This window comes from Microbacterium esteraromaticum (assembly GCF_900163815.1).
In the GTDB taxonomy this organism is placed as follows: domain Bacteria; phylum Actinomycetota; class Actinomycetes; order Actinomycetales; family Microbacteriaceae; genus Microbacterium; species Microbacterium esteraromaticum_B.
This window is the reverse complement of record NZ_FUKO01000029.1, coordinates 1-56,494: the sequence shown is the minus strand read 5'-3', so window position 1 is coordinate 56,494 and position 56,494 is coordinate 1. Positions and strand designations below refer to the sequence as shown.

Below are 56,494 nucleotides of genomic sequence, written 5' to 3'. Positions count from 1 at the left end.
CGTCATGCTGTTGTCGACGTCGGCGAAGATCGTCGGGCGGACGAAGAACCCCTCGTCCTTGCCAGCGTCGCCACCGGCGACGAGGCGGGCTCCCTCGGCCTTGCCCTTCTCGATGTAGCCCAGCACGCGCTCCTGCTGCTTCTTGCTGACGAGAGCGCCGAGCGTGGTGCTCTCGTCGAAGGGGTCGCCGAGCACCTGGGCGGACGCGGCGCCGGCCAGTCCCTGCACGACCTGGTCGTAGATGGAGCGGTGAACGAGCACGCGGGTGCCGGCTGCGCACACCTCGCCCTGGTTGAAGAACAGCCCCATCGCGGTGCCGCCGACGGCGGCCTCGATGTTCGCGTCGGCGAAGATGATCTGCGGGGTCTTACCCCCGAGCTCCAACGTCACCCGCTTGAACGTCTGGGCCGCGGCGATCTGGATGGCTCGTCCGGTCTCCGGGGAGCCTGTGAAGCTGATCTTGTCGACGTCCGGGTGCTCGACAAGCGCCGCGCCTGCGACCGAGCCACGGCCGGGGATCACGTTCACGACTCCCGCCGGCACGCCCGCCTCCTGGATCAGCGTCGCCAGGTGCAGGATGGACAGCGGGGCGTCCTCTGCCGGCTTGACGACGAGGGTGTTGCCTGCTGCCAGCGCAGGCGCGATCTTCCATGCCGCGATCATCAGTGGGGTGTTCCATGGGACGATCGCGCCGATGACTCCGACGGGTTCCCGCACCGTGTAGGAGAGGGTGGGCTGCCCCATGGCGCCTGCGGTGGGGATCGTTTCGCCCTTGATCTTGTCGGCCCAGCCGGCGAAGTGACGGAACGTCGCCGCCGCGTTGGGGATGTCGAGGATCTGCGGCTGGATCGCGGGCTTGCCAATGTCGAGCGACTCCAGCCGCGCGAGCTCAAGCCCGTCCCGTTCGATGAGCTCGGCGATCTTGTTGAGCAGCTTGCCGCGGACGACACCTGGCGTCGCGCCCCACTCGCCAACGAGCGCGGCGCGTGCGGCCTTGACCGCCTCATCGACGTCGGCGGCGGAGCCGTCGCTGATTTCGGCGAGGGGCTTGCCTGTGGCGGGGTTCAGATCGGTGAAGGTGGAAGCGGCGGCGCGCCACTGTCCGTTGATGAAGAGTCCGGTGGTGAAGACCGGCTCCTCGGCTCGGCTCTCGTCGGTGGGGGCGTTGGCGGTGTCGATGGACATGTGAGTCTTCTCCTAGATTCCGGTGCCGACGAGGCGGTCGGCGCTGTTCGAGGTGGCGCTGGCGAGCAGCAGATCGGAGGCCTTCTCGCCGATCATGATGGAGGGCGCGTTGGTGTTCGCGCTCGGGACGCTGGGCATGACGGAGGCATCGGCAACCCGAAGGCCGGCGATGCCGTGCACTCGCAGCTCCGGGTCAACGACCGAGAGCTCGTCAGTCCCGATGCGGCACGTGCCCACCTGGTGGTGGTACGTGCCCACCGTCCGGCGGCAGAACTCCCGCAGTTCCTCGCGGGAGGTCACGTCGGCGCCGGGTGCGAACTCGGACTTGCGGAACGGAGCGAGAGCGTCCTGGTCTCCCACCTTGCGGCTGATGATCACCGCGTCGACCATCGCCTCCAGGTCGCGCTCGTCACCGAAGATGTTCGGGTCGACCAGCGGCGCATCCGCCGGGTCGGCGGATGCCAGCTTGAGTGTGCCGCGGGACTGCGGGCGGACGATGCCGGCGGCGATCGTGTAGCCCTGCTCAGGAGCCGAGACCCCGTCGGTGGGGTAGGGAAGGTGGATGAACAGCGGCTGCAGGTCCGGCGCGGGTCCATCCCAGTCGGTGCTGCGCGAATAGAACTGGGCTTCGAGCAGATTGTTCTGCCCGGCTGCGATCGGTTCGTTCGACTCGTACAGGACGCTGACGAGCAGGTGATCGTGCAGGTTCTCCCCGACACCGGGAAGGTCCTTCACCACATCGATGCCAAGTGCCTCGAGGTCGGCGGCCGGGCCGATCCCGGACAGCAGGAGGATCTTCGGCGAGCCGATCGCCCCGGCGCTGATGATCACCTCGACGTTCGCTCTCGCCTCGGTCACCGTGCCATCGGAGGAATACTCGACGCCGACCGCCCTGCCGCTCTCGATGATCACTCGGTGCACGAGCGCGCCGGTGGTCACCGTCAGCAATGGGCTGTCACTGATCGGAGTGACGTAGCTCTGCCAGGCACTGGCGCGCTTTCCGTCCTTCGTGGTCGTGTGATTGAATCCGGCACCGTCCAGGCTGCCTTCATTGAAGTCGTCTGTCGGGTCGATGCCGGCCTGCACGGCGGCCTCCACGAACGCAGCCGCAGCCGGGTGTCGAGTTCCGGGGTCAATGCGCTCGACGTGCAGAGGGCCTCCCACGCCGTGATAGTCGGACTCACCATCGGCGTGGTCCTCGGATCGCTTGAAGAGCGGGAGCACGTCGTTCCAGCCCCATCCGGTGGCACCAGCGTCGGCCCACGAGTCATAGTCGCGCTTGTCCCCGCGCATGTAGATCATCCCGTTCAGCGAGCTGCTGCCGCCGAGGACCTTTCCGCGCGGCCAGTACACGGGCCTGTTGCCCGCGTGGACCTGCGGGGTGGTCATCACCGCCCAGTCACTGGCGGACATGAGGAGTGCGGGCCACCCCTGCGGGCTGTGGATGTTCGGGTCCGTGTCGACCGGACCCGCCTCGATGACGTGCACGCTGAATCCCGCGTCGATGAGCCGCCGGGTAACGGCGCTCCCCGCGGAACCCGCGCCGACGACGATGTAGTCGCTGTTGGACATTCCAGTTCCTCCTTGAACCATGCGATGCGGACGACCGAGGCCGCACCCGGGAAAATCGGTCGTTGCATCCACTATCCGTCGCGGTCCCGCAGCCCACAGCGGACAAAGGTGCACGGTGCTGTGCCGGACACGCATGAAGCCCAGCCGATCGATCACCGCCATGCGTTTCTCTGCTGTTCTGGATGATCAGAGTGACAAAGCCGCGGGTGCACCTGCGCGATGGCTCCGCGGTACCAGCCGACCGGGAGGTCCGCACCCACCACAGACGAAAGCTTCTTGCATGGCTCCCTGATTGTGTTTCGCACTTGACGTTCACTTACCGATCGTTCAGTATGAGCTGAGCGATTTAGGCAGTTCTCGACGAGGAGGCGCAGATGGTCCAGCAGAGTGCCCCGCCCGACGACGCCGGCATCGCCGGCGCGGCAGCGATGTTCGCACGCGATCGCGCATCCATGGCCCTGGGCATGACCGTCGAGACCGGCCAACCCGGATACGCCGTTGTGTCGATGCCGGTGCGCGAAGACATGCTGAACGGCTACCACGTGATGCACGGTGGCCTGATCTTCGCTGTCGCCGATACCGCGTTCGCGATCGCCTGTCAGGAGTCGGACGCGGTCACCCTTGCCGCAGGCGCCGAGATCTCCTTCTTGCGACCGGTCATGGCGGGCCAGCGACTGACCGCCACGGCTGAACGGCGCGCGCTGTCGGGTCGCAGCGGGATCTACGACGTCCAGGTCAGCGACGAGGCGGGCGTCGTCGTCGCTGAGTTCCGTGGACGAAGTCGCGCCACAAGCATGCCCATCCCAGGCAGTCAGCCCACCTGAACAACTCACCCACCCGACCGCATCGTCCCAACGGAGGAACCATGACCATCACTGTTGCACCGAAGGATCGTGCGTACGCACCGACTGCGGACGAACTCGACCCCGAAGAGCGCATGTCGCGCGACGAGCTGGAGGCACTTCAGCTCGCCCGCCTTCAGGCGACGGTCCGCAATGCATACGAGAACGTCCCCCTCTACACGCGGAAGTTCGACGCGATCGGCGTACACCCGGACGACATCCGCGAGCTCAACGACCTGGAGAAGCTGCCCTTCACGACCAAAGATGACCTGCGCGAGACCTACCCCTTCGGCATGTTCGCCGTGCCACGCTCACAGGTCGCCCGCATACACGCCTCCTCGGGCACCACCGGCCTGCCGACCGTCGTCGGCTACACCCAAGGCGACCTCGACAACTGGGCGGACCTCATCGCACGCTCGCTGCGTGCCAGTGGAATCCGCCCGGGACAGATGGTCCACAACGCATACGGGTACGGCCTGTTCACGGGCGGCCTCGGCGCGCACGCCGGTATCGAACGACTCGGGTGCACCGTCATCCCCATGTCAGGCGGGAACACTCTCAAACAAGTGCAGCTGATCAAAGACTTTCAGCCCGATGCGATCCTCTGCACGCCCACGTACCTGCTGACGATCATCGACGCGTTGCGCGAGTCAGGCATCGACCCCAGGGACACATCCCTCGCGGTCGCTGTTCTCGGGGCCGAGCCGTGGACCAACGAGATGCGCACCACGATCGAAGAAGGCCTGGCGATCGACGCGCTGGACATCTACGGACTGAGCGAGGTCATGGGCCCCGGCGTCGGCAACGAATGCATCGAATCCAAGGACGGCCCGCACATCTGGGAGGACCACTTCCGGCCCGAGATCATCGACTCGGAGACCGGCGCAACAGTGCCCGACGGGCAACAGGGCGAGCTCGTCTTCACGACCCTCACCAAGCAGGCGCTGCCAATCATCCGCTACCGCACCCACGACATCAGCACACTGCTCCCCGGCACGGCAAGGCAGAACATGCGCCGGATCTCCAAGATCACCGGCCGCAACGACGACATGATCATCCTCCGAGGGGTGAACCTGTTCCCGACACAAATCGAAGAGATCGCGCTCACCATCGAAGGACTGTCGCCCCACTTCATCCTCGAGCTGACCAAGCAGGGTCGCATGGACTGCATGGCAGTGAAGATCGAGCCAGTCCCCAGCCTGTCCACGGCGGACGCCGAGCGTGCAGCCGCGCAACTAGTCCGCGCAATCAAAACGCGCATCGGATCCACCGTCACAGTTGAACTCGCCCCGCCGGGCAGCCTGGAACGAAGCGGCGGCAAGCTGAAGCGCGTCTACGACCTGCGTTAACCCACTCCCTGTGATCGTGATCAACCTCGACCCTCGGCCATGACATCCAATGTCGACAACTCGTCCCGCGACGCCGCAGACCGCACACCCGGGGCTGACAAGATGGGCAACCGCATCCACCATGCGCCTGTCCGTGTTCCCGCTCGAGCTCGATCGCGAGGAGATTCCGTGAGGTGCGCTTCCTTCGCCGCGAAGGCTGACTTGGTGTCGATTTTGGCATCTACGCCCCGCGTCGAAGATGCTGCTGGCTTCCACCGCAATCTCTCTGCGGAGGTCGAGATCTCTCTGCCCGCGTTCGAGACGACGCTCGAGCTGCTCACCGCGGCGGGGTTCGCCGGCGACGATCTCGTGCACGCCTGTAACGCTTGTTCCGCGGGAGTCACGTGGATCAACATCGAGCTGTGTGTGGAGCCGGCCGAAACCGACGATGGGTGGCGCGACCGCATCCGCGCCAGGCTCGTCGACCTCCCCGCGCGTCAACAGGTTCTGCATCGCAACACCGACTCCCGTGCCGACCGCCTGTCCGGCCGGCGCTGGGAGTCGGGAGTCACCAATCTGATCGACGCGAGCTTCGAGTTCTCTTGCGGCACCCTCCTCGATCGTCTCGAGGCGCGGCTCGAGACGCATGGGTAACCGCCGTGCTGTCGGCGGAATTCATCCCACTCGCGGCCGTGGTGTTGCTCGGCGCGGTGATGCAGCGCGTCGCAGGCATGGGCTTTGCGCTTGTCGTCGCGCCGTTCACCGTGCTGCTTTTCGGACCGCTCCAGGGCGTGGTGATCGTGAACGCGTGTGGCGTCGTGTGCGCGGCCACGCTATGGGCGATCACCCGCGAGCGTATCGATCGGCGCCGCCTGCTGCGCCTTGCCCTGCTGACACCGGTCGGGGCGGCGGCGGGCGTTGGGGTGCTCATGATTGTGGACCCCGCCGCGCTCTATCTCGTAATCGGTGTGACCGTGCTCGTGGCGTTGGCCGCGACGCTCGGACTGCAGCGAGTTGCCTATATCCTGCCCGATGGCTGGACCACCACGTCCCTCACCGGACTCGCCACCGGTGCTCTGGTGTCCATCTCCGGCGTGGGTGGTCCACCGCTGACCGCATACGCGCTGCTCACCCGGTGGGAGCAGCGATCATTCGCCGCCACGATGCAGCCGCTGACGGTGATAATCTCGTCCATCGCACTTATTGCAGGTGTGCTGGTGCCCGGCGCGGCACCAGAGTTGTCGGTGGTCGAGGTCACTGTGCTACTTGCCTCGATCGGAATCGGGTCGGCGATCGCGGTTCCGGTCGGCGGTCTCGTGTCGGCGCGGGTGGCTCGGGTGCTCGTGATCGTCGTGGCCGCGCTCGGCGCTGTGTCGATCCTCGTGCGCGGGGTGATGGCGTTCGCCGGCGGATGAGGAGACTCCACGGCGGAGATGCGCAGTGTTCAGCGACCGCCTGCGTCGCCTTTCGCGCTCGATCTCTCAATACTCGCGCGGGATCCATCGCTCAAGACGTGGCAGCCCACGGCAGGAGAGGAGGCCGCATGGATCTGTCTGGAGCCCACGGAACGCGGGCGACCCTCAATGCACGTTCGTCGACGACACCATGCCGACCCGGCATCGTTGAAACGACGCTCCCCTGTGCCTCGTGCGCCGAAGCGGATCATCTTCGATTCGCACGAGCGGCGGCCTCATCGTGACTCGAGAACCTCAACGTGCCGCACAGAACGGCGACTCATGGATGGAGCAGTCCGACGAAGGAGCAGCGAAGAACGGCTCTCACTTGCAGCATGGCGACGATTCTCCTGTTCAGAGGACGTGTCGGTCTTTCGTCTGACCGGCACTATGTCGTGCGATCGTCGCGAGGCGAGCGGTCGGCCCGCTGTCGGTCAGGGATGGTCGGTGCGTCCGCAACGCGAGGAAGTGGGCGGGGACGCTTGGGCTCAGGCTCATCACGAGGCGTAACGATGTTGCCAACATGTGCGGCGACGCGTGGGGATCGACGCGTGCCCATGACGGCGCGCAGGACCGCGACGACATCGCCCATGTCGCGGGTCCCTGCATCTTGCATGAAGCTGATGTTCATCACGGCCGGCTGGGCGCGGCTTCAAGCTCCTGGTGTGGAGCTCGAGCTTGAGACCGGGTCCATCGTGACGATTCCCGATGGGGTGCGCTGCTCTCTGACGCCGCAGGGGTTCGTCGACGTAGTGACGCTCTACGTCAATGATGAGTTCCTGGCGGCGCAAGTTCAATGGCTGCCTACTAGCCACCCCCTCGTGCACCACAGCGTCGCAGGTCGAACAAAAGAGCACCCCGTGGGTGCAATCAGCGTGGGCGACGCAGGTATGCGACGACTGCAACCGCTGCTAAACAGCCTGGTGTCACTGGAAGAAGCACGCGGAAGCGCGTTCGCAACATTTGCCCGCGCGGCCGATCTTTTCGATGAGGTATCCGTCCTGAGCCCACGCGACAGAAGCGACTTGCCGATCATTGCACGGCCACAGGTGCTCTTGCCGGGGGCTCAGGTGAGCATCGCGGCTCGACTGATACGAAGTCGCCTCAACCATCCTTGGACCATCAGTGAACTCGCGCGCGAGGTTACGATCTCCGAGTCACAACTTACCCGGCTTTTCCGGCAAGAATTAGGAATCAGTCCGGCAGCGTTCCTCTGGCAGACCCGCATCGACCGCATGGCCGATCTGCTCATGACGTCGGGAATGACCGTATCGCAAGCTGCGCAGAGCGCGGGGTGGACGAGTTCGTCCGCCGCTGCTCGTGCGTTCAGGCGGCGCTACGGGGTAAGCCCGCGCTCCTTCGCGGCTCATGCTCGCCGTACTACCCTCGCGCCGCAGCCCCGGTCCTCCGACGAGGGCCAAGTCAGCAACGGGGAGGAGCAGTTGACCCGCACATGATCTTCCGGCGGGAGCACAACTGGTGCCGTGATGAGAACTTGAGTGACGAGTTCCGCACTCGTTCAGACGTGGCTGGCACTGGTCCCAATAAGTTCCGGCCGTGTCGGACCCAGCATGTGAATTGGTGGCATGGGCACCGTCGGGCGAGCTCACGTTCCTGCTCGCGCTACTCGCGATATGTACCGAGGTCATCCCAGCCTGCGCGAATGCACAGATGGTCGTTCTCGGTGGTCGTCGTCCGTGGTGTCCTCTAGCATGAGTTCGCGTGCTGCGATGCCGATGGCCTCGTGAAAGCTCTCCGCTTCAACGTCGATCGCGCCGCCGCCCTCGCGGACGATGCCGTGGTAGTACCGAAGCGCGATGTCCGTCGCCTGTCGGACTTGGTCACCATCGAGACCGTTCTGGAAAGTCATTCCCTTGCGGATCTCGACATCGAAGTCGTGGCGAGTGCGTCCGGGCTCTATCAGACCCAGCCGACGACGTGCTGACTCTATGACCGCGTCGAAGTCGGACTCGTTGAGCGCATGGACATCGATGAACCTGTGCTTCGGACCTGCCGCGTCTGTCGTGTTGCGAACCTCGATCTGCAGCATGGTGCGGTCAGGATGTGAATCCGCATCGATGAGCCCTCGTTCGGCGAGGAAGCTGTTCACGCTGGCAGTGGTCGAGTCCTCGAGTGCGATCGACTGCCCGCGGTCGTCGAATGCTTCCACTACGCGCCACACTTCTCGATCACCTACCAGCGAGAACGACGCAAGCTCGGAACGCGCCCGCATCAGCAGCTGCGCCGCGGCCTGCAGGACAAGGTGTTGGCTGTGGAGCGCCATTTCCTCGCTGAGCAGATCCAACTTGTCGATTTCGGTCGAGTACGCGACGGCAGATGAATCGTCTGCGTCTGATGAAGAAAGCCGGATCGTATGCGCGCCTCCGGCAGCGTGATCGGGTTCATCGGGAATGTCGAGACCAGTGGTGCTTCTGCTCATGGTTAACTCCGCTTCTACTTGCCGGTAACGGTCACCCGAGAGGACGGGGCTCGTCGGGTGGCGGATCTCAGCCGCCGTAAGGGAAGGTGCGGCTAGGCGCCAGAGCTGTCCCGGACGAACCTTACGTTTTCCCACCCGGAAGGTGAAGTCGGGCGGGCCGCGAAAGCGATGGGCTGGGAGCGACCATCGTGGACAGGCACTGGGCATCGGCTGCCCGGAACGTCGTCGATTGCCGATCGTGTGGACCGCCCTGCCTGGGACCGAGGGGCGGAGCTGACCGGGGCTGAGCGGCGAGCCGGACCGGCGGCGTGAAGGTGCGAGCGCGCGCGTGCGGAGCCGCGTACCTGGCTGGCATCCCTGCTCGCTGGGCAACGGCGGCGAGCGCTGACGAGAGCTGGTTCTCGATGCCCTCAGAGCGTCCGCATGCCTTCGGTCCCGAGCCGCTGCCGATCGAGCTGGACCGCGACGGCGCCGTGATCCTGGCCGGCGACTCGGTCGAGCTCCTACCCCGACTGCGCGGCGAGCTGGTGGACGCGCTGGTGAGTGACCCGCCGTACGGCCTGGAGTTCAACGGCAACGACTGGGATGGCAAGACCGGGTTCACCGCGTCCCTGCCGGACGTGGATGTGGCGGGGATGAGCGACGGCGAGGTGTTCGAGGAGTGGTGCGCCGCGTGGGCGCGCGGCGCGCTGCACGCCCTGAAGCCCGGTGCGCACCTGGCCGCGTTCGGCGGCACGCGCACCTGGCACCGGATGGTGCGCGGCATCGAGAACGCAGGCTTCGAGGTGCGCGATCAGATTGCATGGATCTACTCCTCCGGGATGCCGAAGAGCATGGACCTGGGGTACGCACTCGACAAACGCAACGGCATCCGTCGCCCGGACCGGATCGTGCAGCAGTCCGAACACGACGGCGTGCTCGGCGCGACCCGCCGGGTGGTGCAGCATGGCACCGCGGTCAGCGAGGACGCGCAACGCTGGGAGGGCTGGGGCACCGGGCTGCGGCCCTCGTTCGAGCCGATCATCATCGCCCGCAAGCCGATGGTCGGCACGGTCGTCGACAACGTGCGCACGCACGGCACCGGCGCGATCCATATCGACGCGGCCCGCTTCGGAGAAGCCAAGTGGCCGGCGAACGTCGTGCTGGATCCGTCGCAGGCCGACGCGATGGACCTGCTGACGGGCACCTGGCGAACCGATCCGGTCTCGGCCCGGTTCCCGATCTTCCGATACGAGCAGAAGGCGCCCGAGTCGGAGCGGCCGCGCGCGTTCGGGGTGTCGCACGCGACGGTAAAGCCGCTGTCGCTGATGCGGTGGCTGATCCGCCTGCTGACGCCGCCAGGCGGTCTCGTCCTGGAGCCGTTCGCCGGGTCCGGCTCAACCGTCGAGGCCGCATTGCTGGAGGGGATGCAGGTGGTGGCGATCGAGAAGGACCCGACCTTCCTCCCCCTGATCGCCTCCCGCGTCGACCGGGTGGCACTGAACGGGCAGCTATGACGGATCCAGAGAAGCCTGGGGTTGGTGAGAACGTGCCGCTGTGGACATATCGCGTCCTGCGGGAATTCGAAGTCTCCGCACGGAACGAGCAGGAGGCGCACGCTGTACTCGACGATGCATTGGCCGGAGGCACGATCGCCGAGCCCGCCCCGGTGCAGCGAAATCAACTGGTTCTTCCCGACGGCGACGTGTGGGGCGTCCTCGGATGGCGCAGCGTCGACCCACGCGCGCCAGCCCAGCCACGACTCGGCCTCCAGCCGCTCTCACTCGGCGTGATTGTCTGGGACGACCAAGGGCAGGACGATCCGACGTTGCTCGCCGGCCCGGACCCCACAGCGGTGGCGCGAGCGACCGCGCTTTTGATCCACGAACGGCTTTCGGAAGGACCGGCCCCGGACCCACTCGCGAGGTTCCTCGAAGAACATCCGCCCGCGCAAGACTGGGTCGAACCGCAGGACGTGGACGACTGGCTGGAGGCGCTGCGGAGCACGGCGTCGTTTCCGGCGTTCTCCTTTCACGACATCCCGGTCACCGGCGGCACGGACGGCACCGACCATGCGCAGGCTGCCCGGATGCTCGCGCTCGCGCTTGCGCGCAGAGAACGGGAGCTGGGGACGCCCGACTCCGGCCCGGGGGTGCGGCATGGCCGCGACCGTGCGGCTCCCGACCGTGAGCGCTGATCTGCGGACGGCTGGGAGTTGAGAAGCACGGCCAAGGAAGCGACCATGAACACCCCGAGCGAGCCTGAACCGCCTGCGCGCTGCGATGCGACCTACCTGAGAGGTGCCCGGCCGAAAGAGCTGGGGTCGGTCGGCAGGAAAGGACGAGCATGGTTGACCTGAGCACTCCCGAGGAAGGCGAGCCGCTGTGGGAGTTCCGTGTCGGCGTCGATTTCGGCGTCTCGGCACGCGACATGGGCGAGGCCCGAGCCCTCCTCGAGCAGGTCCTGGCCGCCGAGGACTCCGATGGGCGACCGTTCCTGTTGCGTGATCAGCGTCAGGTCGACGACTACCTCCGGTGGGGTGTGCTCGATTGGCAGCAGGTCCCGGCCCGCCCCTCACAGGCCGCGCTCGTGCAGGAGAAGTACCCCGGGCTGGTGAACGACCTCGCGGTGATCGAGGGACTCGGCGTCCTGCTGCGCGCGCCCGGTGCGCTGCCGGAGCAGACTCGGGAGCGAATCCAGGAGGTGCTGTCGGGCCTGGACCGGCACATCTTCGCCGAGGATCCCGGCCGCACCGGCGGGCCCAGGATCTTCGAGGGCTCCGCCAGCACCGCCGCCGCGGAACTCGCCGAGGGCGTCTACGTGGCCTTCGACTACGACGACCGGGAGTACGCCCTCGTGGTCGCCCCGTCGGAGCTGTCCCCGTCCGGGCGGATCTCGGCCGCGTTCCCGAAGGAGCGCAACGACGCCCGCGCCTTGGACGAGATCTCCCGGCTGCTCGAGCAACACACCCGCCAGCAACCGCTCGACGAGCTCGTCCGCCTGATCAGTCGACGTGTGAACACGACACGAAGAGGCGGGTTCCCGTCATGGGTCCCGCTCGAGGGCGAGCCCGAGCGGCCGCCGCTACCGCCGGCACGCGTGCCGGTCGGCGTCATCGTCTGGTCGAATCTGGAGGGCGAGGAACCGACGGTGCTGGCCGACATCAGCGTGGTGCGCCTGGCACGCACGATGGCCACGACGCTGTACGAGACGCTCAGCGACTCGGACGCGTTCGCGGGGGCGACCGAATTCCTCACCTCCCACCCCGCCCCGGCCGACTGGCAGTATCCGGAGGACGTCGACACCTGGCTGAACGCGCTGCAGGAGGCGACTCCCTACCCGAGCTTCTCCATCCAGTCCATCCCGGTCCGCCCGGCAGACCGGACACCGGCCGGCTCGGCACTTGCGCACGCCCTCGACCAGCGTGCGCAGGACCTCGGCGCTGCCACCGGCAACAAGCCCTCGGCGCCGTCGGCTCCGTCCCGCGAGTCGCGCGGGGGTCTGTGACCTACCTGATCCGCGTCGACGCCCGCGGGGTGCCGATGCGGACGATCAAGGAGGCGTGAATGGCCGAGGAAGAGCGACGGCACCGGATCCCGGTGGTGTTCGAGATCGTCGGCAGCGACCGGGAGCAGGCAGCGCAGCTCCTGCACGCGCTGCTTGCCCGGTGGGGCGACGACCTCGCCAAGGCTCCCGTCCTTGACGAGCGTGGTGCCCCGACCCATCCGGTCAAGGCACGCTGGTTCCCCGAGGCGGCGCTGAAGCACGTCGACGGGAACACCCGCGAGGCACAGCACCTGCGCAACCCGAACGCGTTCATCGACGAGTACGAGGACACCCCGGTCACGGAGCTGCTGGCCGAGGCGTTCCCCGAGGCCCCTAACCCGGAGGACTACCGCACGGCCGGCGGCGAGCTCGACGAGAACGCCTGGGGCATCGCCTTCGACAACTTCACCGACGAGGCCCTCGACCTGGCGATCAAGGTCACCCGCATCGACGACCTCACCGAGCGCCTCGACCGTGCGGAGGCGCTCCGCGACGACCTCGCCGATGCACTGGAGCGGGACCGGCTTCCGGAGGAGCCCCACAGGGACGACTATCTCGTCACCGTCGCCCCGAACTACCGAGGCGAGATCGACGCTGATCGCTATGACGAGGACCACTCCCACTGGGAGTCCGCGTTCCACGCTGCCGCGCTGGCTCGCGAGCGGCAGCTCCTGCAACTGCTCGCCGGCGGCGGCCGCAGCCCGACCCTGCCTCCACGATTCCAGAACGAGTGGGTGCCGCGGGACCTCATGAGCCTGCAGGCGCTGCGCGATCTGGTCAACCAGGAGGACTCGTCCGACCCACCCACACGGCTGCTCTCGCGCGATGTCCGCACCCACCTGCGGGCGATGCTCCACACCGCGGACCTGCAGGTGCGGGTGCGCAGGGCCGACGGCACCGACCAGTACACCGGGCGTGCTTCCCATGCTGCCGCAGTCCTGCCGGCCGGGGTGTACGACGCGACCACAATGTACGGGGACGAACCGGCCCGGCTGGTCGTGGGGCCGGCAGGGCGGCACAACGCCCTCTACTCGGCGGCGTTCCTGCGCGAGCAGCACAACGAATCCGTCATCACCGAGATCGCGCTCGCGGCACGGGCTGCGCCGGACCGGAATCTGCGCGACCGTCTCGCCGGGATCCTCGCCACCGTCGGTCACGTCGCCAACCGGATCGTCGTCCCGGCGTCCCCGGCGCAGCATGCAATGCTGCTGGACGAACTGCTCCGTCAGCGCCGCGAACGCCTGGACTCCGACACCGGCCCCGCCGCCGTCGCCGCGGACTCGCTGACCCGCGGCACCGGTCCTGACGAGGTGTCGCGATAACGCGCTGCGGTCAGTCCGCGGGCCATTCGATCTCTGCCACCGAGGGCAGGAGCACGTCGACTTCGATCTGCAACGCCTGCGCGAGCCGGGCGAGATGCTTCAGCGACGGGTTCGCGGGCGTGCCTGCCTTCCAGAAGCCACGCTCGAGCTGCTGGTAGTGATTGCGCGTGATGCCCGCCTTGTGTGCAAGCTTCTCTTGGGTCAGGTCTGCGGCGATGCGCCGGCGCTGCAGTTCGATGCCGACGGCGCGGGCGTAGTCCTCCCATGAAGACGGTGCGTTGGAGGACATGAGTCCAACGGTGACGAACCACAACCCTTCCGGTCAGCCATATATATCCGGCATAATTTTTCATGCCTTCCAGGGCTCGGCAGGTGCGGGGACGTTCCCGGTTGCGGGAACCTAGTCCTGCACCTGTTCCGCCCGAGGGTGCTTGCCCCAACGAACCATCCCGATCCTGCCGCACGCACCCGAGCATCAGGTGTCGCAAGCAGGCTCGGGCCCGTAGCCTTCCCGCCCTTCGCCGGCCGCCCGGTGCCCGGGCTGGCGGGCATCTGATGAAACCGAAGTCCCGGAGCTGACGCCGCGCATGCCGTCTGGAGTCCACCGTCCCGGCGCTGCCCGCGCGCCCGGCGCCCGATCTGAGGGCCGGCACCCTGCCCCCGCACCTTCCTGCAGGAGCGGGCTCGTGTCAGCCGGACGGCGAACGCCCGCGCACCGAGGAAGAGCAGGGTCATGATGGCCGATCACAACGGGCTCCCGCCGCTGGGCTATGTGCCGGCCCCGCTGGAGCATCACACCGTGACGATCGCGTTCGACGTGCTCGCCCGCTCCGAGCAGGAGGCTGCGTACATCGTGCGGGAGACCCTGATGGAAGACCTCGCCGCCCCGGGTGACGCAGTGGTCACCGACGGGGACCGGATGTTCGGGGAATACTCCGGCGAGGACGTCTCCAGCATCCAGAGCTGGATCCCGGTTCCCGGCACCGAGGCGGGGGCAGTCGTGCCGCCGCCGGCGGACCTACTGGTGTGGCAGACGCTGCGCCGGCTCGCCGAGACCGAGGACGGCGCCGGCCTGGCGGTGAGTGCGACGGAGCGCGAGCGCATCGCCGAGCTGCTGCGCGCGGTGGACCTGGACGTCGTGGTGCCCGACCCGGAGCACCCGGATGAGCCCGCGATCTACGAGGGGCCCGCCTCCGAGGCGCACCGCTGGATCCCCGCCGGCAGCTACCGGGCGACCAGTCCTGATGGGGACGGGCAGCTGCGCCTGCTGGTCGGCGCCGCCCGCGACGGGACGGACCAGGCGGAGTCCGTGGCCTTCACCGCCGCAGCACACGACGCGGCGGCGCTGGACCGGATCTTCTTCCTCCTGGAAGGCATCGGCCGGTCGCAGGCGGCTCGCACCCTCGAGGCGGTCAACGCCGTGCTCGCCTTCACCGGCCGCCCGGCGGCCGATCTCGACGGCCTGTCCACCGACCGCGGGTGGCGGCACCCTCTCCTGCGCGGTCTGCTCGCCGGACGCGGCGAATCCCTCGACCCCGATACCGAGCCCGAAGGCCCCACGGACGACCACCGGCCAGGGCTCTCTCGCTAGCACGACCAGAGGCCGACACGCGGCAGGCTCGGCCCGGCGTGTGTGACTCAGTCACGCAGATCCATTGCTCAACCGCGCATCCTCCAGTCCGACGCTGGACGCGGCAAGGATGCGGCGCGTATCGGTAGAGGACGCCGCTGCGGGACGCCTCGGGAGGGTCACAGCACAAATCCCGAGGTCACTGTAGCGGTCACGGGTTACCAGCAGATGACACGCACCTGACTCCGACGGCCAGGATGCGCGAGCATCCGGGACCGTGGGAGGAGGCGAGCATGGTCCAGCTGCGCGAAGTCATGGCGGCACTGCACGAGCGCCCACCAGCGGCGCTGCGCGACGCGGCGCTCGCCTACGCCGCCACCGGGCTGCCGGTGTTTCCCTGCGTACCGGGCGGGAAAACGCCGCTGACGCACAACGGATTCCAGGAGGCGACCACCGCGACCCGGCGAATCCGGGGCTGGTGGGCATGGCAGCCGGCCGCGAACATCGGCATCGCCACAGGGCATGGTGTCGACGTGCTCGACATCGACGTGCATCCCGGTGGCGACGGATACCAGGTGCTGCAGCGGCTGCACCGTGACGGCCTCGTCTCCGGCGCCCTGCAGTCGGTGCGCTCCCCGTCCGGCGGCGTGCACCTCTACTTCCCGTCCGACCCTGCCCGGCCGCAGCGGACCTGGGCGCGTGGCACCTCCCATGTCGACTTCCGCGGCACCGGCGGCTACATCATCGCCCCACCCTCTGCCATCGCGGTCGCCGGGACGGTGCGCCGGTACGAGACGATCGCGCTCGGTGGCACCGGGTCGCCAGTCGACGCTGAGGCGATCCGTGAGCTGCTCACCCCGCCCCGACCGCCCCGGCCCCGCCCAGTCATCGGAGCGAGCCCGGGTCCGGCAACGCAACGGCTGGCCGGCTGGCTCGCCGGCGCGGTGGAGGGCAACCGCAACAGCAGCCTGTTCTGGGCGGCATGCCGGCTCGCCGAGCTCGGCATGGACGAGCCGGGGATCCTGGACGCCCTGGACGGGCCGGCACTCACCGCCGGCCTGGGCGAGCGTGAGATCGAGGCGACGATCCGATCCGCCTGGCGCACCGTGCGGCTCACCCCGGACGCCTCACCGGCCGGCAGTCGGTTTCGGTCGAGCCGGGAGGCGGTGGCGCGATGACCGGCACGGCCCGCCCCGACCCGCACGTGCGGTCGGGCGCGGGTGCGGCCAGACTCGTACCGGGCGTGTCACGGCTGGTGATCGGCACCAGCCTGTCGGGCACGATCCTGCTCGCCCTGGGCGCGTTCTGGCTGAGCTTCACCGCGCTGCGCGATCTTGCGGTGCTCGCCGGCATCCCCGAAACCCAAGCATGGGTCTGGCCCCTCATCGTCGACGGCGTGATCCTCGAGGCGACCATCAGCGTCGTCGCCCTGCGCAACCAAGCCGCCTCCGCCCGCCGCTTCGCGTGGCTGCTGCTATCCGCCGGGGCCGGAGTCTCAGTGGCCGCGAACATCACGCACGCCGTCGTGGCCGCCGACGCGCGCGTGCCGGCCCTGATCGCCGCCCTGGTCGCCTGCATCCCGCCCCTCGTGCTGCTGGCGATGACCCACCTGACGGTGGAGCTGCTGCGCAACGCCGACACCACCAGCGAGCGGGACGCCGACCCGGCGGCGACGGAGCAGACCGCCGTGGCCCTCGTGGCGACCCCGGCCCGCACCGGGCGGGCGCCGGCGGCGATCGAACGCGCCCCGCGTACCCGGACCGGCAGCGACACCCGGGCGCGAGCGGTGGCGTTGGCCGCGGACGGCGTCTCGCAACGGCAGATCGCCGCCGAGCTCGGCGTGCACCCCACCACGATCGGCCGGTGGCTGTCCGTACCTGACCAGCCCGCGGAAGGAGAAGCGAGATGACCGACCCCACCCTGCCCGACACCACGTTGCCCGACAGCACCGATTCCGCGACGCCGCGCCCCGGCGTCACCGACCCGGACCCGCAGGACCGCGCCGCCCCGCCAGCGGGCGAACGAGCCCGGGACGAAGGCGAGCAGGAAGAGGCGGCGGCCATCGAGGCGATCCGGACCGACCCGGCGCTGCGCCGGGAGGCGGAAAGCACCCAGGAGCAGAACGCCCCGGAGGAAGACGACCGGATGCGGGTGCAATGGGTACGCCCGACCGATCTGGCCGCCCGGGCGGGCGCGCGCGTGCTGGAGAAGGGCGTGGAGCTGAACCAGCACAGCGTCGACCTGGCCCGCCAGGCCGCCCTCGAGGCGGCCCGCGGCGCCCGCGACCGGCTGCGGCAGGCGTTGGCGCGCCGCGAGCAAGCCCTGACCCCGGACACTCCCACCACGGCGGGCTCGCCGGTGGCGGGAAGGCAGGGGGTGAGCCGGTGACCCCATCCCGCCCGGGCCTTTGTTCACTCGGCATGCCCGGCCCCCGCACCGAGACGACCATCCACAACATCGACGCCGGCTAACCCCGGCCGCCCCAGCAGCCACCCGCGAGCGCGCGTGGCGTGCTTCAGCGACGCCGAAAACCGCCGACGCCCCCGGCGACGCCCTGACCGCGTCCCTCGTGATCGTTTCGGCTGCGGGCCCTTCATACCTCGCTTGCACCCAGATCCGTTGAGGGAGTCGCTATGCACCACACCATCCCCTTCCCGTCCGGCGATGTGCCGGACTTCACCACACCCGAAGGGCTCCGCCAGGTCCTCACGGACTTGAACGCGACCGGCACCTGGTCCTCCAGCCCGGTCGCGACCGCGCTGATGGTCTACGCCACCGCGAAGTACACGCCGATCGCGAGAGCCTGGCACCGCGACCCGGCCGATGCCGCGTTCGAGGCGTTCATCGCCATGCGGCAGCCGACCACGCTGCGCGCGGTCGACCCGTGGGCGGTCGTCACCCGCGCCGTCGCGCTCGGCATCGCCGCCGAGGTGCACGCCGACCGGAACATGACCAGCCAGGACAAGGCCCGCCGTCCCTCCAAGCGCCCCGAGGAGGAGCCGGTGCGCGCCGGGCACTACGAAGAGTTCTTCTACGACGTCCACCCGCACGCCGCCCCGATCGGCGGCCCGGCCGAGACCGACGGCGCCGAGCGGGTGATCCGCACCGTCAGCGTCTTCCTCGTCGTCACCGGGTGGCCCGCACGCCAGGTCGAGCAGGCCGTGGACTACATCGCCCACCGCATCACCGGGCTCGGCTCGCACCAGTCCGCGATCGAGATCGTCAGCCGCGAGCACAACATCGCCCTGCGGCTCGGCTACACCCCGGACGTGTGGACGGAGCTGGTCGCGCTGGTCGTCGGCATCCGTGCTCGCAAGCGCCACCCCGGCCGGCTCGGGCTGCTGGCCCGTGCCCTGCTCGGCGACACCGCGCAGGAGCTGCTGGCCGACGAGCACCTGTCACGCTCCTCCCGGGCGGCGGCGTCCCGGCTCGGCCCGGCGGTGACGCCATGAGCCGCTCGGGCTACCTGGTACTGGAGCATTCGATCGACGAGATCGAGCTCGGGTTCTCCTTCCGCCGCGACCTGGGCGACCTGGACGAGCTGGTCGAGTCGATCCGCCGCACCGGCGGCCTGCTCGTCCCGATCTCGATCACCCCGCAGAACGTGCTGATCGCCGGCGAGCGGCGCCTGGCGGCGTTGCGGATTCTCGAGTACCGGGTCGTGCCGGTCTGGGTCGTCACGGGTATCTCCGACAGACTCGCCACGGTCCTGGCCATCAAGGACGAGCACGCCCTGCAGAAGATGCTCACGCCAGTCGAGCAGGCCGAGCTGTACACGGAGTACAAGGACATCCTCGCCGAGGACAACGCACGCAAGCAGCGCGCCACCCGCTTCGGCGCCCGCCCCGACACCGACACGCAGGACCCGGAAGGGGCCAGCGCGGACCCGGGCGAGGCGGCGGCCGGGCCGGGTGGGGACGGTGGTGTCGAATCAACACCACCGCACAGCGAGGCAGCAGGGGCGTCGGGTAAGACGCGTGTGCAGGCCGCGAAGGCCGTGACCGGGCGGGACTCGCACTCGATGCTCGACCAGGTCGTCGAGCTGCAGCAGATCGCCGCGACCGAGACCGAGGACCCGGAGATCCGGCAGGAGGCGGCCGAGGCGCTCATCGAGCTGAACACCGACGGGAAGGTCAACGGCCGCTACCTGCGGGTGAAGATCCTGCAGGCCCTCGCCGCGCTGCGCCGCGCCGCCGACGACCCGGCCGAGCCGGAGCCGGTGCGGCAGGCGGCATCCGCCGAGCTGCAGGTCGCCCAAACGCAGGAGGCGCCCAAAGACATGCTGCGCGAGGCGACCCGCGCCCTGACCCACCTGGCCCAGCTGCGGCAGCAGGCGACCGCCGCGGGGCCGACGGGATGGACCGACGCGGACCCGCTGCTGCGGCAGAAGCACCAGAACCGTCGCCTGGTCGACCTGCTGCGCCGCGAGCACGGCTGGTGGGACCGCTTCGACGCGGACGACTTCGGCCGCTACGCCGACCCGGACCAGTGGGAGCTGGTCGCCAGCTACGCGGCCGGCACTAGCCGTTTCCTCGAAGCGGCCACCGTCGCCCGCGACACGGGCCTTCAGGACGGTGACGATGCCGACGTTCAGTGACCCGGCCGCCGACGCGGAGGAGATGTGGCAGAGCGCACGCGGCCTCGCGCACGCGACCCGCGGCATCGGTCGACCCGAGGACGTCTACGACGTGTTCGGCGCGGTGACCGCGACCCTGCGCGCGCTCACCCAGAGCCTGGAGCAGATCGCACACTGGAACCTCGCGCACACCGACCGCGCACGAACCGACGACGGGAACGTCGAGACCGGCGCCGACCAGGCCCGGGCGACCGCGTTCTTCGCGCTGGGTGCCGCGAGCACCCTCGCTCAGGCCAGCGACCTGGTGATGATGGCCCATTCCGCAGCCGGGCAGATCGCTTGGCAGCCGGCAACCGAGCCCGGCGTGCGGGACGCGCTCGCGGCACGCCAGGTCGAGCTCACCGACGAGTCGGACCCCGGCCCGGGCCCGTCTGGGCCGGCGTCGTCGGGGCGGGCGTTGGACTGATCGGCGGCGCGGGGGTCGCACCTGACGGGTGCATTCGACTCGCACAGGAGGCAGCCCCGTCATGACCGATCCCGCCACCCCGGACCGTCCCCGCAGGCTGCGGCTGATCATCTCGCTGGCCGCCGCCGGGCTGGTGCTGCTCGCGTTCGTCGCCGTCGGCGTCTACGGCCTGCTCACCGGCCCGGCTTCACGGACGCCCCCGGACCCGGGCTCCACCTCCCGACCCGGGACCAGCACGCCCACGCCCGGCGGTCCCGCGTCGCCGGGTACGCCGACGCTGCCGCCGCTGCCGGACACGAAGGATCCGGAGGTGTTCGCCCGGGCGTTGGCGCAGGCGCTGTTCACCTGGGACACCTTCACCACCCTCACCGTCCAGGACCACCGGGCGGTGATCCTCCAGGCGGCGGATCCGACCGGGGAGGAGACCCCGGGGCTGATCGGCGATCTCGGCAACTACCTGCCGTCCGCGTCGACGTGGCGGAGCCTGCAGGAATACCGCACCGCGCAGACCCTGAGCATCGACCGGCTCTGGGTGCCGGATCAGTGGGATCAGGCGGTCGAGGCGGCGGACGGGCAAGTCGCCGACGGGCTGATCGCCTACACCGTCGAGGGCACGAGGCACCGCACCGGGGTGTGGTTCGACGAGCCGGTGGCCTCGGAGCATCCGGTGGCGTTCACGATGTTCCTGTCCTGCCCGCCGGCGACCGCGCAGTGCGTGCTGCTGCGCCTGTCGCAGCTCGACAACCCCCTTCGATAGGCCGGGGGCCGGCGATGAGGAAGGCGCTAGTCCTGGCGTTGGTGAGCATGCTGTTCGCCCCGATGCTGTCCCTGCTCGGCGTCGCCGTGCTGGTGAACCCGGCCGTGACGAACCAGGCCGTGTGCATCGCCTCCGGTGTGGTCCTCGGCCCGATCCCGGACGAGCTGGAGGTGACCACCGCCGACGGGACCACCTTCACCCTGAGCCGGACCCAGCTCACCCACGCGGCCACGATCATCGAGACCGGCGCCCGCACGCCCGGCGTCGGCCGTGACGGGATCCTCATCGCGCTGATGGCCGCGCTGACGGAGTCCACGCTGCGGCAGCTGGCGAACGCGTCGGCCTACCCGGAGTCGGCTGGCTACCCGAACGACGGCGATGGCGGGGACCACGACTCGCTCGGGCTGTTTCAGATGCGCCCGCAGTCCGGGTGGGGCAGCGTCGAGCAGCTGATGGATCCCCGCTACCAGGCGGCCGCGTTCTACGGCGGCCCGGACGGCCCGAACGGCGGCTCACCGCGCGGGCTGCTCGACATCCCCGGCTGGCAGCAGATGGACAAGGGCGAAGCCGCCCAGTCGGTCGAAGTCTCGGCGTTCCCGGACCGCTATCAGAACTACGAGCCGGTCGCCCGCGCCATCCTCCAGGCCCTGACGATCTCCTCCGGCACCGGCGGGTCCGGGGTGCCCGGCGACGCGAACATCCCGGAGACGACCCGGCTGGTGTTCCCGCTGCCCACCGGCACCTACGTCCAGACGTCCCCGCTCGGGCCCCGCACCGATCCGATCACCGGAGAGCCCCGTTTTCACTATGGGAACGACTGGGCCGCCCCCGACGGGACGCCGATCTTCGCGCTGGCCGACGGGATCGTCACTTACGCGGGCATGGTCGACGGGTACTCCGGGCAGATCACCGTCGAGCACACCATCGGCGGCGAACGCGTCGCGACCATGTACATCCACATGTGGGCCGACGGGATCTACGTGCACGCCGGCGACCGGGTCATCGCCGGGCAGCACATCGGCGACGTCGGTAGCTCCGGCCACTCCACCGGCCCGCATCTGCACTTCGAGGTCCACCCCGGCGGGGCGGGCGCCGAGGCCGTCGACCCGGTGCCGTGGTTGGCCGCGCACGGCGTAGAAGGGATCGACGCTCCCACCGCCGGCGGACCCGGCTGCGCCTACTGACGAGCCTTTTCCGGTGCGGGGTGCGCACCTGTCGGATGCCCCGCGCTATCCGATGACCGAAGGAGGCCCCGTGGTGCCCCTGACCTTGCGGCTGCTGGTCGTCGCCGAGGACGTCTACCCGGACTTCGACGCCGTCGGCGGCCGGTCGACGTTGATGAGCATCGTCGGCGCGCTGCTGACGATCACCCTGATCATCGCCGTGCTGATGCTGGTGATCTGCGCCATCGTGTGGGCCGTCTCCACCGCGCACGGCAACTTCCAGGCTGCCTCCCGCGGCCGGGTCGGCGTGTTCGTCGCCCTCGGCGCCGCCGCGCTGGCCGGCGCCGGGGTGGCCTGGATGAACTTCCTGCTGAACGTCGGAAGCACCTTGTGAGGCCCGCCCATGCCTGACGCGATCACCCTGCCCAGCGCGCACGAGCTCATCCGCCGCATTGAGGCGCAGGACCGCCCCGCGGGAGCCTGGACGTACGACGCGGACCCGGCCTGGTCGAACGCGGGGACCATCGTGTTCCCCGAACGGATCCTGCTGCGCATCGAACGCGACGACGAGAACCCCGGCTACGCCTGGCAGGTCGAACGCTGGGACCCGGCGCAGGAAACCTACGAGCCCGTGCCAGGCCAGTCGGGCACCGCCGAGCACCCGATCGCGATGGCCGAGATCGCCGTCGCGTTCATCGACGAGCACGACCTCGGCGAACAGGGCCCGAGCAGCGTGTACCCGTTGGCGTACGAGCTCGGCGACCGCATCGCCGCCGGCTACCCGCGGGCGCACTGGCTGCACTACACGAACGACGTCTTCGCGGACGTGTTCGAGTACCCCGGCCAGCGGCGCCTCGCGTTCTGGGACGAAGCGGACTTCATGGGCTCCATCGACGGATACACCTGGGTCCTGGAGGAGTTCTCGCCCGCCGAGAACTCCTGGGTGACGGTGTCGGCCTCGAGCGACATGGTCTCGATCGGGCAGCTGCGGCGCACCATCGCCAACTTCCATGACACCGGCGAAGCCCCCTACCGGGCACCCGCGGCACCGCCTGACGCCCCCATCGCCGGGCGCGGCCGTCCCGCCCGGACCAGGAAGGACGCTGCCGCGGACGAGCTCGCCCGGCGTCTGGCCGAGCGCGCGGCCGCGCTGACCGGCGACGAGTCGGCACCGACCGCCGCGGCACCAGCTCCGAGCCGGCCAAGCCCGGGCCGGTGACGGCAGCGGCTGCCGCCGGGGGTCCGCACCTGTGACGGTGAGCCCTGCACGAGGCGGGCTCGTACTCGTCAAGGAGCCCTGTATGACCCTCATCGTCGACACCCTCGCCCTGACTGTCGCCGCCGTCCCGGCCGACATCGTCATCCCGCCCAACGACAACGGCCTGCCCGGCATCGCCGCGCTGCGCACCGTCGTTGGCGCCGTCATGACGGTCGGATTGATCCTCAGCGTCTTGGCCTTGATCATCTCGGCTGTGGTTTGGGGTTTCGGCGCGAACTCCTCCAACCCCCACCTCGCGTCGAGGGGCAAGCTCGGCGTGCTCATCTCCTGCGGCGCGGCGATCATTACCGGCGCCAGCGTCACGCTCATCAATTTCTTCTGGAACGTCGGCCAGACCGTGTCCTGACCCTTTCAAACAAGCAACGGAAAGGGGTGAGGCATGGCCGGCATCTGCGACGTCCCCATCATCAGCAACGTCTGCGACGTCGTCGGCGAGACCGCGGCGACGCTGATCAGCGCGCCGTTCGACTGGCTGGCGCAGGCGATCGGCGCCGCCGCGTCCTGGATGTTCCAGGGCGTGTGGTGGCTGTTCGACACCACGACGCTGGTCGACCTGAGCGACCCGGGCTACATCGGCGTGTACAACGTCATCTTCGGGATCGCCATCTTCCTGATGCTGATCTTCTTCTGCCTGCAGCTGATCACCGGCCTGATCCGCCGCGACCCGTCTGCGCTCTCGCGTGCTGGTCTCGGGCTGGCGCGGAGCGTCCTCGGTTCCTTCCTCGTGGTCACCCTGACCACGACGCTGCTGGAGGTCGTCGACCAGCTCACCATCGGGGTCGTCCAGGCCACCGGGACGACCGTGGAGGAGATGGGCGGCAAGATCGGCCTGCTAGTGGCCGGGCTCACCGCCATCAACCTCAGCGCCCCCGGTGCGGGGGCGATCGTGACGATCTTCCTGTCGTTCCTCGCGTTGAGCGCGGCGGCGATCGTGTGGTTCAGCCTGCTGATCCGCAAAGCGCTGATCCTGGTCGCGGTGGTCATGGCGCCGGTCGCGCTCTCCGGGGGCTCGTGGGATGCCGCCCGGGGCTGGTTCGGGAAATGGGCGAGCTTCGTCCTCGCCTTGATCTTCAGCAAACTCGTCATCGTCGTGGTGTTCCTGGTCGCGATCAATCAGGTCAACGCGCCGATCGACTTCGACCTGGCCTCCATCGCGGATCCGGTCGCGGGCATCGTGTTGATGTTCGTAGCCGCTTTCGCGCCCTACATGGTGTACCGGTTCATCGCGTTCGTGGGCTTCGATATGTACCATTCGATCGCGGCCGAGCAGGACGCGAAGCAGTCGATGAACCGGCCGCTGCCGCTGCCGGGCAAGCCCTCCGGGCCCGCCCCCAAGCAGGTTCTCGACGGCGACGGCTCCTCCGGCGGCTCCGGAGCACCGCCGGCTGGACCCGGCCCGGGCGGTCCCGGCGCGGAGCCCGCGCCTGGTGGCGCGCCCACCGGCGGCGGGTCGGCCGGCACCGCCAGCACCGCCGGAACGGCCGGCACCGCCGGCACAGCGGGCACCGCCGGGGCCGGTGGCGGCAGCGCGGCCACCGCCGGCGCGGGCGCGGGTGCGGCGGCCGGGCCGATCGGGCTCGGGGTGGCCGCGGCTGCCACCGTCGCCAAGGGCGCGGCGGAGGCGGGCCCCAAAGCGGGCGCCTCTGTGGGCCGGGCCGCGGAAGGTCAGGCTTCGGTCGCGCAGGAGGGCCAGGCCGCCCCGCCGCCCGAGCAGCCGCCACGGCACGCGACCTCGTCCCCGCCTCCGGCGCAGCCTTCCCCTGCGCCCGCCACCGAGCCCGCGGCGCCGCAGCGGTCGCAGCCGACGCCACCCCGGCAGGGGCCGCCGCCTGCGACGGGTGCTTCGGCTCCGCCGGCCCAGCAGGCGCCGCCGCCGCAGCGCACCTCTCCTGCGCCCCCGGCACCCTCCCCGACGGATCCGGGGAAGCGGTAGCCCCCGACCGCCCCGATCCCGAGAGGAGGTGACACCCCCCGGAAGGCGGCGGTGCACGACCCGGTCAGCTGTAGCGACCTGACCCGGGGATCGTGCACCGCCGCCTTCTTCGCGTCCTCGTACCTGCCTGGCGTCCCGCATGTCCCGCCGAGCCCCGAGGAGCAGCATGGCTACCACCCGATCCGAGTACGAGCTGACGCCGGTGAAGTTCTCCCGGCTCACCACCCGGGGACTGATCCTGGGCCTGTCCCTGTCGCAGGTGATCGTCCTGGCGGTCGCGGCCGTCGTGTTCGTCGCCTCCCTGTACGCCGGCGGCTCCACGGCCTTGTTCACCGCCCCGGCCTGGGCCTCCGCGGTCGGGCTCGCGGTCGTCGGGATCGGCGGCCGCAAGCTCGTCGAGTGGGTGCCGATCACCGGGCACTGGCTCTGGCGCAAGGCTGCACGGCAGACCGCCTACCGGCGCCGCATCGCCAAGCCCCGCCCCGCCGGCACTCTCGCCCTCCCCGGCGATGCCGCGGCGCTGAGGCAGTACGAGGACCCCGAGACCGGGGCGGTGATGGTCCACGACCCGCACCAGCAGACGCTCACCGCGATCCTGGAAGTCAATCACCCGGCTTTCGTGCTGATGGACCCCGGCGAGCAGGAGCGGCGCGTGCATGCCTGGGGGCGCGTCCTGTCCACCGTGTGCCGCTCCGGCCGCGTCGCCCGGCTGCAGGTCCTGGAGCGGACGCTGCCGGACTCCGGGTCCGGGCTGACGCAGTGGTGGGCCGAGCATGGCCGCGACGACGGCTCCTGGGTCGCCAACACCTATCGGGAGCTCATCGAGCGCGCCGGTCCCACCGGGGAACGGCACATCACCACGATCTCCATACAGTTGGACATGCGCGCCGCCGCACGGCAGATCCGCGCCGCCGGCGGCAGCCTCCGCGGGGCCGCCGCCGTGCTCGGCCAGGAGATGCACACCCTGACCACCGCGTTGCGCGCCGCGGACCTGAAGCCCTCCGACTGGTACACGCCGGGGCAGCTGGCCGTCATGCTCCGCACCGCCTACGACCCGCAGGTCGCCTCGAGCCTCGACCGTGCCGGCGACCTCGGCCGCGACCTGGCCACTGCCGGCCCGGTCGCCGTCGAGGAGACCTGGTCCAGGCTGCGGTCGGACTCCGCGCACCACGCGGTGCTGTGGATCAGCCAGTGGCCCCGGGCGATGGTCTACCCGGGGTTCCTCGCCCCGATCCTGCTCAGCTCCGGGATCCGCCGATCGGTGACGATGCTGTGCGACCCGGTCCGCTCCGACCAAGCAGCCCGCGACATCCGCAAGAAGAAAACCGAGTACATCTCCGACGCCACCCAGAGGCAGCGGATCGGGCAGATCGAGGACGCCTCGCAGTCCGCCGAGTACCAGGACGTGCTCCAGCAGGAAGCCGACCTCACCGCCGGGCACGGGGTGCTGCGCTTCACCGGGCTGATCGCCGTGTCCGCCGACACCGTCGACGAGCTCGACGCCGCCGTCGCCGCCATCGAGCAAGCCGCGATCCAAGCCTCCTGCGAGACCCGGCTCCTGGTCGCTCAGCAAGCCCAGGCGTTCGTCGCTGCTGCGCTGCCGCTGGGCCGCGGCATCTGAAGCCCTTACCTGTCCGGCACCGACCCCGGAAGGAAGGCCCCGTCATGGATCCCGATCGCAGCCGCCGCAAGCTCTACTCCACCGTCCTCGTCGAGACCGGGCGGGGCAGCCGCCGCGGCCGCCGGCAACGCCAGAAGGCCGCCGAGGCCGTCCTCGCCAACGATCAGGCGGCCACCCGCGCCGAGCAGAAGGCACGCTACGACGCCCAGCGCGCCGAAGCGCGCGCCATTACCTACCTGCCCCGCGGCGGCGAGCCCGGCCCCGCGGCGCTGCGCTCCTACCGGCCGTTCCGGGTGCCCACCCACCAGGACACCTCCGCGACGCTCCAGGGCGCGTATCCCTTCCTCGCGGAGGGCGGCCTGGGCTCCAGCGGTGTTTTCGTAGGGCAGGATCTCTACTCGGGCGGCAGCTTCGTCTACGACCCGTGGCACTTGTATCAGCGGGGGCTGATCACCGCCCCGAACCTCGTTTTGGCCGGCATCGTGGGCGCCGGGAAATCGAGCCTCGCCAAGAGCCTCTACACGCGCAGCATCGCCTTCGGACGCCGCGTCTACGTTCCCGGCGACCCCAAGGGCGAGCATTCCGCGATCGCCGAAGCAGTCGGCGGAAAGGCCATCATCCTGGGGCACGGCCTCCGCACCCGCCTCAACCCCCTGGACCAGGGTTACCGACCCGCCGGCCTCTCCGAGGCCGAGTGGACCTCCACCATCGCCTCCCGTCGTCGCGACCTGATCGGGGCGCTGGCCGAGACCGTCCTCGAGCGACCCCTCTCTCCTCTGGAGCACACCGCGATCGACCTTGCGCTGCGCGCAACTGTCGCGCAGGCCTCCGTGCCGATCCTGCCCATGATCGTCGAACGCATCCTCGCCCCCGACTCCGCCGACAACCTCGACGGGCGCCTCGCCGAAGACGGCCGCCTCGTCGGCCACGCGCTGCGCAGACTCGTCGCCGGCGACCTGGCCGGATTGTTCGACGGGCCCTCCACCGTGACCTTCGACCCCACGCTGCCGATGATCAGCCTCGACCTCTCCCGGGTGGTGGAGAACTCGACCCTCATCAGCGTGCTGATGACCTGCTCCTCCGCGTGGATGGAAGCCGCGCTCCTCGACCCGGCAGGCGGGCAGAGATGGGTCGTGTACGACGAGGCGTGGAGGCTGATGAGCCATCCGTCGCTGCTGCGGCGGATGGACGCGCAGTGGCGCCTCAGCCGCCACTACGGCATCGCGAACCTCTTGATTTTCCACAAGTTGACGGATCTGGACACCGTCGGCGACAGCGGCTCAGCCATGCGGGCGCTGGCCGGCAGCCTGCTCGCCAATGCGGAGACGAGGATCATCTATCGGCAAGAGAGCGACCAGCTGGGCGTCACCGCGCAGACCCTCGGGCTCACCGGAACCGAGCAGCGGCTGCTGCCCACTCTGGGCACCGGGCAGGGCCTGTGGCGGATCAAGGACAGGTCCTTCGTGATCCAGCATCAACTGCACCCGAGCGAGCTGGCGGCCTTCGATACGACCGGCCGGATGACTGGGGAAGCCCGCAAGTTCACGGATCCGGGAGCATCGCTGGGGCCTTTCGATAAGGGTACGGCGGCGTGAGGATGTGGCGCAAGAGCGACCCCGAAGCTGTCCCGGCGGTGCTGCCGTTGATCATTGCGGAGGTCATTTCCGAAGAGCACATCGTGCTGACCGTGAACGGGCAGCGCATCCCTGCCGCGCCGACGACCCGGGACGAGCTTGGCCGGGCGATCGGCGAGCTGGTCACCCGGCTGCACAGCCCCACTCGGGTCGAGGTCCACGAGCTGGACGGCAGCGTCTGGGCCGACATCATCACCCCGGTAGCTGTGCCCGGTGACGCGCCGATACCGCCAGCTGCGCCGGGACCGGTGCTGGTCGAGTTCACGTCCGAAGGGTTCGTTCCGGGCGAGGACGTCGCGATCGCCCTCGTGCTGCGGCATACCTCCGCCGGCGGCAACGGGACCGCTCGCGCCCTGGTGGATCGGGCGGAGAAGGCGACGGTCACCGGCGAGGTGATCCTGTTGGGTCGTATCTCGGGCACTCTCTCGATTCAGCGCGCCGACTGACCTTCGCCGGGCCCTACCTCGCTCCTGACCCGCCGCACGGACGGGTCAGGAAGGAGGCGTCATGGCCGCGCCCGGACAGGCCCGCCCCGCCAACGATGCCCTGCTGAACGTCGCCCTTGGCGCACTGGTCGCCGCCATCGCCCTCGGCGGCGTGCTCCGAGTGGCCGGCAGCGCGGCCGCGTTCCTCACCGGCCTCCCGGAGCCGTCCGGGAGCCTCACCGACGGGCTCGGCGTCCTGGCATCCCCGGCCGACCCAGGGGCGGCAATCGGGGCTGACGGCCTGAACCCGGTCGTCTACTGGCTTCTGGTCGTCGTCCTGCTCGGCGTGCTCGGCACGGCAGGCGTATTCGTTTTCCGGGCGATCCGTCGCGCGCGCTCGAGTACGAACCCGCACCAGCTGGCGGGCACCGCGACCGGCGGGGAGATCGCCCGGGTCGCATCCGGCAAGACCCTCGTGAAGCGCGCCAGCACGCTGCGGCCCTCGCTGACCGGCAAGGCCACCCCAGGCGACGTGGGCTACCTGCTCGGCTCGAGCAAGGGCGGACAGGTGTGGGCGACGATCGAGGACAGCATCCTCCTGATCGGTCCGCCCCGCTCCGGCAAGGGCTTGCACATCGTGATCAACAGCGTCCTGGACGCCCCCGGGGCGGTGATCACGACCTCGACCCGGCCGGACAACCTCACGGCCACGCTCCGCGCGCGGGCGCGGAAGGGTCCGGTGGCCGTGTTCGATCCACAGCAGCTTGCCCCGGGCCTGCCCGCTGGGCTGCGGTGGTCGCCCGTGCGCGGCTGCCAGGACCCCCTCACAGCCATGATCCGAGCGAAAGGGTTGGCGACGGCCACAGGCTTCGGCGGGGTGCAGGACGCCGGCTTCTGGGAAGGCAAGACCACCAGCGCGATCCAGGCGCTGCTGCACGCAGCCGCCCTCGACGGGCGCGACGCGAAGACCCTCTACCAGTGGGCCCTGAATCCCACGCTCGCCGCCGACGCCGTCCGAGTGCTCTCCTCGCACCCCGGCGCGGCCGACGGATGGGCCGAGAGCCTGGACGCGATGGTGCAGGCCGACCCCCGCACCCGCGACAGCATCTGGCAGGGCGTGTCCCTCGCCCTGGCAGCGCTGGCCGATCCGCGCGTGCTCGACGCCGTGTCCCCGGCTCCCGGAGAGGAGTTCGACCCGGAGACGTTCCTCCGGGCAGGCGGCACCCTGTTCCTCCTCGCCACCGGTGCTGGGGCAGGTGCGTCCGCGGCGCTGGTGGCCGCGTTCATCGAGGACCTCGTGGAGGCGGCCCGGAAGATCGCCGCCCGCTCCCCTGGCGCCCGGATGGACCCTCCGTTGCTGCTTGCGCTCGACGAGATCGGCAACTTGTCACCGCTGCCGAGCCTGCCGACCCTCATGGCTGAGGGCGGCGGGACGGGCATCACGACGCTCCCAGTGCTCCAGTCGCTCGCCCAGGCGCGGGAGAAGTGGGGCGAAAACAATGCGAACGCGATCTGGGACGCGTCAATCGTGAAGGTGATCCTCGGCGGCGCATCCAACAGCCGGGACCTGCAGGACCTGTCGACGCTGATCGGGGAACGCGACGAGGGCACGGACTCGTACACGACCGACGCCTACGGCGCGCACTCCAGCCAGCGCTCCATCCGACGGGTCCCGATCCTCCCGCCCGACGTGCTCCGAACGTTGCCGTTCGGCACCGGGATCGTCATGCTCCGCACCGCCCGCCCGATCGTCACCGATCTGCGCGCCTGGCCGAGCCGCCGGGACGCCTCCCAGCTGCGGGAAGACCGCGCCGCCGTGGAGGCCGCACTACGTGCCGGCCACTGACGCATTCCGGTTGGGGGGCGGGGCGCTAGCGGCGGAGCCAGTCCGGCGCGGGAGGATCTGCCACGGCAGGCGTCTCGAACTCGGTGAGGTGACGCTCGCGGCCTGGGCGGGCTGGATTGCTCAGCAGGAACTTGCGCGCGTCCGTCGCCGAGGTCACGAGCATCGCCTGCCCGCTTTGGATCCATAGATTCGGGCCCGCACTCACAGGGCGGGTGATCGGACCCGGCACCGCGCCGACTGGTCGTCGCAAGGCAGTCGCCTCACGAAGGACATTGATTGCCGAGGATCGCGCGTCTGCTTCCACCAGGAGGACGCCATCCGACAATGCCGCGATGAGGCGCGTCCGTTGTTGAGTCCGCCCACGGGTGAGGGTCGTTCCTGGAGGTAGCTCGCTGAGGAGCAGGCCCGTCTCCTCGATCCGCCGGTAGAGGTCCGAGTTTCCCATCTGGTAGACGCGATCCAACCCGGTCGGCATTACCGCGATCGTGGTCGTTCCATTCAGCATCGCGGCGCGATGCGCGGCGGCATCGATGCCGTACGAACCACCCGAGACGATATGGATCCCTGTCTGAGCGAGGTCCCCGGTGAGTGCGGTCGCCATCTCGTAGCCGTACGTGGACGCCGCCTCGGCGCCGACCACAGCGATCCTCGCGGCCTCCGGATGTGCCAGGGAAGAGGGCCGACCCTTCGCCCAGAGCGCGGCTGGCGTCCGGGAGCCGAGCTGGTCGAGCTCTGTCGGCCAGCCGTAGTCGCCGGGGATCAGAATCCTCATGTCCTGACGCTCCGTCTGCTCGAGAGCGTGATCAACCTGTTGGGGGTTCAGCCGCGCTTGCACGGGTCCCCGCCAGGCTGCCGCCTCCTTCGCGCTGAGCCCTGGAATGGGGTCGTCGCTGTCGGCCAGCCGCAGCGTCGCGATCGGGCCTTCGGCGTCCAGCAGCGACCCGGTGACCGTGTTGCCGGGCTCGAAGGCGGTAGCGATCATGACCCGAGCGGCGCGCTCGTCCCACCGCAGGCCCGTGAACCTGTCCATCGGCGCGCTCCTTTCTGCTCGATCTGTTCCAAGAGGAGGTAGGCAGACGGTTTCTCCTGCCGTCGGTCGCACCTGATGGGTGACCCCGCAACCGCGGGCGAATCAGTCGACAGCGAAAGAAGGGGAAGGGCATGGCCATTCCTACTCGCCCCGGAGTCGTGGGGCACTTCATGTCGGATCCCGAGCTGACCACCTCGGAGAACGGCCGGAACCGGCTGTTCGCGTGGGTCGGCCTGCAGGATCCGAACCCGAACGAGGACGGCACGTTCCCGCCGGCCGTCCGCACGCAGCTGGTGATGTTCAACGCCTCAGCGACGCGCGCCGCAGAGACCTTCCGCAACGGCGACAACTTCGTCGCCACCGGCCGCGTGGATGCCTCCGAGCACAACGGCGAGCAGCGCGAGCGGTTCATCGCCTCCAGCATCGGCCCCGACAACAACCTCAGCACCATCCACCTCCAGCGCGGCCGCACGGAGCAGCGGACCCAGGAGCAGAGCGCACCCGACCGCGAAGCTCAGGAGGCCGACCCTGCGGCGGCTGCGCTGGCCCGGCGCGAGCAGGAGCTTGACGCCGCACCGGCGACGGGCGCGGCCGCCGCCGCCTCTGCCCAGCGCGAGCCGGTCGCCCGATAGCCGGGGCGTCGCCGGCGGCCCCGCAGCCCCCGCCGGCGACGCCCCTTCTCTTTCTTCCCCCGCGCACTGTGCCCCAAGGAGTCACGCCATGACCACGTCCGAGGAGAACCAGCCTGACCTGGATGAGAACGCTGTCGCCGAGGTGCAGCGGGTCGTCGCCGAGCAGTACGCCCAGCACATCACCGATGTCCTCGGCGAAGTGCCGCGACCGATCAACTGGCGCGCCCTGCCCCCGGACGATCTTGAGCACGAGCTCCTGGAGCTGAATGCGTGGGTCGACTGGGTCCGCCACGAGTATGGGCTGCCCGCGCAGATCATTCCGCCGATGTGGCATCGCCACCCCGAGTTGCTGTGGGAGCTCTCCGCGCTGCGTCAGCACTGGCTGTTCTGCTACGACCCGCAAGCCAAGGGCAACCAGGCCCTCGCCTGGCACCACGACTTCGCGATCGCCCGCGAGCGACTCCGCGATTGGGTTACCATCGCCGGCACCCGCCTGGACCGCGACCGCCCCACCCGCATCACTCCGTGGCCCGGCGGCGAGGCCGAGGACTGGACCGAGCAGGACACCAGCGAACGACCCGTGACTGCACGCACCGAGGACTTCCTCGCCTTCGTGGAGGCGCAAGTGCAAGCGAGGCAGCGGGAGCAGGACGCGACCATCCGGGAGATCGTCAATACGGATTGGAGCGACCGGCCATGAGCGACGGCGCGGAGCAGCTCCTGGTATCACCGCTGCTGGATAGCCGCGAGGTCGCCGCGTACCTGAAGGTGTCGGAGTCGACGCTGTCCCGGTGGCGTGCGGACCGGAAGGGACCGCCGTTCCTGCGTGTGGGAGGGATCACCCGATACCGGATCGACGCGGTCGAGGCCTGGCTGGCAGCGCTCTCGAGCGATGAGCACCGCTGAGGCCACTCCGCCCCCGATCCCGCCGATCGGTGTGAAGGTCGCCACCGACCTGGAGTACCGTCCCTCCGGCATCCGCGCCCGCGCGCGCTGGACCGACCCGCAGACCAAACAGCGGATGGTGCGCGCGCTCGTCGTTCCCGACGAGGAGGCAGCGGAGGCATTCTTCGCCGGCCTGCAGGCGTCCTCGGCGATCGGCATCGACCGACACATCACCCTCGCCGACTACCTGTCTGTCATCGGCGACCGCTGGACCCGCGGCCTAGATCTGACCTCCACCGGGGACAACTACAAGGTCGGCATGCGACTGCGGGTCATACCCGCGCTCGGGCACCTGCCGATCTCCTCGATCACCGCGGGGATGATCGATCGGACCATCGATGAGTGGGAAACGAAGCATTCAGCGTCGACGATCAAGAACAGCATCGCCCCGCTGGTGCGGGTACTGGATGAAGCCGTCCGCGACGACGTGCTCAGCAGCAATCCCGCCCGGCACCGGTCTCGCCGAAGCCTCGGCAAGACCGCAGTCACCTTGGACGAGAGGGACACCTCCCCCAGGGCGCATGCACTGCCTGACCTCGCGGCCCTAACCGCGCTGGCCGACCTCTGCGGGCAGGTGCATCAGAGCTACTCGGACTTCGTCATGCTCTGCGCGCTCTTGGCCTCTCGAGGCTCCGAGGTTGCCGGCCTCCAGGTAGGGGACGTGGACTGGGATACCAACATCGTCACGATCCGCCGGCAGACCTACCCTGGCTCCGGCGGACTTGTGACCAAGCAGACCAAGGGACGGGAAGCCCGCCCCGTCCCGATCCTGCAGGCCCTCACCCCGGTGCTGGAGCGGCTCACCGCCAACCGGGAACCAGAAGAGCGCCTCTTGAAAGGGCCACGCGGTGGTGTGCTCACGACCGCGAGCGTGCGTGACGCGACGAAATGGGATGGCCTCGTCACCGACCTCGGGCTGCCATCTCTCACCCGGCACGGGCTCCGGCACACCGGAGCGACCTGGATGGCCGACGCGGGGATCCCGCTCCACGTTCTGCAGCGCATCCTCGGCCACAAGTCGATCGAGACAACCCGCGGCTATCTGCACCCAGACAATCGGCACCTCGCCTCCGCCGCCGAGCAGGCCAACGCGTACCTCGCCGCACAGCCACAGAACGCGCCGCAGGCGCCGCGGGCGAGGCGCTCGCAGCCGACCCACCTGCGCCGGTGATTCGTTGGCAACACGGCCCCGAAAGAGGCGCTTGTGTCCCGGCGGTGTCCCGGCGCTTCACAACAGCGGCTCCGAGCAGCGCTCTCGACCTCGGTGCCAGCGAGCGACCGAGTCCGACGAAAACTCGTCGGACGAAATGACGAAGCCCTGATGAAAAGTGCTTCTCATCAGGGCTTTTCCGTCGGGATGACAGGATTTGAACCTGCGACCCCCTGACCCCCAGTCAGGTGCGCTACCAAGCTGCGCCACATCCCGTGGCTCGATATTCAGTTGTGTGGATGGGCTACCGCGCTTGACCCCCAGTCAAGTGCGCTACCAAGCTGCGCCACAGCCCGTGGACGACCGCGCTTTCGCGCGGGCAACTCCACTATCCTAGCCGACGCAGACAGGCGCCGCGAACCTTGGTTCTCGGGCGTGGCGCCCTCCGGGGCGAGTCACATCCTTGCCCGTGTCGGTGGCCCGGCGTAGCGTGCCAGCATGTCGACGATCTCAACCGAGCGTGCCACAGCCAGCCGGTGGAACGACGTGCAGCATTCGCTGACCGGCGGTGGTGATGGGCGCTCGTGCCAGTGCGTCTGGCCGATGCTGCGCAACAAGGACTGGAATCAGACGACGCTCGCTCAGCGCCAGGACGCACTCCACGACGAAGTCGACAGCGGTCCCCCACCCGGACTCGTCGCCTACATCGATGGCGAGGCGGCAGGGTGGATCCGAATCGGCCCGCGTACAAGACAGTTGCGCATCATCCACACCCGCGCGATCGCGGCAGCGACCGCCGAACCTCTTGACGACGAATCGGTCTGGAGCGTCAGCTGCTTCGTCGTGCGCAAGGAGCACCGCGGCAGGGGTCTCAACACAGCGCTCCTCACCGCTGCCATCGATTACGCGCGCGACAGCGGCGCGCGCATGATCGAGGCGTATCCCGTCGACCCCTCCACAGGCGAACACCACCCAAACGAACTGTTCCACGGCACACTTTCCACCTTCATCACCGCAGCTTCGACGTTGGCACTGCCCTCACGAACGGTCGAGTACTCGTGACGCGCGGCCTCGCGAACTGACCGTGTCGCACCCGCACGCTAGCGTGGCGATATGAGCATCCAGCACCCAATCATCGACGACCCGGAGCTCGGCCGGCTGACGCGCGCCGAAACCACCCTCGATGACGGCGGTGTCGTCACGCACGACTGGTACGCCGGCACCGTCACTCTCGCCGACCAAGATGTCGAGTTGATGATCGATGGCACGACGCCCGAAGGTGTGCAGAAGCTGCTCCCCCGCATCCGCGCCGTCATCGCCGACCTCGCGAACATCCGCCGCCAAGCTTCGGATGCCATCAGAGCGCACTTCAGCGACACCGAACCGACCGCGGCAGAACTCGACGAAGCAGCCGAAGACCTGCTGCTCGAGGCCGTTGAAGCGACGGCCGACGAAACAGTGCTGCACTTCGTCGACAGCTGCGGACAGCACTTCCCCGAAGAATGCTGGCCCGCGGCGCATCTCGATGCGCACGGAGTCGTCACTACCGTCACCGTCGAAGCATGAGCGGTTGGGGCCACGAATGACGGACAGACCCCGGAGAGAATCGGAGATGACCATGGATGCTGTGAAGCCCGTGCGCATCGACAGCTGGCTCTGGGCGATCCGCATCTACAAGACCCGTTCGGCAGCGACGACGGCATGCCGAGCCGGGCATATCCGAGTCAACGGCGATCGCATCAAGGCTGCGCAGACGGTCAAGCCGGGCGACGAGGTGCGGGTGCGCATCTCGGGCTTCGATCGCATTCTCGTCGTGCGCACAACCCTGTCGAAACGAGTCGGAGCACCCGTCGCCGTCACGGCCTACGAAGACCGCACTCCGCCGCGCGAACCGACCGCGATGCTGGCCGTCCGCGACCGGGGCGCGGGACGCCCGACCAAGCGCGAGCGCCGCGAGATAGATCGCTTGCGCGGGCACGGCGAATCGTGAAATAAGAGCATTTCCCCCTTCCGTTATTCGAAGTTATGTACTAATATTGAAGTATGGCCACCAACCTCCCCGCCGACTCCGATCAGCACACGCTGCTGCTCGAAGAGTGGCTTGAGGCCCGGCGCGAGGCCGCCAAATGGGAGGCGAAAGCCGCCGCCGCACTCGGCCGCAGGGCCGCGCTCTTCGACGCAGACGTCGAGAGCGAACCGCTGCACCGCGATGCCATCTGGCGCTCGATGGTGGCAGAACTCTCCGCTGCTGCGCACATGGCGAGAGGCAGCATCGAGCATGCACTCACCGATGCGAGATCCCTCGCCAGCGACTTCCCCGCCCTCAGAGCGTCGTTCGGGTCCGGAGATATCTCCGCGGCCCACGTACGTGAAGTCGTTCGCGCCGCGTCACCGGTGATCGCGGCCATCCACGACGGCACCGTCGAGGCCGACGTGCTCGGCGTCTACGAAGCCGCTTCCGTGCAGTTCGCCGAGCACGAGTCGCCGGCTCGCACGCGCGCGCATGTACGAGAGATCGCCGCGGTCCTGGCAGAGCAGACGGTCAGCGAACGGCAGCACTCAGCCGCAGGCGAGCGCGCAGTCACGGTCCGGTCGGTCGGAGACGGCCTGGCTCTTCTGCAGGCCGTGGTTCCTGAGCACTACGCGACCGCGATTCTGGATCGCCTGACGCAGATGGCTCTCCACCAACGTCGACATGTCGAAGACCGCGACCCCGCCGTCGGCCCCATGGCCGAATGCCTCCAGCCCGACGACTTCTCTGCCAACAGCCTGTTCTCGAACGGCAGCGTGATCTTCGGCGTGCAAGACACCTACACCGTCGATCCATTCCACCCGGGCGAGCCGAGCAGAACCTATCACTGGATCCCCGAGTCCGAGTTCCCCGAAGATCCGGCCCAGTACGCCGCATGCTGCGATGCGATCGACCGAGAGATCGCGGCCGGCCCCAGCGTCGTCCGGATTCCCGGTGACCCACGAACGCTCGACCAGATCCGCTCCGACCTGCTCATCGATCTGATGCTGGGTGCCGACCCTTCAGAGGTGCAGGGCGCCGGGCTGCAGAACATCACCGGTCAGATTCATGTCACCATCGCGGGCAGCACGCTCGCCGACCTCGACGATAAGGCTGCGATGCTCGACGGGCACGGACCACTTCTTCCCGATGTCGCTCGCACACTGGCCGGACGCGATGGTGGTTGGACACGGCTGTTCCTCGATCCCTCGGGTCTCGTCACTCAGACCGACACCTATACTCCGACCACAGGCATGAAGCGGTTCCTGCGGGCTCGCGACCAGCACTGCCGGTTCCCCGGATGCCGGATGCCTGTGCACCGCTGCGATATAGACCACACGCACGATTATGCTCTCGGAGGACCGACTGCTCTGAACAATCTCGCGCACCTGTGTCGATCGCATCATGTGCTGAAACATCCGAGCGTCCCGGAAGCCCATCGCTGGAAGGTGAGACAGCTGCCGAACTGGGAACTCGAATGGATCAGCCCGAACGGACGGGTGCATACGGACTCGCCACCGCGACGCGTGATGTTCGTGCCGACCGACACCCTCGGCAACGGTTCAGCGGGCACCGATTCGGCGGGCACCGATTCTGTGGATATCAGCCCAGCCGAGGTCAGACCGACCACTGAAGTGCCACTCGCCGCCTGCCCATTCTGATGATGCAGATCGCCCGTCAGCACTGGCACGCCAGAACCGGCAGAACCGGCACGTCAGAACCGGCACGTCAGCACCCGCGCGTCAACCAGCCGGCCGGCTGAGTCCGAGCGCCCAGCCGCTCCGCGCGCTCCCGCAGCTCTCGGTCACTGGTGACGACGGTCACGGTCGCTCCCGCATCCACGCGGCGCCGCGCCTCGTCGACGATGGTGTCGTCCCCGTGGTCGCTGGCACGCACCACCGTAACAGTGGAAGGCGCATCCGGCAGGCTTCGCGCCTTGCCCTCGACCACGAGGACGATCTCCGGAGACCACTGCGTCACTGACGCGGGCGAGCGCTCCCCCGCCGCCGCCGACCCGCTCGGCAGATCCAGCGATTCCGCCGGTATCTCCACAGTCGCCAACCGGTCACGCAGCCGTTTCGCCGCCCCTGCACGATCCTCCCACCAGCCGTCGGGCACCGAACCGATCACGTTCGCCGCATCCACGACGATCACCGGGCGCACGGTCAGCAGTTCGCGCAGCACCGGCCACGCCGCCGCGAAACCTGGATGCAGCGGTCGCTGGTCGACTTCGTCGATCGGCACCCACTCCAGAGCCACGCTCTCGGGATCGCTGATCACCGGCTCGAATGCCACCGCGACATCGGCGACGACCGTCGTGTACGACCAGATATCGAGGTCCACTACTCGCACGAACCTCGGGCGCAGCGCGCCATCGGGGATGCCGGCCTCTTCCTGCGCCTCGCGCACCGCCCCGTCGAGAGCGGTCTCGCCCTCATGCAGCGCCCCACCAGGCACACCCCAAGTACCGCCGAAATGGCTCCAGCCGACCCGAAGCTGCAGCAGCACTCCGCGATCAGCATCCACCGCCAGCACGCCCGCGGCGCCGTAGCGGCCCCAGTACTTCTCCCCGCTTTCCGCGACCACCCAGGCGTCGCCGCTGTTGCGCGGCCCATCGGGGCGGCGCGGCTCACCGGGGGCAGAAGGGACGATCGTCACATCTCCAGCTTTCCACGCCGCACCGCCCCCCGAGGGCCAGAGCGTCCGCGCGTTACCGAACTCCGACCTGCGCGCCGGCGCGCAGACGGGCTGCGGCGAGTTCTTCCGCCGCCTGCAGCGGGGTGATGCTGCGCGCTTCCGAATCGTCGAGAATTGTACGCACGGTGTCGCCGATGCCGGCCACGCGGGCCATGATCTCATCGCTGGTGCCCGTCTGCTTGGCTTCGAGGTCGAGATAGATCACACCACCGGCATTGACTACGAAGTCGGGCGCGTACAGAATGCCGCGGTCGGCCAGTCGCCCGGCTCCCGAGCGCTCTGCGAGCGGGTTGTTCGCGGGCCCGCACACGGCCTTCACATCGAGTGCATCGATGACCTCGTCGGTCAGCAAGCCCCCGATGCCAGCGGGCACGAACACGTCACCGGCGATCAGGTGTTCGGTTCCAGGCTCGACCCAAGCCGCACCCAGAGACTCGGCGAACTCCCGCCGCGCGGGGTTGATGTCGGTCACAGTCAGGCGCGCACCATTTTCCGCGAGGCGCGAAGCCAGGCGTCCGCCGACCTGCCCTAGACCCGAGATCGTGATTCGGCGATCGGCAGCATCCGCCGACCCCGTCACCCGCTCGAGAACTGCCTGCAGCGACGCGTAGACACCAAGGCTGGTCGGTCCGGCCGGCTCACCGGAGCCGCCCACGGTCGACGGCAGGCCCACCACGTGCGCCGTGCGCTCACTGACGGTGAGCATGTCGTCGGTCGTCGAGCCGACGTCTTCTGCGGTGCGGTACTGACCACCGAGCAGTTCGACCGCATCGCCGAGGTCGAGGAAGGCCGCGCGGCGACGATCGGCGTCCAGCACGGTGTCTTCGGGCAGTCCGATCACCGACTTGCCACCACCGGCATTCAGGCCTGCGGCGGCATTCTTCAGCGTCATCGCGGCCGAGAGCCGCAGCGCGTCGCCGAGAGCGTCACTCCAGTGCGGGTATGTCCACAGGCGAGCACCCCCGAGAGCGGATCCCAGCACCGAGGAATGCAGGGCGACCGCGATGAACAGTCCGCTGCGCGACCCCGTCATCACCTCCACCCGCTCGTGCGTGAAGTCTGGCAGGGGCAGGGTGTGGCGCATCATCGCATCCTTTGTTCAAGCGTGCCTCGTGGGCAATGCCGTGCGGATGCCGCGGATTGCAGCATCCGCACCCATTATCTCCCACTCAGCGGACGAACAGCACGTCTCAGCGGGCGGTCATCTGCCCGCTGCGATCAGCGCTGCCGCTTCTCGCGCACCCGCATGTTGATGACGATCGGCGTTCCATCGAACTCGTAGATCTCCCGCAGGCGCCGCTGAATGTACCGGCGGTAACCGGGGTCGAGGAAGCCCGTCGTGAACAGAACGAATGTCGGCGGACGAGTCGTGGCCTGGGTGCCGAAGAGCACGCGCGGCTGCTTTCCCCCTCGCAGCGGGTGCGGGTGCGCGGCGACGAGCTCGGTGAGGAACGCGTTGAACTTGCCGGTCGGGATGCGACGATCCCAGTTCTCCAGCGCCTTCTCCAGCGCGGGCACGAGCCGGTCGAAGTGGCGACCGGTCTTCGCTGAGATGTTCACCCGAGGGGCCCACGCGACGTGCGCGAGGTCCTGCTCGATCTCGCGCTCCAGGTATCGACGACGGTCGGAGTTCTCCATGTCGTCGTCCGACAGACGATCCCATTTGTTGAACGCGAGCACGAGTGCACGACCCGACTCGAGCACCATGTCGATGATGTTGAGATCCTGCACACTGATCGGCTGGCTGACGTCGAGCACGACAACGGCGACCTCGGCCTTCTCCAACGCCGTCGAGGTGCGCAGCGACGCGTAGAAGTCAGCGCCCTGCTGCAGGTGCACACGACGGCGGATGCCGGCGGTGTCGACCAGCCGCCACATCTTGCCGCCCATCTCGACGATCTCATCCACCGGGTCGCGTGTGGTCCCGGCGAGCTCGTTGACAACGACGCGCTCTTCCCCCGCGGCCTTGTTCAGCAGCGACGATTTGCCGACGTTCGGACGCCCCAGAATCGCGACGCGGCGCGGGCCGCCGATCTCGGCCTTGGCGACAGCCGAGACATCGGGCAGCTTCGCCATGACAGCATCCAGCAGGTCGGCGACACCACGGCCGTGAATCGCCGAGACGGGGTAGGGCTCGCCGAGACCGAGGTTCCACAGCGCTGCCGCTTCGGGATCCTGTCGCGGGTCATCGATCTTGTTCGCGACGAGGAAGACGATCTTGCCGCTCTTGCGCAGCAGCTTCACGACGTACTCATCGGTCGACGTCGCGCCGACCTTCGCGTCGACGACGAACAGCACGAGGTCCGAGAGATCGATCGCGATCTCGGCCTGGGCAGCCACGGAGCGGTCGATGCCCTTGGCATCCGGCTCCCAGCCACCGGTGTCGACGAGCGAGAAGCGGCGATCCATCCACTCGGCCTTGTACGTCACGCGGTCGCGCGTGACACCGGGCGTGTCCTCGACGACGGCTTCACGGCGGCCGAGGATGCGGTTCACCAGCGCCGACTTGCCGACGTTGGGCCGGCCCACGATCGCCACGACGGGCAGCGCCGGCATGTAGTGGATGTCGTGCTCGCCGCGCACAGCGCCGGCAAGCAGGTCAGCATCGTCGTCCTCGAGGTCGTAGTCCGAGAGCGACGCGCGCATCGTCTCGGCCCGCTGCTCGGCGAAGTCCTCGTCCAGCTCGGCCATCTTGTCGGCGAGGTGATCGGGGGCGCCTTCGTATTCTTCTTCAGCCATGGGAAGCTCCTCTGTCAGCATCGCGCCGCTGTCCGATCACTGCCAGCACGGCATCGACGGTCTGCGCGAAATCAAGTTCTGTGGAATCGACGACATCGACGCCGGGCGCGGCGTTGAGGAAGTCGACGACGCTGCTGTCCGATGCGTCGCGCTTGTGCAGCGCTTCGGCGACGGCAGCGGCGTTCTCTCCTGCCAGCTCCCCCGCACGGCGCGCGGCGCGCACCTCGGGGGCAGCAGTCAGCAGAATGCGCACCGGAGCGTCCGGTGCGACGACGGTGGTGATGTCTCGGCCCTCGACGACGACGGCGGGATATTCGGCTTCCGAGACGATCCGGCGGAACGTCTCGTTCACCTGCACGCGCACCTCGGGCACGCGGGCGACACCGCTCACCGCAGCGGAGACCCGCGGGTCTCGAATGGCGTCGGTGACGTCCACCTCGCCGACGTGCACGCGTCGGTCATCGGGGTCGAGTCCCTGGTTCAGGGGAAAGTCGGATGCTGCAGTGCGCACCGCATCAGCATCTGCGGTATCTGCACCGTGCTCGAGCACGTGCCACGCGAGCGCTCGGTAGGCAGCGCCGGTGTCGAGGTAGCCGAAGCCGAGCTGGCGCGCGATCGCCTTCGAGACGCTCGACTTGCCGGATCCCGCCGGCCCATCGATCGCGATGAATTTCGCTGCATCAGTCATTGGTGTTCCCCGCAATCTGCCAGCCGCGCTCTTCGAGCCCGTCGATCGCGCCACGCAGCGCCGCGGGAGCGACGCTGATCTCGGCGAGACCGAACTGCGCACCGGGCGAATGCTCCAGGCGCAGATCTTCCACGTTGACGTTCAGTTCGCCGAGCTCGCCGAACAGGCGTCCCAGCTGTCCGGGGGTGTCATCGACCATGACGACGAGCTGCTCGAAGCGGCGGTTCTGGCCGTGCTTGCCCGGCAGCCGCTCGACACCCTCGTTGCCCTGCCGAATGGCATCCGCCACTGTCCGGCGCGAACCGGGCGCGTTCGGCTCCCGCAAAGCGTCGGAGACGTCGCGGAGATCGGATGCCAGGGCATCGAGCACTTCAACGATCGGCTCGGCGTTCGCGCCGAGGATCTGCACCCACAGCTCGGGGGCAGATGCAGCGATGCGAGTCGTGTCGCGCACCCCCTGGCCTGCCAGTCGCAGCGAGCCCTCATCGGCGTCCGCCAGGCGGGCAGCGAGCAGGCTCGCGACCACCTGCGGCACATGAGAGGTGATCGCCACCGAGCGATCGTGCTCCTCCGGAGTCATCTCCAGCGGCATCGCCCCGACATCCAGCGCGAGCGCCTCGACCAGCGCAAGGTCGGCCGGGCGGGTCTCGCCGTCACGGCACACCACCCACGGGCGGCCGATGAACAGGTCGGCGCGGGCCGAGATCGCACCACCGCGCTCACGCCCGGCCAGCGGGTGCGAGCCGATGTATCGCGTCAGGTCGACGCCGCGTCGCCGCAATTCGTCGAACGGATCGAGCTTGACGCTGGCGACATCGGTGACGACAGCATCCGGGTACACGGCGAGCTCCGCCTCGATGACGTCAGCGACCACATCAGGCGGCACCGCCACGACGATCAGACCTGGCCGGTCATCGTCGCGGGCACGTCGCCCGGCGCCGTAGTCGATGGCCAGACGCAACTGCGATGGCGATGCGTCGGCGAGGACGACATCGATGTCCTTCGCGCGCAGCGCGTGACCGATGCTCGAACCGAGGAGTCCTGCGCCAACGATGCGGACGGTCCCCGAAAGCCGCGCGGCGACATGCGCTCGGTGGGGGTGGCTCACTCGATCTCCTGGATGGGGTCCTTGTCGCTGGCCTGGGTGCGATCTGAGGTCGCGGGCACAGCGGAATCCTGGCGCGAGAGGGTCAGCAGCGCGCCACGTTCGATTTTACTCAGTTCGCGTGCCTTCCCCGCAGGGAGGGCTCCCAGGTGGAGCGGGCCGAACTGTCGGCGTACGAGCTCATCGACCGGGTGCCCGACGGCGGCCATCATCCGGCGCACGATCCGGTTGCGTCCTGAGTGCAGCGTGAGCTCCACCAGGCTCGAGCCGCGAGACGCATCCAGCAGGCGCGCCTTGTCTGCCTTGATCGGCCCGTCCTCCAACTCGATGCCCCGGGTGAGGGTGGAGATCGTCTGCGCGGTGACGAGACCGTCGACCTTGGCGATGTACACCTTCGTCACGCCGAACGAGGGGTGCGCGAGCACATGAGCGAGGTCGCCGTCGTTGGTGAGGATCAGCAGACCGCTGGTCTCAGCATCCAGCCGTCCGACGTTGTACAGCCGCTCGGGCCATTCGTCGGTGAAGCGGCGCAGGTCGGGGCGACCGTTCTCGTCCTTCATCGTGCTGACCACGCCGGTGGGCTTGTTCAGCATGACGTAGCGCTTGGAGACATCGAGCTGCACAGCGGTGCCGTCGACGTCGACGAGGTCGGATTCCGGGTCTATGCGCCGCCCCAGTTCGGTGACCGTTTGACCATTGACTCGGATGCGGCCCTCGACGATGTACTGCTCGATCACGCGGCGCGAGGCGACCCCCGCATTGGCGAGCACCTTCTGCAGGCGCACCCCTTCCGGCGCTTCGCCCATCGCGGGAAGAACGCTGTCGTCCGGTGTCATCGCAGTACTCCTTCATCAAAACCGTCGGTGCCGTCGTCGAGCAGGGGTGAGATCGGCGGCAGCTCGTCGATCGAGTTGATTCCGAGATGCTCGAGCAGCGCATCGGTGGTGCCGTAGTTGATGGCGCCGGTCTCGGAATCGGCGAACATCTCGGTGATGAGCCCGCGTGCCAGCAGCGTGCGCACAACAGAGTCGACGTTCACGGCGCGAATCGAGGCCACCTGACCGCGGGTGACGGGCTGCTTGTAGGCGATCACCGCGAGGGTTTCCAGGGCGGCCTGCGACAGGCGTGCCGGAGCCTGTCCGCCGATGAACTCCGCGACCAGATCATCCTGTTCCTCGCGCACGTACAGCCGCCAGCCACCGCCGACTTCACGCAGTTCAAAACCCCGACGCGTCCCTGTTCCTCGGCCGTCGTAGTCGTCGACGAGTGTCTCCAGGGTCTGGCGCACCGCAGGCACGGGGGCGTGCACCGCTGCAGCGAGTGTGACCAGCGCGATCGGTTCGTCGACGATCAGCAGGATCGCCTCGACCCGTTGGGAGAGGGGTGATTCGAACCGTTCCTCGCGAAGATCGGCGGTCGGAGCCGTCTCGGTTCCGGCTTCTGCAGTCATCGTCGCTCTCTCATCCATCGTGTTGCGCATCGGCTGTGCCTGCTCATCGGTCATAGTCGGCTCCGAGCGTCGCCAGCTGCTCGTCGGACCAGCTCTCGGCAGACCACCGCAGCGTGAGCTCGCCGAGCGGTTCGAGCTGCTCGAACGACAGCGCCGCGTGGCGGTACAGCTCGAGCACCGAGATGAACCGCGCCACGACGATGCCGGGCTCAGCGACACCCGCGATCAGTTCGCGGAACGTCAGTGATTCGGTGCTGCGCAGCAGCGTCACGACCACGGCTGCCTGCTCGCGGATGCTGACCAGCGGCGCATGCAGGTGATCGAGCCCGACGGTCGGGATCTCCTTCGGCGCGAAGGCCAGCAGTGCCAACGCGGCGAAATCGTCGACTGTGAGCGACCACACCAATTCCGGCGTCTTGCGACGGTGCTTCTCATCGAGCTGCACGGCGCGCACGTGCCGGCGGTCTTCTCGCTGCAGGCAGCGCGCGAACCACGCCGAGACCTCTTTGAAGGCACGGTACTGCAGCAGCCGCGCGAACAGCAGGTCGCGAGCTTCGAGCAGCGCAACGGATTCGGCATCCACCAACTCACCCTGCGGGAGGAGTCCGGCGACCTTCATATCGAGCAGCGTCACCGCCACAACGAGGAACTCCGAGGCCTGTCCGAGCTCCTCTTCGCCATCGAGCTCCTTCAGGTACGAGATGAACTCGTTGGTGACGCGGCTCAGAGAGACTTCGGTGATATCGAGCTCGTGCTTGGAGATGAGGTTCAGCAGCAGATCGAAGGGTCCGTCGAAGTTCGTCAGCGAGACGCGGAAGCCGGAGTCGTCCTCGGCTGTCTCAGCGGGATCGACAACCGGCGCGAGGAGCGGATCAAAATCAGGCGACGGCGCCACGGGCGACCAGCTCCCGCGCCAGTCGCAGGTACGCCTGCGCTGCGGCGTGCTCCGGCGCGAACTCGGTGATCGGAATGCCCGACACGGAAGCGTCCGGGAACTTCACCGTGCGACCGATGACCGTCTCAAGCACGTCATCGCCGAAGGCCTCGACCACGCGCTCCAGCACCTCGCGCGAGTGCAGCGTGCGCGGGTCGTACATTGTGGCCAGCAGTCCGTCGAGGGTGATCGACGGATTCAGGCGATCGCGCACCTTGTCGATCGTCTCGATGAGCAGCGCCACACCGCGCAGCGCGAAGAACTCGCACTCCAGCGGGATGACCACGCCGTGCGCGGCGGTGAGCGCGTTCACAGTGAGGAGTCCGAGCGATGGCTGGCAGTCGATGAGAATGACGTCGTACTCGCCGGCGACGTGACGCAGCACGCGCGCGAGGATCGTCTCTCGGGCGACCTCGTTGACCAGGTGCACCTCGGCGGCCGACAGATCGATGTTGGCCGGCAGCACGTCGAGGTTCTCGACCGATGACGCCACGATCGCATCATGCGGATCGCGCTTGGTGTCCAGCAGCAGGTCGTAGACGGTGGTCACGTCGTGCGTGACGATGCCGAGGCCCGCCGAGAGCGCACCCTGCGGGTCGAAGTCGACGGCGAGTACCTTGCGGCCGTATTCGGCGAGCGAGGCGGCCAGGTTGATCGCGGTCGTGGTCTTGCCGACCCCGCCCTTCTGGTTGCACAGCGCGATGATGCGCGCGGGCCCGTGCGATGCGAGCGGCGCGGGGGTCGCGAACCCTTGATATGGGCGACCGGTCGGGCCGATAGGGGTTTCGTCGCCCTTCGTCGCCTTCGAGCTGGACTTCGCCGCTTGCTTCGCCACCGTTTCCTGCCTTCCGTGCTTGGTCGATTGTAGCGGCCACGGCGGCGGCCTCACAGTCGGCGCGCGGCAGGGCAGAGAGCGGCAAGCGGACACGACGTCCGACGCGCAGTGAATACCGCCGTCAGCGCGCCCGAGGATGCGAGGTCGCGTAGATGTCTCGCAGTGTGTCTACCGACACATGCGTGTAGATCTGCGTGGTGGCGACAGAGGCGTGCCCGAGCAGTTCCTGCACGACCCGCACGTCGGCGCCGCCCTGCAGCAGGTGGGTGGCGAACGAGTGCCGCAGAGTGTGGGGCGAGACCTCCGCGGCGATCTGCGCACGTTCGGCGGCCGAGCGGATCACGAGCCAGGCGCTCTGCCGCGACAGCGGTGCACCGCGCGCGCCGAGGAACAATCGGGCAGTCGCTCGGCCCTTTGCCGCCAGCTGCGGTCGAACGCGGGTCAGGTAGGCATCGACTGCGACGCGCGCGTACGACCCCACCGGCACGATCCGCTCTTTGTCGCCCTTGCCGCGCAGCCGCAGAACGTCGCCATAGGCGAGATCATCGACGTCAAGCGAGACGACCTCTGACACTCGAGCACCCGTCGCATACAGCAGCTCGAGCAGCGCGCGGTCGCGGATGCCGATCGGCTCGTCGGACGGGGGCGCGGCGAGCAGACGCTCGACCTGGTCGATCGTCAGGGCCTTCGGCAGACGCTGCGGCGTCTTCGGCGGGCGCAGCCGCCCGGAGGGGTCATCCGACGCGATCTCCTCGCGAGCCAGAAAACGGTGCCAATTGCGCACAGACGACTGCAGTCGGGCAAGGCTCGTCGCCGCGGGCGGCGGGACGGCTGCGGAACGCTGGGCGATGAAATCCGACACGACGGATGCCGTCACCGCCTCGATCTCCGTGATCCCCTGCGCCGTCAGCCATTCCAGGTAACCGTTGAGATCTCGCCGGTACGCCGCGATGGTGTGCGCGGAGAGGCCCCGTTCGATCGTGACGTGCCGCAGATACTCGTCCAGCGCCCGGTCGAGCTGCATGTCAGGCTCGGTCGCGCAGCAGCCGCTCGGTGGCGAGCACCCCAATGGAGAGGATGCCGTTGTGCATCCGTCCTGCCAGCACAGCATCCGCAGCATCCGACAGCGGCACCCACTCCACGCGGATGTCCGCTTCTTCGTCTTCGCGCACGTGCGCGGCTTCGGACGCACTGATGCCGGTGGCGAGGTAGATGTGGATCATCTCGTCGTTGCCGCCCGGTGTCGTCCATGACGACACGAGGTGTTCCCAGTGGGCGGCGGTGACGTCGGCTTCCTCCGCCAGCTCGCGCTGCGCAGCGACCAGCGGATCCTCGCCGGGAATGTCGAGGAGACCCGCCGGCAGCTCCCAGTCGCGGTGGCGGATCGGATGCCGGTACTGCTGGATCAGCAGCACCCGGTCCTTCTCATCGACCGCGACGATCGCCACCGCACCGGTGTGAGCGACGTACTCGCGGACGATCTCGCCCTCGCCGTAAGCCACCCGATCCGAGCGCACGTCCCACACCCAGCCCTTGTAGACGAGGTCGCTCTGGAGCACTTCCGGCTCGAACGACTCGTCCTGTAGCGAGGCGGCGGACCTGGCCGCGGGCTTGTCAGTCATCTTCGGTGAACAGCTCGCTGGAGCGGTGTCGTTCGATCGCCGCGCCGACCAGGCCGCGGAACAGCGGATGCGGCGACGTCGGCCGCGAACGCAGCTCGGGGTGCGCCTGCGTCGCGATGTAGAACGGGTGCACGTCGCGCGGAAGCTCGACGTACTCGACAAGATCGAGGTCGGGGTTCAGGCCGGAGAACACCAGACCCGCTTCGGCCAGACGGGCACGATAGGCGTTGTTCACCTCGTAGCGGTGACGGTGGCGCTCGGAGGCGGTGCTCGCACCGTACAGCTCCTGCGCCAGGGATCCATCCGCCAGTGCGGCCTCATAGAGTCCGAGCCGCATGGTGCCGCCCAGATCGCCGCCGTCGATGATGTCGACCTGTTCCGCCATGGTGGCGATGACGGGCTCCGCGGTCTCCGGGTCGAACTCGGTCGACGAGGCTTCCGCGACACCGGCCATGTTGCGCGCGTATTCGATGACCATGCACTGCAGTCCGAGGCAGAGGCCGAGGGTGGGGATGCCCTGTTCCCGAGCGAAGCGCAGCGCGCCGAGCTTGCCCTCGATGCCGCGGATGCCGAAGCCGCCGGGCACGCAGATGCCGTCGACGTTCGCCAGCGCCTTCTCGGCGCCCTCCGGGGTCTCGCAGGAGTCCGACGGGATCCACCGGATGTTGACCTTGGTCTCCTGGGCGAATCCGCCGGCCTTGAGCGCCTCGGTCACCGAGAGGTAGGCGTCGGGCAGGTCGATGTACTTGCCGACCAGGCCGATGGTGACCTCGTGCTTGGGGTTGTGCACCGCGTGCAGCACCTTCTGCCAGCGCGACCAGTCGACCTCTCCCGCCTTCGCGTCGAGACCGAAGCGGTGGGCGATGTACGAATCGAGCTTCTGGTCGTTCAGGGTGGAGGGGATGTCGTAGATGCTGGGCAGATCGACGGTGTTGATGACGCCTTCGACGTCGACGTCGCACATCAACGCGATCTTGTTGCGGTTGCTCTCGCTCACCGGGCGATCACTGCGCAGCACGAGAGCGTCAGGCTGGATGCCGACCTGACGCAGCGCCGCGACCGAGTGCTGGGTGGGCTTGGTCTTCTGCTCGCCCGAGGCCCCCATGAAAGGAACCAGCGAGACGTGCACGAAGAAGACGTTGTCGCGGCCGAGCTCGTGACGCAGCTGACGGGCGGCCTCGAGGAACGGCTGCGATTCGATGTCGCCGACCGTGCCGCCGACCTCGGTGATGATCACATCGGGGCGCGGCTCTTCGGAGGCCTGCAGGCGCATGCGCCGCTTGATCTCGTCGGTGATGTGCGGGATGACCTGCACGGTGTCGCCGAGGTACTCGCCCCGGCGTTCGCGGGCGATCACCTGCGAGTAGATCTGGCCGGTGGTGACGTTCGCCGCCTGCGACAGGTTGATGTCGAGGAAGCGCTCGTAATGGCCGATGTCGAGGTCGGTCTCGGCGCCATCGTCCGTGACGAAGACTTCGCCGTGCTGGAACGGATTCATCGTTCCCGGGTCGACGTTCAGGTAGGGGTCGAGCTTCTGCATGACCACGCGCAGTCCGCGCGCGGTGAGCAGATTGCCGAGGCTGGCGGCGGTGAGTCCCTTGCCCAACGAAGAAACGACACCGCCTGTCACGAAGATGTGCTTCGTCGTGGACTGGGTGTCGTTCGCGTTCCCCGCGCCGGAAGAGTTCATCACGGGCTTCGATCCTATCAGTTCAACTTCGAGCCGAGGCTCAGAAGCTCTCGGGCATGGGTGAGGGCGGCGTCGGAATCCGTGAGACCGGAGAGCAGCCGGGCCATTTCGGCTTCGCGCTCCTCCCCCGCCAGACGGGTGACGCTGGAGGCAGTGACCGCGCCATCGTGCGACTTCACGACGGAGAGGTGGTTGGTGGCGAAGGCCGCGACCTGCGCAAGATGGGTGACCGCGATGACCTGCGAGGTGCGAGCCAACTGGGCGAGGCGTCTGCCGACCTCGATCGCGGCGGCACCGCCGATTCCCGCATCCACCTCGTCGAAGACGAAGGTCGGCACCGGGTCGGTACCGGCGATCACGACTTCGATCGCGAGCATGACGCGTGAGAGCTCGCCGCCTGACGCGCCGCGCGACACCGAGCGCGGTTCGGCTCCGGGATGCGGGGCGAGGAGGATGGCGACATCGTCGCGTCCGTGGGTCGATTCCGCACCGGGTGACACGCGCACTTCGAGTCGGGCATCGGGCATCGCCAGCGCGTGCAGCTCTTCGGTGACCGCGCTCGAGAGCCGCCCGGCGGCCTCTGTGCGCACGGCGGTGAGTGCGCCAGCCGCGTCGTCCAGGTCTGCACGGGCCAGGGCGGCCTCTTCGGTCAAGCGCTCGATGCGGTCGCCATCGTCATCGAGCTCGGCGAGGCGGAGGGAGCCGGTCTGCCAGACCTCGAGCGCCTGTTCGAGGGATCCGTGCTGCCGGATCAGGCCGCCGATGGCCGCGCGACGCTCTTCGACGGCAGCGAGCTCATGCGGACCCGCCTCGTCGAGGTCGGCGAGGTAGGCGCTCAGCTGCAGGGTGAGGTCGGCGGCACGGTAGCCGAGATCGGCGACGGCATCCGCGATCTCAGTGAGCTGCGCGTCATCTGCGCGCTCGAGAGATCGTCGCGCTTCGGCGAGCAGAGCCGATACGTCCGGGAGATCTTCATCGCTCGACAGCGCCGATCGGGCGACGGATGCCGCAACACGCAGCTCTTCGGCATTGGCCAGGCGCTCCGCGCGTTCGTTCAGTGTGGCGTCCTCGCCGGTCTGCGGTTCGAGCTGTTCGATCTCAGCCAGCTGCTCGCGAAGCAGCGCGGCCTCGGCTGCACGTCGGTCGCGATTCTCGGTCAGCTCGGTGATCTCGGCATCCAGCCCGCGCCACGTCTGAAAGCTGCTGGCATAGCGCGTCAGCGCGTCGGCGATGGCCTGGCCGCCGAACCGGTCGAGCGCATCACGCTGTGCGACCGCGGAGCGGAGCCGCAGCTGCTCGGACTGCCCGTGCACGACGACGAGCTCTTCTGCCAGTGACGCGAGCACCGCCGCGGGTGCGGGGCGGCCGCCGACGCTGGCGCGGCTGCGGCCTTCGGCGCTGAGCGTGCGCGAGACATACAGCTCGGCCGCGTCACCGGCGGGTTCAAGCTCGCCGCCGGCGTCGGAGACGATGTCGGCGATGGCGCCCGCCGGGGGCACCACCCACACCCCGGCGACGGATGCCTGCCCGGCACCGGCCCGAATCGCGGACGTGTCGGCACGTGCGCCGAGCAGCAGTCCGAGTCCGGTGACGACCATGGTCTTCCCCGCGCCGGTCTCACCGGTGACGGCGGTGAATCCGGGGCCCAGCGGCAGCATCGCGTCGTCGATGACGCCGAGGCCGCGGATGCGCATCTCGTCGATCATGGGGCGCCCCGCCACCCGGCGACCGGCAGCCGGAACTTGCGCACGAGTCGATTCGTGAAGGCGGTCGGATGCAGTCGAGCCAGTCGCACCGGCTCTTCCGAGCGCCGCACGATCACGCGCGCCCCGGGGGGCAGATCGTGTGAGCGCCGACCATCGCACCAGAGGATGCCGGTGCTGGTCGTGCGCTCGAGAACTTCGATCGCGACCGAGGCCTCGGGGCCGACGACGAGGGGCTTGGCGAACAGCGCGTGTGCGGACAGCGGCACGACGGTGATCGCCTCCACGGTGGGCCAGATGACCGGGCCACCGGCTGAGAAGTTATATGCGGTGGATCCGGTGGGGGTCGAGACGACCATTCCATCGCATCCGAAACTCGACAGCGGTCTGCCGTCGATCTCGATCACGACCTCGATCATCCGCTCACGGCTGGCCTTCTCGACGGTCGCCTCGTTGAGCGCCCAGGTGTCGTAGACGACGTTTCCTGCGGAGTCCTTCACCCGCACCGAGAGTGCGAGGCGCTCTTCGACCTCGTAGTCGCGATCGATGACGCGGCGAACAGCAGCATCCATGTCGTCGCGCTCGATCTCGGCCAGGAAGCCGACGTGTCCCATGTTGATGCCGAGCACCGGCGCGCTCGATCCGCGTACAAGTTCGGCCGCGCGCAGGATCGTGCCGTCGCCGCCGAGGACGATCGCCAGCTCGAGGTCTTCCAGCGCGACATCGACGCCAAGCAGCTCGATGTCCGCGAAGCGCGCATCGACCTCGATCAGTTCATCTCGATCGGGGGCAGGAAGGACCGGAACGGCCCCCGCGTCACGCAGTGCGTCGATGATCCTCAGGGCCGCAGCGACCGTGTCCTCTCGCTTTGCATGAGCGATGACCAGAATGCGTCGGTCGTTCATCGTCCTCCTGCCAGATGCGCGATGTGCTCCGTCCATTCTGACGGATCAGTGCCGCGGTGAGGTGCGAGGTGCGCCAGATACTCGGCATTGCCGTGCGTGCCCAGAATCGGCGAGGGCAGGATGCCGAGCGTGCCGAGCCCTGCATCCTGGGCGCTCCACAGAGTGCGCTCGACGGCATCCATCCGTGCAACACAACTGGTGACGAGTCCGCCGCGCACGGCCGTGCGTCCGACCTCGAACTGCGGTTTGACCAGCAGGATGATGTCGGCCTCTGCGGGCGCCGTCTCGGCGATCGCAGGCAGCACCAGCGCCAGCGAGATGAAAGACAGGTCGCCCACGATGAGATCGGGGCGTACCCGCTCACCGGTGGCCTTGGCGAGGCTGTCGGCGCTCATATTGCGCACGTTGAAGCCTTCGACCGAAGTGACGGCGGAATTCTGCGCGATCTGCGGAGAGAGCTGGCCGTGGCCGACGTCGACCGCGAGCACCTTGCGCACACCGCGCTCGAGAAGCACCTGCGTGAAACCACCGGTGGAAGCACCCATATCGAGCGCCAATCGGCCCTCAGCGCCGATCTTGAAGCCGTCGAGCGCGGCGATGAGCTTGTGCGCACCGCGGCTGACGTAGTGGTCACTGCCGGCGACCGAGATCGCAGCCTCGTCGGAAACAGCTGTCGATGCTTTGACGATGGTGCGTCCGTCGACCTGCACCAGGCCGTCGGCGATGAGGGTCGCTGCGTGCGTGCGCGATCGCGCAAGTCCCCGTATAGCCAGGGCTGCGTCCAGACGCGTCATCGCGCTCCCGGGGCCGCGTCGCGGGCGTCTGCGCGCGGGGCGCTCTCAAGTCGTTTCATCAGCTCGTCGTGCAGCGCGCCGTAGGCCCCCGCGCGATCAGCGAGCGGCTGCCCTTCGATGAGGCGCAGGCGGCTCCAGAGCGCATCGGCTGGCTCATCTCGCGTGTGCTCCATCAGACCACTTTAGCCCGCGCCAGCGCTCGCGCTGTGGCGACGCTCAGGGTCTGTGGAAAGGATCTGCGTAGAGCAGCTCCGGCACCCGGAACGCATAGATCGCGAGTCCGGTGGCCCAGATGGCAGCGGCTCCCGCGCGCAGCAGATCGACCTGCGAACGCCCCTGCGAGAGGATCTGCACGTCGGCATCCACCACGCGCACTGCGGCATCGTTGACGGTGAACACGCCGTTCTTCTCCACGGGTTGCGGGTACGGCAGGTGCAGTTCGCGCAGGTCGCTGAGAATGTAGTCCGGCCGCGACCCCTGCGGGGCCGCCAGCACATGTTTGGGGCGGTCGATGCCGGTGAGGACGAGCGCGGAGTCGATCCCTGCTCGCGACGACCCCAAGATGTCGGTATCGAGGCGGTCGCCGATGAAGAGCGGATGCTGCGCCCCGAACCGGGCGATCGCCTCTTCGAAAATCGGCGTCTCGGGCTTGCCTGCGACTGTCGAGAGCCGTCCGATTGCGGTGTGGACCGCCGAGACGAGGGTGCCATTGCCCGGAGCGATGCCACGGTCACGTGGAATGGTCCAGTCGGTATTGGTCGAGATCCACGGGATCCCGCCCTCGTCCTCGGGCAGCTTCAGCGCGAAGGCGGCTTCCGCCAGGTCGGTCCAGGCGACGTCGGGCGCAAAGCCCTGCACGACGGCGGCCGGCGCGTCGTCCGCATTGCGCGTGACCGTGTACCCGGCCTTCGCCGCCTCGACTTCGAGCCCCTCTCCCCCGACGATGAGGATCGTCGCAGGAGCGGGCACCATGGTCGCCAGCAGACGCATCGCAGCCTGTGGACTCGTCACCACGTCTTGCGGCGACACCGTGAGCCCGAGGCTTGTGAGATGCTCAGCGACAGAGGCATCCGTGCGGGACGCGTTGTTGGTGATGTAGCCGAGCCGCATCGACTCGCCGGCACGGTTGAGGCTGTCTACCGCGTGCGGCAACGCACCTGGTCCGGCGTAGACGACGCCATCGAGATCGGCGAGCACCGCATCGCGGTCAGTCAGCGGGGTCGGCGCCGGCTGCGCACGACGGAAGAGAGCCATCAGCGATCGGAATCCTCACTCAAGTCGTCGGTTGCCACGGACTCTGGAGTCTGCGGCTCTCCGGAATCTGGCTGCTCTTCAGAGTCTGCCTGCTCGTCAGAGCCTGGCTCCTCGTCAGAGCCTGCCTGCTCATCAGAGCCTGCCTGCTCGTCAGATTCTGCCTGCTGCTCGGCATACGGCTGATCGTCAGCCTCCGCTTCGCCGGCATCGACGTCGTCCGCATCCGCTTCGCCGGCATCGACGTCGTCCGCATCCGCTTCGCCGGCATCGACGTCGTCAGCCTCCGGTTCGCCGGCATCGACGTCGTCCGCATCCGCTTCGCCGGCATCGACGTCGTCCGCATCCGCTTCGCCGGCATCGACGTCGTCCGCATCCGGTTCGCCGTCTGTGAATTCATCGTCCTCGATGAGACCGTCTTCGACGTAGATCTCATCGAACTCGCCATCGAGACCGAGCGCGGAGGCCGCGGCGTCTGCACGCTGCGCCCAGAATGCAGACTCCTCCATCCGGCCGAGGTCTTCGAGCACTGCCGCGCGGGCTGCGAAGAGCGCCGGGCTCCACGAGAACGCGCGATCGGGGTTGAGTTCCGGAATCTCGAGCTCTCCGAGTGCGAGCTCCGTCTCACCGCGATCGAGTCGAGCACCCGACATCGCAATCGCCAGAGCCACACGCACAGCCGGATCCAGCGAAGCGCGATCGACAGTGCGCCCCTCTTCGAGCGCACGGTCGGGTCGGCCCACTCCTCGCTCGCTGTCCACAATGAGCGCGATCTGGTCATCGTGGCCGGAGATCCGCCGGTAGGTGCGCAGCTCTCGCAGAGCGAGCGCAAAGTCCCCGACGCCGTATGCCGTGATCGCCAGCGTCTCGCGGACGACCGCGACGCGGCCAGCACGACGGGATGCTGCCAGTGCATGCTCGTGGGCACGCTCTGGCTCGTCGTCGACGAGCTGTGCCACCATCGCCAGGTGCCGAGCCACCTGCTCGGCGTTCTCCTTGCTCAGCGTCTTGAGCTCGTTGCGGGCCGCCGGATGCAGATCACGCGCGGTGATCTCGTCTGGCAGCGGGGGCTCCGGGATACGTTCCCGAACCGGAGCGAATTCATTGTAGGTGCGCTCCACGCCGCCCCGCTGCGGGAACGACCGACGGTCGCCATCGTTGCGGTCGCCACCTTGGGGACGACGATCGCCTTGGGAACGACGGTCACCCTGGGGGCGGTCACCGTAGGAGCGGCGATCGTCCTGGGTGCGGTCATTGCTCCGGTAGGGACGGTCGCCCTGCGGACGGTCGTTGCTCCGGTAGGGACGGTCGCCCTGCGGACGGTCGTTGCTCCGGTACGGGCGGTCACCCTGCGGACGACGGTCGCCCTGCGGGC

The 56,494-nt window shown here is 68.7% G+C and carries 56 protein-coding genes, 1 tRNA gene and 1 pseudogene (1 of these 58 cut by a window edge); 34 read left to right on the top strand and 24 right to left on the bottom strand.

Annotated features, from left to right (window positions below; translation table 11 throughout):
* Positions 1–1,185: the 5' portion of a phenylacetaldehyde dehydrogenase StyD gene (styD, locus tag FM104_RS11480; RefSeq protein ID WP_087132379.1), read on the bottom strand. 306 nt of this gene lie to the left of the window's left edge; 1,185 of the gene's 1,491 nt are visible here — the first part of the coding sequence; the start codon lies at positions 1,183–1,185; the stop codon falls past the left edge of the window.
* A gap of 12 nt (positions 1,186–1,197) precedes the next feature.
* The gene (locus FM104_RS11475; RefSeq protein ID WP_087132378.1) at positions 1,198–2,757 is read right to left on the bottom strand and encodes a GMC family oxidoreductase; all 1,560 of its coding nucleotides are present in this window, start codon (positions 2,755–2,757) and stop codon (positions 1,198–1,200) included.
* Positions 2,758–3,131: 374 nt separating this feature from the next.
* Here FM104_RS11475 and paaI point away from each other — a divergent pair, with 374 nt between their 5' ends.
* The 5 genes from paaI (at position 3,132) to FM104_RS11450 (ending at position 7,838) form a co-directional block, all read left to right on the top strand.
* Positions 3,132–3,581 carry a hydroxyphenylacetyl-CoA thioesterase PaaI gene (paaI, locus tag FM104_RS11470; protein ID WP_087132377.1) on the top strand — a complete coding sequence of 150 codons (450 nt, stop codon included), beginning with the start codon at positions 3,132–3,134 and terminating at the stop codon, positions 3,579–3,581.
* A 41-nt stretch (positions 3,582–3,622) separates the two neighbouring features.
* A complete protein-coding gene (paaK, locus tag FM104_RS11465) occupies positions 3,623–4,948 on the top strand; it encodes a phenylacetate--CoA ligase PaaK (protein WP_087132376.1) in 1,326 nt (441 codons plus the stop codon).
* 168 nt (positions 4,949–5,116) lie between these two features.
* The gene (locus tag FM104_RS11460; RefSeq protein ID WP_087132375.1) at positions 5,117–5,581 is read left to right on the top strand and encodes a hypothetical protein; all 465 of its coding nucleotides are present in this window, start codon (positions 5,117–5,119) and stop codon (positions 5,579–5,581) included.
* A 5-nt stretch (positions 5,582–5,586) separates the two neighbouring features.
* Positions 5,587–6,342 carry a TSUP family transporter gene (locus FM104_RS11455; protein WP_087132374.1) on the top strand — a complete coding sequence of 252 codons (756 nt, stop codon included), beginning with the start codon at positions 5,587–5,589 and terminating at the stop codon, positions 6,340–6,342.
* Positions 6,343–7,004: 662 nt separating this feature from the next.
* Positions 7,005–7,838: a helix-turn-helix transcriptional regulator gene (locus FM104_RS11450; RefSeq protein ID WP_179206768.1), complete on the top strand. Its 834-nt coding sequence runs from the start codon at positions 7,005–7,007 to the stop codon at positions 7,836–7,838.
* Positions 7,839–8,026: 188 nt separating this feature from the next.
* Here FM104_RS11450 and FM104_RS11445 read toward each other — a convergent pair whose 3' ends face one another.
* A complete protein-coding gene (locus tag FM104_RS11445) occupies positions 8,027–8,821 on the bottom strand; it encodes a hypothetical protein (protein ID WP_087132372.1) in 795 nt (264 codons plus the stop codon).
* Between the two features lie 473 nt (positions 8,822–9,294).
* Between FM104_RS11445 and FM104_RS11440 the strand changes: the two genes are divergently transcribed.
* The 4 genes from FM104_RS11440 (at position 9,295) to FM104_RS11425 (ending at position 13,668) form a co-directional block, all read left to right on the top strand.
* Positions 9,295–10,317 (top strand): DNA-methyltransferase, encoded by a 1,023-nt coding sequence (locus FM104_RS11440; RefSeq protein ID WP_218778578.1) that lies wholly within the window; start codon positions 9,295–9,297, stop codon positions 10,315–10,317.
* Complete coding sequence (locus FM104_RS11435) at positions 10,314–10,997, top strand: hypothetical protein (protein ID WP_143738359.1); 684 nt, start codon at positions 10,314–10,316, stop codon at positions 10,995–10,997. The genes FM104_RS11440 and FM104_RS11435 overlap by 4 nt, the downstream gene beginning before the upstream one ends.
* A 149-nt stretch (positions 10,998–11,146) precedes the next feature.
* Positions 11,147–12,307, top strand: coding sequence for a hypothetical protein (locus tag FM104_RS11430; protein ID WP_087132370.1), 1,161 nt, complete (start codon positions 11,147–11,149; stop codon positions 12,305–12,307).
* Positions 12,308–12,366: 59 nt separating this feature from the next.
* Positions 12,367–13,668 (top strand): hypothetical protein, encoded by a 1,302-nt coding sequence (locus FM104_RS11425; RefSeq protein ID WP_087132369.1) that lies wholly within the window; start codon positions 12,367–12,369, stop codon positions 13,666–13,668.
* A 10-nt stretch (positions 13,669–13,678) separates the two neighbouring features.
* On the opposite strand, the gene FM104_RS11420 is transcribed toward FM104_RS11425, so the two are convergent.
* Complete coding sequence (locus FM104_RS11420; RefSeq protein ID WP_087132368.1) at positions 13,679–13,957, bottom strand: helix-turn-helix domain-containing protein; 279 nt, start codon at positions 13,955–13,957, stop codon at positions 13,679–13,681.
* Positions 13,958–14,404: 447 nt separating this feature from the next.
* On the opposite strand from FM104_RS11420, the gene FM104_RS11415 reads away from it, so the two are divergent.
* The 17 genes from FM104_RS11415 to FM104_RS11335 all read left to right on the top strand — a co-directional run bounded on the left by FM104_RS11415 (position 14,405) and on the right by FM104_RS11335 (position 30,938).
* On the top strand, positions 14,405–15,259 hold the full coding sequence (locus FM104_RS11415) for a hypothetical protein (protein ID WP_179206767.1): 855 nt from the start codon (positions 14,405–14,407) through the stop codon (positions 15,257–15,259).
* Between the two features lie 272 nt (positions 15,260–15,531).
* Positions 15,532–16,416 (top strand): bifunctional DNA primase/polymerase, encoded by an 885-nt coding sequence (locus FM104_RS11410; RefSeq protein ID WP_179206766.1) that lies wholly within the window; start codon positions 15,532–15,534, stop codon positions 16,414–16,416.
* Positions 16,413–17,147, top strand: a complete 735-nt coding sequence (locus tag FM104_RS11405) for a DUF2637 domain-containing protein (protein ID WP_087132365.1) — start codon at positions 16,413–16,415, stop codon at positions 17,145–17,147. The genes FM104_RS11410 and FM104_RS11405 overlap by 4 nt, the downstream gene beginning before the upstream one ends.
* Entirely contained in the window at positions 17,144–17,626 is a 483-nt protein-coding gene (locus tag FM104_RS11400) for a hypothetical protein (protein ID WP_087132364.1), read from the top strand. Before FM104_RS11405 ends, FM104_RS11400 begins: the two co-directional genes overlap by 4 nt.
* 245 nt (positions 17,627–17,871) lie before the next feature.
* The gene (locus tag FM104_RS11395) at positions 17,872–18,690 is read left to right on the top strand and encodes a hypothetical protein (RefSeq protein ID WP_087132363.1); all 819 of its coding nucleotides are present in this window, start codon (positions 17,872–17,874) and stop codon (positions 18,688–18,690) included.
* Entirely contained in the window at positions 18,687–19,835 is a 1,149-nt protein-coding gene (locus tag FM104_RS11390) for a ParB N-terminal domain-containing protein (RefSeq protein WP_087132362.1), read from the top strand. Before FM104_RS11395 ends, FM104_RS11390 begins: the two co-directional genes overlap by 4 nt.
* A complete protein-coding gene (locus FM104_RS11385; RefSeq protein WP_087132361.1) occupies positions 19,819–20,280 on the top strand; it encodes a hypothetical protein in 462 nt (153 codons plus the stop codon). Before FM104_RS11390 ends, FM104_RS11385 begins: the two co-directional genes overlap by 17 nt.
* Positions 20,281–20,341: 61 nt before the next feature.
* Positions 20,342–21,037, top strand: coding sequence for a hypothetical protein (locus tag FM104_RS11380; RefSeq protein ID WP_087132360.1), 696 nt, complete (start codon positions 20,342–20,344; stop codon positions 21,035–21,037).
* A gap of 14 nt (positions 21,038–21,051) precedes the next feature.
* On the top strand, positions 21,052–22,221 hold the full coding sequence (locus FM104_RS11375) for a M23 family metallopeptidase (RefSeq protein WP_087132359.1): 1,170 nt from the start codon (positions 21,052–21,054) through the stop codon (positions 22,219–22,221).
* A gap of 70 nt (positions 22,222–22,291) precedes the next feature.
* Positions 22,292–22,594, top strand: a complete 303-nt coding sequence (locus FM104_RS11370) for a DUF6112 family protein (protein WP_256971630.1) — start codon at positions 22,292–22,294, stop codon at positions 22,592–22,594.
* Positions 22,595–22,603: 9 nt separating this feature from the next.
* Positions 22,604–23,419, top strand: coding sequence for a hypothetical protein (locus FM104_RS11365; protein ID WP_087132357.1), 816 nt, complete (start codon positions 22,604–22,606; stop codon positions 23,417–23,419).
* A gap of 82 nt (positions 23,420–23,501) precedes the next feature.
* Entirely contained in the window at positions 23,502–23,825 is a 324-nt protein-coding gene (locus FM104_RS11360; protein WP_087132356.1) for a DUF6112 family protein, read from the top strand.
* A 33-nt stretch (positions 23,826–23,858) separates the two neighbouring features.
* Positions 23,859–25,412, top strand: a complete 1,554-nt coding sequence (locus tag FM104_RS11355) for a conjugal transfer protein TrbL (RefSeq protein WP_087132355.1) — start codon at positions 23,859–23,861, stop codon at positions 25,410–25,412.
* 166 nt (positions 25,413–25,578) lie between these two features.
* Positions 25,579–27,033 (top strand): SCO6880 family protein, encoded by a 1,455-nt coding sequence (locus FM104_RS11350; protein WP_087132354.1) that lies wholly within the window; start codon positions 25,579–25,581, stop codon positions 27,031–27,033.
* Positions 27,034–27,077: 44 nt separating this feature from the next.
* The gene (locus FM104_RS11345) at positions 27,078–28,628 is read left to right on the top strand and encodes an ATP-binding protein (protein WP_087132353.1); all 1,551 of its coding nucleotides are present in this window, start codon (positions 27,078–27,080) and stop codon (positions 28,626–28,628) included.
* Positions 28,625–29,113, top strand: a complete 489-nt coding sequence (locus tag FM104_RS11340) for a hypothetical protein (RefSeq protein WP_143738357.1) — start codon at positions 28,625–28,627, stop codon at positions 29,111–29,113. Before FM104_RS11345 ends, FM104_RS11340 begins: the two co-directional genes overlap by 4 nt.
* Before the next feature lie 61 nt (positions 29,114–29,174).
* The gene (locus FM104_RS11335) at positions 29,175–30,938 is read left to right on the top strand and encodes a TraM recognition domain-containing protein (RefSeq protein ID WP_087132351.1); all 1,764 of its coding nucleotides are present in this window, start codon (positions 29,175–29,177) and stop codon (positions 30,936–30,938) included.
* A gap of 25 nt (positions 30,939–30,963) precedes the next feature.
* Here FM104_RS11335 and FM104_RS11330 read toward each other — a convergent pair whose 3' ends face one another.
* A complete protein-coding gene (locus FM104_RS11330) occupies positions 30,964–31,968 on the bottom strand; it encodes a DNA-processing protein DprA (RefSeq protein ID WP_087132350.1) in 1,005 nt (334 codons plus the stop codon).
* A 131-nt stretch (positions 31,969–32,099) separates the two neighbouring features.
* On the opposite strand from FM104_RS11330, the gene FM104_RS11325 reads away from it, so the two are divergent.
* The 4 genes from FM104_RS11325 to FM104_RS11310 all read left to right on the top strand — a co-directional run bounded on the left by FM104_RS11325 (position 32,100) and on the right by FM104_RS11310 (position 34,716).
* Positions 32,100–32,600 (top strand): hypothetical protein, encoded by a 501-nt coding sequence (locus tag FM104_RS11325; RefSeq protein ID WP_143738356.1) that lies wholly within the window; start codon positions 32,100–32,102, stop codon positions 32,598–32,600.
* Positions 32,601–32,688: 88 nt separating this feature from the next.
* Positions 32,689–33,300, top strand: coding sequence for a hypothetical protein (locus FM104_RS11320; protein WP_087132348.1), 612 nt, complete (start codon positions 32,689–32,691; stop codon positions 33,298–33,300).
* Positions 33,297–33,506 (top strand): helix-turn-helix transcriptional regulator, encoded by a 210-nt coding sequence (locus FM104_RS11315; RefSeq protein WP_087132347.1) that lies wholly within the window; start codon positions 33,297–33,299, stop codon positions 33,504–33,506. The genes FM104_RS11320 and FM104_RS11315 overlap by 4 nt, the downstream gene beginning before the upstream one ends.
* Positions 33,493–34,716, top strand: coding sequence for a tyrosine-type recombinase/integrase (locus tag FM104_RS11310; RefSeq protein WP_087132346.1), 1,224 nt, complete (start codon positions 33,493–33,495; stop codon positions 34,714–34,716). The genes FM104_RS11315 and FM104_RS11310 overlap by 14 nt, the downstream gene beginning before the upstream one ends.
* Positions 34,717–34,897: 181 nt before the next feature.
* On the opposite strand, the gene FM104_RS11305 is transcribed toward FM104_RS11310, so the two are convergent.
* A tRNA-Pro gene (locus FM104_RS11305) sits at positions 34,898–34,971 on the bottom strand.
* 222 nt (positions 34,972–35,193) lie between these two features.
* Between FM104_RS11305 and FM104_RS11300 the strand changes: the two genes are divergently transcribed.
* Genes FM104_RS11300 through FM104_RS11285 form a run of 4 tightly spaced genes read left to right on the top strand, consistent with a single transcriptional unit; the run spans position 35,194 to position 38,367 of the window.
* A complete protein-coding gene (locus tag FM104_RS11300) occupies positions 35,194–35,757 on the top strand; it encodes a GNAT family N-acetyltransferase (protein ID WP_087132345.1) in 564 nt (187 codons plus the stop codon).
* A 51-nt stretch (positions 35,758–35,808) separates the two neighbouring features.
* The gene (locus FM104_RS11295) at positions 35,809–36,261 is read left to right on the top strand and encodes a hypothetical protein (protein ID WP_087132344.1); all 453 of its coding nucleotides are present in this window, start codon (positions 35,809–35,811) and stop codon (positions 36,259–36,261) included.
* Between the two features lie 46 nt (positions 36,262–36,307).
* The gene (locus tag FM104_RS11290; RefSeq protein ID WP_373407849.1) at positions 36,308–36,685 is read left to right on the top strand and encodes an RNA-binding S4 domain-containing protein; all 378 of its coding nucleotides are present in this window, start codon (positions 36,308–36,310) and stop codon (positions 36,683–36,685) included.
* Between the two features lie 53 nt (positions 36,686–36,738).
* Positions 36,739–38,367 (top strand): HNH endonuclease signature motif containing protein, encoded by a 1,629-nt coding sequence (locus FM104_RS11285; protein WP_087132342.1) that lies wholly within the window; start codon positions 36,739–36,741, stop codon positions 38,365–38,367.
* 67 nt (positions 38,368–38,434) lie between these two features.
* Here FM104_RS11285 and FM104_RS11280 read toward each other — a convergent pair whose 3' ends face one another.
* The 18 genes and pseudogenes from FM104_RS11280 to FM104_RS11200 form a co-directional block, all read right to left on the bottom strand.
* Positions 38,435–39,364: an NUDIX domain-containing protein gene (locus tag FM104_RS11280; protein WP_087132341.1), complete on the bottom strand. Its 930-nt coding sequence runs from the start codon at positions 39,362–39,364 to the stop codon at positions 38,435–38,437.
* A 52-nt stretch (positions 39,365–39,416) separates the two neighbouring features.
* Complete coding sequence (locus FM104_RS11275; RefSeq protein WP_087132420.1) at positions 39,417–40,487, bottom strand: Glu/Leu/Phe/Val dehydrogenase family protein; 1,071 nt, start codon at positions 40,485–40,487, stop codon at positions 39,417–39,419.
* A 134-nt stretch (positions 40,488–40,621) separates the two neighbouring features.
* Entirely contained in the window at positions 40,622–42,142 is a 1,521-nt protein-coding gene (gene der, locus FM104_RS11270) for a ribosome biogenesis GTPase Der (RefSeq protein ID WP_087132340.1), read from the bottom strand.
* On the bottom strand, positions 42,135–42,830 hold the full coding sequence (gene cmk, locus FM104_RS11265) for a (d)CMP kinase (RefSeq protein WP_087132339.1): 696 nt from the start codon (positions 42,828–42,830) through the stop codon (positions 42,135–42,137). Before cmk ends, der begins: the two co-directional genes overlap by 8 nt.
* Positions 42,823–43,938, bottom strand: a complete 1,116-nt coding sequence (locus FM104_RS11260; protein WP_087132338.1) for a prephenate dehydrogenase — start codon at positions 43,936–43,938, stop codon at positions 42,823–42,825. The genes cmk and FM104_RS11260 overlap by 8 nt, the downstream gene beginning before the upstream one ends.
* Positions 43,935–44,771, bottom strand: a complete 837-nt coding sequence (locus tag FM104_RS11255) for a pseudouridine synthase (protein ID WP_256971629.1) — start codon at positions 44,769–44,771, stop codon at positions 43,935–43,937. The genes FM104_RS11260 and FM104_RS11255 overlap by 4 nt, the downstream gene beginning before the upstream one ends.
* Positions 44,768–45,385 carry an SMC-Scp complex subunit ScpB gene (gene scpB / locus FM104_RS11250; RefSeq protein ID WP_087132418.1) on the bottom strand — a complete coding sequence of 206 codons (618 nt, stop codon included), beginning with the start codon at positions 45,383–45,385 and terminating at the stop codon, positions 44,768–44,770. The genes FM104_RS11255 and scpB overlap by 4 nt, the downstream gene beginning before the upstream one ends.
* 43 nt (positions 45,386–45,428) lie before the next feature.
* Entirely contained in the window at positions 45,429–46,280 is an 852-nt protein-coding gene (locus FM104_RS11245; protein WP_087132337.1) for a segregation and condensation protein A, read from the bottom strand.
* Positions 46,264–47,154, bottom strand: a complete 891-nt coding sequence (locus FM104_RS11240) for a ParA family protein (RefSeq protein WP_087132336.1) — start codon at positions 47,152–47,154, stop codon at positions 46,264–46,266. The genes FM104_RS11245 and FM104_RS11240 overlap by 17 nt, the downstream gene beginning before the upstream one ends.
* 121 nt (positions 47,155–47,275) lie before the next feature.
* Positions 47,276–48,178, bottom strand: a complete 903-nt coding sequence (xerD, locus tag FM104_RS11235) for a site-specific tyrosine recombinase XerD (protein WP_087132335.1) — start codon at positions 48,176–48,178, stop codon at positions 47,276–47,278.
* A gap of 1 nt (position 48,179) precedes the next feature.
* A complete protein-coding gene (locus tag FM104_RS11230) occupies positions 48,180–48,776 on the bottom strand; it encodes an NUDIX domain-containing protein (protein WP_087132334.1) in 597 nt (198 codons plus the stop codon).
* Positions 48,769–50,466, bottom strand: a complete 1,698-nt coding sequence (locus tag FM104_RS11225) for a CTP synthase (protein ID WP_087132333.1) — start codon at positions 50,464–50,466, stop codon at positions 48,769–48,771. The genes FM104_RS11230 and FM104_RS11225 overlap by 8 nt, the downstream gene beginning before the upstream one ends.
* A 17-nt stretch (positions 50,467–50,483) precedes the next feature.
* Positions 50,484–52,172 (bottom strand): DNA repair protein RecN, encoded by a 1,689-nt coding sequence (recN, locus tag FM104_RS11220; RefSeq protein WP_087132332.1) that lies wholly within the window; start codon positions 52,170–52,172, stop codon positions 50,484–50,486.
* Positions 52,169–53,074, bottom strand: a complete 906-nt coding sequence (locus FM104_RS11215) for an NAD kinase (protein ID WP_087132331.1) — start codon at positions 53,072–53,074, stop codon at positions 52,169–52,171. Before FM104_RS11215 ends, recN begins: the two co-directional genes overlap by 4 nt.
* Positions 53,071–53,868 (bottom strand): TlyA family RNA methyltransferase, encoded by a 798-nt coding sequence (locus FM104_RS11210; protein WP_087132330.1) that lies wholly within the window; start codon positions 53,866–53,868, stop codon positions 53,071–53,073. The genes FM104_RS11215 and FM104_RS11210 overlap by 4 nt, the downstream gene beginning before the upstream one ends.
* Positions 53,865–54,041: a hypothetical protein gene (locus FM104_RS16530; protein WP_179206765.1), complete on the bottom strand. Its 177-nt coding sequence runs from the start codon at positions 54,039–54,041 to the stop codon at positions 53,865–53,867. The genes FM104_RS11210 and FM104_RS16530 overlap by 4 nt, the downstream gene beginning before the upstream one ends.
* Before the next feature lie 43 nt (positions 54,042–54,084).
* Positions 54,085–55,122, bottom strand: coding sequence for an HAD-IIA family hydrolase (locus FM104_RS11205; RefSeq protein ID WP_087132329.1), 1,038 nt, complete (start codon positions 55,120–55,122; stop codon positions 54,085–54,087).
* Positions 55,122–56,494: pseudogene (locus tag FM104_RS11200) on the bottom strand (hypothetical protein); the annotation flags it as partial. The gene FM104_RS11205 and the pseudogene FM104_RS11200, both read right to left, overlap by 1 nt.

Bases quoted from the DNA above. Each gene is read 5' to 3' on its own strand.
- FM104_RS11475 (WP_087132378.1), bottom strand. From the start codon at position 2,757: ATGTCCAACAGCGACTACATCGTCGTCGGCGCGGGTTCCGCGGGGAGC.
- paaI (WP_087132377.1), top strand. From the start codon at position 3,132: ATGGTCCAGCAGAGTGCCCCGCCCGACGACGCCGGCATCGCCGGCGCG.
- paaK (WP_087132376.1), top strand. From the start codon at position 3,623: ATGACCATCACTGTTGCACCGAAGGATCGTGCGTACGCACCGACTGCG.
- FM104_RS11450 (WP_179206768.1), top strand. From the start codon at position 7,005: ATGTTCATCACGGCCGGCTGGGCGCGGCTTCAAGCTCCTGGTGTGGAG.
- FM104_RS11445 (WP_087132372.1), bottom strand. From the start codon at position 8,821: ATGAGCAGAAGCACCACTGGTCTCGACATTCCCGATGAACCCGATCAC.
- FM104_RS11435 (WP_143738359.1), top strand. From the start codon at position 10,314: ATGACGGATCCAGAGAAGCCTGGGGTTGGTGAGAACGTGCCGCTGTGG.
- FM104_RS11430 (WP_087132370.1), top strand. From the start codon at position 11,147: ATGGTTGACCTGAGCACTCCCGAGGAAGGCGAGCCGCTGTGGGAGTTC.
- FM104_RS11425 (WP_087132369.1), top strand. From the start codon at position 12,367: ATGGCCGAGGAAGAGCGACGGCACCGGATCCCGGTGGTGTTCGAGATC.
- FM104_RS11420 (WP_087132368.1), bottom strand. From the start codon at position 13,957: ATGTCCTCCAACGCACCGTCTTCATGGGAGGACTACGCCCGCGCCGTC.
- FM104_RS11415 (WP_179206767.1), top strand. From the start codon at position 14,405: ATGGCCGATCACAACGGGCTCCCGCCGCTGGGCTATGTGCCGGCCCCG.
- FM104_RS11410 (WP_179206766.1), top strand. From the start codon at position 15,532: ATGGTCCAGCTGCGCGAAGTCATGGCGGCACTGCACGAGCGCCCACCA.
- FM104_RS11405 (WP_087132365.1), top strand. From the start codon at position 16,413: ATGACCGGCACGGCCCGCCCCGACCCGCACGTGCGGTCGGGCGCGGGT.
- FM104_RS11400 (WP_087132364.1), top strand. From the start codon at position 17,144: ATGACCGACCCCACCCTGCCCGACACCACGTTGCCCGACAGCACCGAT.
- FM104_RS11395 (WP_087132363.1), top strand. From the start codon at position 17,872: ATGCACCACACCATCCCCTTCCCGTCCGGCGATGTGCCGGACTTCACC.
- FM104_RS11390 (WP_087132362.1), top strand. From the start codon at position 18,687: ATGAGCCGCTCGGGCTACCTGGTACTGGAGCATTCGATCGACGAGATC.
- FM104_RS11385 (WP_087132361.1), top strand. From the start codon at position 19,819: ATGCCGACGTTCAGTGACCCGGCCGCCGACGCGGAGGAGATGTGGCAG.
- FM104_RS11380 (WP_087132360.1), top strand. From the start codon at position 20,342: ATGACCGATCCCGCCACCCCGGACCGTCCCCGCAGGCTGCGGCTGATC.
- FM104_RS11375 (WP_087132359.1), top strand. From the start codon at position 21,052: ATGAGGAAGGCGCTAGTCCTGGCGTTGGTGAGCATGCTGTTCGCCCCG.
- FM104_RS11365 (WP_087132357.1), top strand. From the start codon at position 22,604: ATGCCTGACGCGATCACCCTGCCCAGCGCGCACGAGCTCATCCGCCGC.
- FM104_RS11360 (WP_087132356.1), top strand. From the start codon at position 23,502: ATGACCCTCATCGTCGACACCCTCGCCCTGACTGTCGCCGCCGTCCCG.
- FM104_RS11355 (WP_087132355.1), top strand. From the start codon at position 23,859: ATGGCCGGCATCTGCGACGTCCCCATCATCAGCAACGTCTGCGACGTC.
- FM104_RS11350 (WP_087132354.1), top strand. From the start codon at position 25,579: ATGGCTACCACCCGATCCGAGTACGAGCTGACGCCGGTGAAGTTCTCC.
- FM104_RS11345 (WP_087132353.1), top strand. From the start codon at position 27,078: ATGGATCCCGATCGCAGCCGCCGCAAGCTCTACTCCACCGTCCTCGTC.
- FM104_RS11335 (WP_087132351.1), top strand. From the start codon at position 29,175: ATGGCCGCGCCCGGACAGGCCCGCCCCGCCAACGATGCCCTGCTGAAC.
- FM104_RS11330 (WP_087132350.1), bottom strand. From the start codon at position 31,968: ATGGACAGGTTCACGGGCCTGCGGTGGGACGAGCGCGCCGCTCGGGTC.
- FM104_RS11325 (WP_143738356.1), top strand. From the start codon at position 32,100: ATGGCCATTCCTACTCGCCCCGGAGTCGTGGGGCACTTCATGTCGGAT.
- FM104_RS11320 (WP_087132348.1), top strand. From the start codon at position 32,689: ATGACCACGTCCGAGGAGAACCAGCCTGACCTGGATGAGAACGCTGTC.
- FM104_RS11315 (WP_087132347.1), top strand. From the start codon at position 33,297: ATGAGCGACGGCGCGGAGCAGCTCCTGGTATCACCGCTGCTGGATAGC.
- FM104_RS11310 (WP_087132346.1), top strand. From the start codon at position 33,493: ATGAGCACCGCTGAGGCCACTCCGCCCCCGATCCCGCCGATCGGTGTG.
- FM104_RS11300 (WP_087132345.1), top strand. From the start codon at position 35,194: ATGTCGACGATCTCAACCGAGCGTGCCACAGCCAGCCGGTGGAACGAC.
- FM104_RS11295 (WP_087132344.1), top strand. From the start codon at position 35,809: ATGAGCATCCAGCACCCAATCATCGACGACCCGGAGCTCGGCCGGCTG.
- FM104_RS11290 (WP_373407849.1), top strand. From the start codon at position 36,308: ATGACCATGGATGCTGTGAAGCCCGTGCGCATCGACAGCTGGCTCTGG.
- FM104_RS11285 (WP_087132342.1), top strand. From the start codon at position 36,739: ATGGCCACCAACCTCCCCGCCGACTCCGATCAGCACACGCTGCTGCTC.
- FM104_RS11275 (WP_087132420.1), bottom strand. From the start codon at position 40,487: ATGCGCCACACCCTGCCCCTGCCAGACTTCACGCACGAGCGGGTGGAG.
- der (WP_087132340.1), bottom strand. From the start codon at position 42,142: ATGGCTGAAGAAGAATACGAAGGCGCCCCCGATCACCTCGCCGACAAG.
- cmk (WP_087132339.1), bottom strand. From the start codon at position 42,830: ATGACTGATGCAGCGAAATTCATCGCGATCGATGGGCCGGCGGGATCC.
- FM104_RS11255 (WP_256971629.1), bottom strand. From the start codon at position 44,771: ATGACACCGGACGACAGCGTTCTTCCCGCGATGGGCGAAGCGCCGGAA.
- scpB (WP_087132418.1), bottom strand. From the start codon at position 45,385: ATGACTGCAGAAGCCGGAACCGAGACGGCTCCGACCGCCGATCTTCGC.
- xerD (WP_087132335.1), bottom strand. From the start codon at position 48,178: ATGCAGCTCGACCGGGCGCTGGACGAGTATCTGCGGCACGTCACGATC.
- FM104_RS11230 (WP_087132334.1), bottom strand. From the start codon at position 48,776: ATGACTGACAAGCCCGCGGCCAGGTCCGCCGCCTCGCTACAGGACGAG.
- FM104_RS11225 (WP_087132333.1), bottom strand. From the start codon at position 50,466: ATGAACTCTTCCGGCGCGGGGAACGCGAACGACACCCAGTCCACGACG.
- recN (WP_087132332.1), bottom strand. From the start codon at position 52,172: ATGATCGACGAGATGCGCATCCGCGGCCTCGGCGTCATCGACGACGCG.
- FM104_RS11215 (WP_087132331.1), bottom strand. From the start codon at position 53,074: ATGAACGACCGACGCATTCTGGTCATCGCTCATGCAAAGCGAGAGGAC.
- FM104_RS11210 (WP_087132330.1), bottom strand. From the start codon at position 53,868: ATGACGCGTCTGGACGCAGCCCTGGCTATACGGGGACTTGCGCGATCG.
- FM104_RS16530 (WP_179206765.1), bottom strand. From the start codon at position 54,041: ATGGAGCACACGCGAGATGAGCCAGCCGATGCGCTCTGGAGCCGCCTG.
- FM104_RS11205 (WP_087132329.1), bottom strand. From the start codon at position 55,122: ATGGCTCTCTTCCGTCGTGCGCAGCCGGCGCCGACCCCGCTGACTGAC.